The following is a 56,805-nucleotide window of genomic DNA, read 5'->3' on the forward strand; positions in this document are numbered from 1 at the left end:
CGAGCGCAGATCGTCGTCATTGCCGACGCAGGAGAAGACGAAATCCTGGCCCTCTGCGGCGTCCGCCGGCGTCGCGGCAGACTTGCCGCCATGCTGGGCCACCCATTGTTCCGCCTTCGCCGCGGTGCGGTTGTAGACGGTGACGTCGTGGCCGCCTTTGTTCCTGAGGTGCCCGGCCATGGGATAGCCCATCACGCCAAGACCGAGAAATGCCACAGATGCCATGAGTTTGCCCTTCAGACGGAACGGAATTGTCTTGGAAAGCTCTAGGCTCTACGCGCCATTCGTCAAGACGCGCATGAGCCGATCGACTGGTACAGCCGACCGCTCAGCGGATCAGATGAATGGTGATCCGTCGCTCGATCCATTCGACGCCGTGGCGCAGGATCTCGACCATCACCAGATAGACGATGGCGACCCAGACATAGGCCTGGAAGTCGAAGGACTTGGCGTAGGCCAGCTTCGCGTTGCCCATCAAATCATAGACGGTGATGATGGCAACGATGGCGGAAGCCTTGATCATCAAGACGAGTTCATTGCCGTAGGGCCGGAGCGCGACGATAGAGGCCTGCGGCAGGACGACCTTGCGCAGCGTCTGCAGCTTGTGCAGGCCGAGCGAAGCAGCGCCCTCCCATTGGCCCCTCGGAACACTCTCGATCGCGCCGCGCAGGATTTCGGCCTGGTAGGCGGCGGTGTTGAGCGCGAAGGCGAACACACCGCAATTGAAGGCGTCGCGGAAGAACCACCACAGCCCGACGGATTCGAGCTGCACCCGGAATGAGCCCAGGCCGTAATAGACGAGATAGACCTGGACCAGCAGCGGCGTGCCGCGGAAGAAGTAGACGTAGCAATAGGCCAGGACGGACAGATAGCGGTTCTTCGACATGCGGGCATAGGTGACGGGCAGCGAAAAAAGCGCGCCGAGCACCATCGAGATGGCCACCAGCGCAAGCGTGGTTCCCAAGCCCTGCAGATAGGCCGGCGCGTATCTGGCGAAGAATTCGCCATTCCAAGCGTAAACCAGATAGACGGCGATGCCGATGCCGAACAGGATCCAAAAGCCGACCAGCGCGTAGCCGACGATACGGGCCCGCGGCCAGCCTCGCGCCCGTGGTGGTGGCTTCTCGATGTCGACGGCGGCGCGCGTCACGACGCTCATCGTGCCTCCCTCCTCCCGAGCGAACGCAGGATGAAGCCGGTGGCGATCGACGACAGGATGGCAAGGATAAGGAACACCATCGCCGCGACGCTGTAGAACAGGAAGGAATGTTTGGTGACACGGGCCGCCACGCCGGCGTTGCGCAAGGTTTCAGCCAGGTTGACGACCGACACCAGGGCCGTGTCCTTGAGCAGGCTCAGCCAGCAATTCTCAAGGCCGGGGAAGGCGATGCGCAGCAGCTGCGGCAGGATCACCTTGCGCATCGTCTGCCATTTCGACAGCCCGATCGCATAGCCGCCCTCATACTGGCCCTTCGGAATGGCGCGAAAGGCCGACAGGAAGACTTCGCTGGAATACGACGAAAAGATCAGCGACAGCACGATCATGCCGGCGAAGAAGCTGTCGACATCGACCGTCGCTTCCGGCCTGAACAGACGGATGACATACTGCAAGAGGATCGGCATGCCGAAGAAGAACAGGAAAAGCGTCACCAGTTCCGGCAGTCCGCGAAACACCGTGGTGTAGATGTTGGCAGCCACGCGAAGCGACGGCTCTTCGGATTGTTTCGCCCAGGCGACGAAAAAACCGATCGTCAGGCCGATCGGCAGTGTCGCCAGCGCGAGCGCAATGGTGACCAGTGCGCCATAGGCAATATCGTCAATCCAGCCATCGGGTCCCCAAGTGAGAAGTATCCATATGTTCTGGCTTGGCATTGACGGGTCTTGTCTCCACTTCTGTCAGGCCAAGGCGGCAGCAGGAAACTTCCCCTGCCGCCTTGTTTCAGACGTTCAGGACTCGGCGCCGAAGACGTCGAACTTGAAGTACTTGTCGTTGATTTCCTTGTACTTTCCGTTAGCGCGGATTGCGTCGATGGCGCTGTTCAACTTGTTGACCAGATCCGTCTCGCCCTTGCGCACGGCGATGCCGGCGCCCGGTCCAAAGATATCGACCGGCTGCGGCGAGGGCTGGCCGAGAATCTTGCAGCAGGCGCCATCAGGCGAATCCAGGAACTGCTGCAACACGACGATATCGTCCTCGATCGCGTCGAGACGGCCATTGGCGAGATCGGCCTGCTCTTCGGGGCTGCTCGGATAGCCCTTGACCGTGCTGTCCGTATAGGTTTTCGAGGCGTAATTGAAATGCGTCGTCGTGGTTGCGACGCCGATGGTCTTGCCGGCCAGGTCTTCCTTGGTCACGCCCTTGAGGGTCGAATCCTTGGGTACCGCGATCGCCGACGGCGTGTTGTAGTATTTGTGGGTGAAGTCGACCTTCTCGGCGCGCTCCGGCGTGATCGACATCGAGGCGACGATGGCGTCGAACTTGCCGGCCTGCAGGGCGGGAATGATGCCGTCCCAATCCTGGGCGACGAAGGTGCACTTGACCTTCATCTCGTCGCAGAGCGCCTTGGCGATGTCGATGTCGAAGCCGACGAGCTGGCCGTCGGAGGTCAGGTTGTTGAATGGGGGGTAGGCGCCTTCGGTGCCGATTCTCAGGGTCGTTTCCTGAGCCTGGGCGACGCCGAGCGTCAGCAGCGCAGCCGATGCGGCGAGCGCGATACGCAGTGCAATACGCATGATAGTCCTCTCTTTATGGCTCCCGGCCGTCGTTCCGGAACGGCTCTGTGGGGCGGTGCTTTTGACCGCCCGCTGGCGCGATACTCCCACTGTTTTCGGGAGAAAAGCAACTGTAAAACCGTTGCTTGCGGGATTTGCGGGTCCAGCCAATGCCGACGCCGGGTTAATGCATGTCGCCCAAAAGTGCGCAGCGGTTTTGGGACGACGACATGCATAAATAAAACAACCTGAAGCGCGTCGCATGGCCGTTCAGGCGCGACGCGCTTAGACAATGCAACGGCTGAAGAGGGCGGCTGAACCGGGCGAGGGCAGGGACCTCAAGGTTTGAGGCCGGTCATGCGCTCGATGAAGTCGGCTATCCCTCCCGTGTCGTCGAGATCGAACACAGGCAGGCTTTCGCCGGTAACCGCGAAGTCGGCGGCAATCGCCACGATATGTCCGTCGTTCGCCGACAGCGGCGAGCGGTCCTTGGCCTCCCGCCGCCGGGTCTCGATCTTTTTGTGCGCCTCGCGCTTGTAGCCTTCGACCAGCACGATGTCGCACGGGGCCAACCGCGACAGGACCGTCTCCAGCGTCGGCTCGTCCTCACCGCGCAATTCATGCATCAGCGCCCAGCGTTTGCCCGACACCACCGCGACTTCGGTGGCGCCCGCCTGGCGGTGACGAAAGCTGTCGGCGCCAGGCTTGTCGATGTCGAACTCATGATGGGCGTGTTTGACCGTCGACACTGTCCAGCCGCGCCGGACGAGCTCTGTGACCAGCTTCTCGGTCAGTGTGGTCTTGCCGGAATTCTTCCAGCCGGTGATGCCGAAGATGTTCATGGGCCGATGCTCTGCAACAGACGCTCGGCCACCGCAAGGTCGTGCGGTGTGTTGATGTTGAAGAACGGGTCGATCTCGTCACTGCCGTGGGTCAGCAACGGAAATTCCACTTCGACACAGTCGTGCCGCTCGATGAAGGCGGAGACGCGCCTGTTGTCCTCGTCGATCAGGAAATGACGCAAGGCCTCACGCAGCCCGAGCGGCCACAGCGCGAAGGTCGGATGCTGCCGGCCGGCGGAACTGGCAACAGCGATGGAGCCTGGTCGCTCGTCAACAGCCGCAGCCAGCCTCTCGACCAGGTCCACCGGCAGGAACGGCGTGTCGCCGGCGGCCGTCGCCAATGCCTTGAAAGCGGTATTCGCTGCCGCCCATTCGAGGCCGGTGAGGATTCCGGCAAGCGGTCCGGCATAGCCTTCCACCGCATCGGCGAGAACCGGAAGACCGGCCGCCTCGAAGCGCGCCGGGTCACCATTGGCGCTGAGCGCCAGCGATCCGACCTGCGGCGCCAGGCGGGCAACGACATGGTCGAGAAGCGGACGCCCGCCAAGCGCCAGCAAAGTCTTGTCGCCGCCGCCCATGCGCCGTGACAGGCCTCCGGCCAGGATAATTCCTGCAATGTCTTGGCTCATGGCCAAGCTATATGCCGTCCGGCGCCATGTCGGGTCCAGCGCTTTCGGCTGCGGGTTTTTGCCGGCCGGCGACCCGCTCGCGATAGAGCGCGTAGAGGCCGGAGCCGATGATGATGGCGGAGCCGAAGATCATCGGCAGGTCGGGGACATCGCCGAAGATGATGACGCCAAGCAGCATCGACCAAAAGAGGGCCGTGTAGCGGAATGGCGCAATGAAGGAGATGTCGCCAGCCCGCATTGCCATGATGATGAACTGGTAGCCGATCAGCACCAGCACCGCCGCCAATGCCAAAAGTGCCGTGCCTTTGCCGGACATCGGCGTCCAGCCGCCCATCGGCGACAGCAGCACGGCGCCGACGATGGTCATGGCGATTGCCGTTGCCGTCGACACCAGCAAGGTCGGGATAGCCCTCGGGATGCGCTTGGTGGCGAGGTCACGTACTGCGCAACAGGCGACGCTGACGAGTGCGTACAGCGAATAGATGCTGAAGCCTTCGAAGCCTGGCCGCACGATGATCAGCACGCCGCCAAAGCCGACCGCGATCGCCAGCCAGCGCCGCCAGCCGACCGCTTCGCTGAATACGAGTGCCGCCCCCATCGTCACCGCCAGCGGCAGCGCCTGCAGCACCGCGGAGACATTGGCGATCGGCAGATGCGCCAATGCGACAAGGAAGGCGACGGTGGCGCCGGCCTCGGCGACCACGCGAAGCGCCACCAGCGGCTGCAGCATCGAGCCCGGCCGTGCGAGCGCACCTTGCTGCCAGGCGAGCAGGCCGACGAGTAGCGACGCAAAGGCGCCGCGCACCAGCATGACCTGCGCCATGTTCATCGATTCCGACGAGAACTTGGTGATGGCGTCGTTGAGGGTGAAGCCGATCATGGCCACCATCATGCACAGCGCGCCGCGAATGTTTGGGGAAAGAGGCAAGGGCGTTACCGGTTTTGCAAGAGCAATTCCAGGAAAAGTGTGAAACGGTTTTCCGTCCGGAATTGCGTGAAAACAAAGAATAAAGCGGTTCGACGTTTCGGCGAAACGGTGAACCGCTCAAGCCTGTAGCAGCCGGCGGCAAGACAGCAACGTCAAAGAAATAGGCCACGGATTTTCACCCGTGACCCATAGAAATCCCTGAGAGGGCTGGCCGATGACCGGCAGGCTCATTTCGGCGTCAGCACCTCGGTGCCGCTGCCGTTCTTACCGGCGATGGTCCACAGGCCGTGCAGCGAGCCGTCATCTTCTACCTTGTAGACGACGAGACCGATTTCCTTGCCCATGACATAGCCGGCGGAGAAGGCATCGTCGTTGCGCATGCAGATGCCGTCCGACGATGATCCGCCCGTCTCCCAATGGATGGTGCAGGTGGTCTCGCTGGTCAGTGTGATGGTGGCTTCGCCGCCATATTTCGAGCCGTCGAAATTGGTGCCCGCAACGGTGTAGCTGCCACCGATGGACTGTGCTGCTGCCGGCGCGACGGCAAACCCAAGCATTGCAAGAGAAAGTAAGAATGTGCGCATGTCGTATTCCCCCAAACCGAGCGACGAGCCGCTATAGGCCGAAATTTAGGGCGGAACGCGATGGCGGTAAATCGGGTTTGCAGCGTCGAGAGCGATTTATTCCCAGTGTTGCTCAGCCCCATGCAGGCTGTCGCCGATAGCGCCGACCAGTGGGTCGTACTTGGCCTTGAGCGAGGCGGGATATTCGATCCAGACTGTATGGATTGCATCCTCTTTTTCGAAGACGATTCGGGTATAGAAGATCTTGTCGCCTTTGGTGCCTGAGACCACTGCCCAGTTCTTACCGGTTTTGCTGTAAGTGACCTTTTCCCCAGAGTCAGGGTCGGCTTTTTCCTTTTCAACCAGACTGTCGGGCGTATCTTCCGTCAGCTTGTATCCGCCGTAACAGGACAAGCTCGCACCATCGGGGCTAAGCCATTTTCGACCGTCGCCATTGAGGGACTCAGCCATCGGCTTGCTGAAAATCTGGCTCGGGAACGTGCACACCGTGCCATAGCGCGCATTGATGTAGGTGAACGGCTTTGCGAGCGCCACTGTGGTCGCCAATGATAGGGCCACGACCAGCGCTGACAGCCCGGTTTGGCAAACACGCTGCATGGAAATCCCCCTCGCTTCCAACGGAAGCATTCTGCACCAATCGCGGAGAAAATCAGCCGCCGGTGACGCTCATATGTCTCGACACCGACGGGCGGCTGGTGCGGCGGTCGATGATGAAATCATGGCCTTTCGGCTTGCGGCCGATCGCTTCGTCGATGGCAGCAGCGACCAGCTCGTTGCCTTCTGAGGCACGCAACGGCGCGCGCAGGTCGGCGGCATCCTCCTGACCCAGGCACATATAGAGCGTGCCGGTGCAGGTCAGCCGCACGCGGTTGCAGCTTTCGCAGAAATTATGCGTCATCGGCGTGATGAAGCCCAGCCTGCCGCCGGTCTCTGCGACATGGACGTAGCGGGCCGGACCGCCGGTCTTGTAGGGGATGTCGCTCAGCGTGAACTGGCGCTCGAGCGAAGCGCGCAGCAGCGATAGCGGCAGATACTGGTCGGTCCGGTCGGCGTCGATCTCGCCCATCGGCATGGTTTCGATGACGGTCAAGTCCATGCCGCGGCCATGCGCCCAGCGCATCATCTCCGGCAGCTCGACGTCGTTGAAGTCCTTCAGCGCAACGGCGTTGAGCTTCACCTTCAGCCCCGCCGCCTGCGCGGCATCGATGCCTTGCATGACCTTGCCGAGATGGCCCCAGCGGGTGATGGCGTGGAACTTGTCGGCATCGAGCGTATCCAGCGAGACATTGATGCGCTCGACACCGCAATCGGCAAGCTCGGCGGCAAAGCGCGACAGCTGCGAGCCATTGGTGGTCAGCGTCAACTCTTCCAGCGCGCCGCTCTTCAGGTGCCGCGACAGCTGGCGCACCAGATGCATGATGTTCTTGCGCACCAGCGGCTCGCCGCCGGTGAGGCGCAGTTTGCGCACGCCCTTTTCGATGAAGACGGTGCAGAGCCGGTCGAGTTCCTCGAGTGACAGCAGGTCCTTCTTGGGCAGGAACGCCATGTCCTCGGCCATGCAATAGGTGCAGCGGAAATCGCAGCGGTCGGTGACCGACACGCGCAAGTAGCTGATCGTGCGACCGAAGGGATCGATCATGTCCATGCGTTCAAGCGTTTCCAATGCTGCGAGTGGTGCCGTTATATACGGCTATGTGATACGATCCAACCCGCCATTCAAGATAGCCGCTCTCGATCTTTGGTGACATTCCCTGGCCGACATCCGATGTCGGCCGGGTCCAAATGGCCTTTTCCGCTCGCGCGAAGCAGCGTAGGGAAGGGCGGATTGATGCGGGATGCAGAACAATGACGGCGCCGAAGGAACTCAGGGTCTCGAAGGACAGAAAACTGCTGTCCGTCACCTTTCCCGATCATCGGCCGTTCGAACTGCCGGCCGAACTGCTGCGCGTCGCTTCACCCTCGGCCGAGGTGCAGGGCCATTCGCCGGACCAGCGGGTGACGGTTCCCGGCAAGCGTAACGTTGCTATCCTGAAGATCGAGCCGGTCGGCAACTACGCCGTGCGCATCACCTTCGACGATTTCCACGACACCGGCATCTTCACCTGGAATTACCTGCACACGCTTGGCCACGAAAAGGACGCGCGCTGGAATGCCTATCTCGCCGAGCTCCAGGAGAAGGGACTGAGCCGCGACCGCTAGTTCGGCACTGTCGGCAAAACGTCATTGACTGGGGGTAACGCTGGCAACGGTTCGGAGACGGGAAAATGTCTGACATCACCACGGTCGAACAGCTCGAAGCCCTCTACGGCCTGCCCGGCGAAGCGTCGACGGTCAAGGAACTCGACCACGTCATTCCCGAATATGCCGCCTTCATCGAAGCCTCGCCTTTTGTCGCCCTGGCGACGAGCGGGCCGGAAGGGCTGGACTGTTCGCCGCGCGGCGATCTCGCCGGCTTTGTGCGCATGCATGACCCGAAAACGCTGATGATGCCGGACAGGCGCGGCAACAACCGCGCCGATTCGCTTAAGAACATCATCCGCGATCCTCGCGTCGGGCTGCTGTTTCTTGTGCCGGGTTCGGGCACGACGCTGCGCGTCAACGGCCGCGCCCGCATCACCACCGACGCCGCGCTTTGCGCCTCCTTCGCCGTCGAAGGCAAGCCGGCGCGCTCGGTCACCGTGGTCGATGTCGATTCGGTCTATTTCCAGTGCGCCCGCGCCATCGTTCGCTCGGAGCTGTGGAACCCGGCAAAGCACGTCGACCCGAAATCGCTGCCGACACCCGGAACAATCCTGGAAGTCGCCAGCCGCAAGAATATCGATGCCGGTACTTACGACAAGGAATGGCCGGAGCGGGCGAAGAAGACGATGTGGTGAGGTGGGAGGCGCGTGGATCGAACGGCTCAGGTATCCTTCAGCACGTCATAGATCTTGCGCATCTGTTCGCCGATCATGTCGCACTGTTCCGCTGTCGACTGGCTCATCGCCTTTTCGATCAGCGCCATATGCACCTTCAGCGCTTTCATCAGGAGCTCCGTGCCGGCCTCGGTAAGCGTCAGCCGCAGCACGCGCTTGTCCTTCTCATCGCCTTCGCGGCGCAGCAGGCCGCGCGCCTCGAGCTGCGGCAACAGCATGGTGATGTTGGAGCGGCCGACCAGCAGTTTGCGGGCGAGATCGTGCTGCGACATGCCGGGATGGCGATAGAGGTTCATCAGCACGTCGAGCTGCGCCGGCTTGAGATCCAGCGGCGCCAGCTTTACCGCCAGCGTACGCTCCAGCACATGGCAGGCGCGCGCCACCGCGACCCAGTTGCGAAAGCGCGGGTTGTCCCAGGGCAGCTCTTGTTTAATGTTCATGTTTGAACTATTATGTTCATGCTTGAACGGAATGGATGGATCGCCACTATGGCATCATTTGGACTGAAGGTCATCCGGGGCGTGTTCCGCGCCGCCGAGCATGTGGCGCCCCGCCTGAGCGGGCGCGCCGCCTTCGAACTGTTCTGCCGCACGCCGAGCGTGAAGGCGCTCAGCGACGGCGAGCGGCGTGCGGTCGACCGCGCCGCCGGCTTCATGGCCGAGGCGCGCCATCATCGGCTGACGACCAAGGCCGGCTGCGTCATGGTGCACGAATTCCGGCCCGAGCCGGGCAGGGCGTCCGCCGGCACGGTGCTGGTGGTCCATGGCTGGCGTTCGCGCACGGAATATATGCGGGCGCTGATCGAAGGCTTTCGCGATGCGAGCTACCGGGTCGCCTCGCTCGACCTGCCGGGCCATGGCCAGTCGCTGGGCCGTCATCTCAATATGGTCAATGCGGTCGGGGCGGTCAGGGTCGCCGGCGAATGGTTCGGTCCGTTCAAGGCGATCGTCGGCCATTCCTTCGGTGGCGCCGTCGCCGCCAATGCCATTGCCGGTTCGATCAAGGGTATCCAGCCCGTCGCGGCCGAGCGGCTGGTGCTGGTCGCCGCGCCAAGTTCCCTGCCGGCGATCTTCGCCGACTTCAGCCGCATGCTCAATGTCGGTCCGCGTTCGCAGGTTTCCATGGCCGATCAGGTGAAAAGGCTGTCGGGCCGGCCGCTGCATGAATTCACCGGCGACCGCCAGTTGGCTGAGGCGCCGGTGCCGACGCTGGTCATCCACGCGCCGGACGACCGCGAAGTCCCCGCCGATCATGCCACACGTTATGCCGGCGCCGGCAGCCATGTGCGGCTGCACTGGGCCGATGGGCTCGGCCACCGTCGCATTCTCGCCGACAAAGGTGTTGTCGAACGCGCTGTGACTTTTGTCAAAAACGAGCGCGAGCCGATACTGCATTGATTCCAATGGGTGTATTGTCGACTCCGACAACGCCGGAGCGGTGAGCTAACCGTTCTTCTTGCCGCCCGGCTCGACGGGCAATCCGGCCGCCTTCCAGGCGGTATAGCCGCCAAGGATGTGCTTGACCGGCGACAGCCCCATATCCTGCGCCGTCTTGGTGGCCAGCGCGAGCGCCAGCCGCCGGCGCAAAAGAAGACGAAGCTTTTGCCCGAGGCAAAGAACGGCTTGTGGTAAGGGCTTTCGGGATCGATCCAGAATTCCAGCATGCCGCGAGTGACATGTTTGGCGCCGGGGATCTGGCCGTCCCGCTCGATCTCGCGTGGATCGCGCAGGTCGACGAAGATGGTGTCCTCGTCGTCGAGCAGCCCGGCCGCTTCCTCGGGCGAGACCACCTCGATCTCGGCATTGGCCTCGTCGAGCAACTCGCGATACCCTTTTTTCACGGATGATCCCTCCCGGCGCATTTCGCCGCCGACTGGATTTCCAGCACAAGCTCCGCGCTTTGTCACGCTGTTCCGACCAGCCCCTGCCACGCCGCCATCGCTCCGGCCACTGTGGCCATCAGCGCTTCGCACGAGGCGCCGTCGCGGGCCTGGATCGACATGCCGTGCTGGACCGTCGCATAGAAGGTCGCCGCCGCGTTGCTGTCGAAGCCCGCCGGCAATTCGCCTTCCGCCACACCGCGTTCCAGCCGTCTCAGCAAGAGGGTGTGGTTTTCGGCGCGGCGGCGGCGCAAATCATCGCAGATCGCGCCGCTGCTTGAATCCTGGTGCAGTGCGCCCAGCGCGATGAGACAGCCCTGCGGGCGGTCGTCCTGAGAGTACGCTTTTGCCGTCTGGCGCAGGAAATTCTCGATCGCCTGGCATGCCGTCGGCGCTTCGTCCAGCGCGCTCCAGATCTCGGTGCCTTCGTTGCGGGTGTAATACTCGGTCGCTTCCAGAAACAGCGCCTCCTTGCTGCCGAAGGCGGCATAGAGGCTGGGCGAGCTGATCCCCATCGCCGCGGTCAGTTCGGCGATCGAGGTGCCCTCATAGCCTTTGGCCCAGAACAGCTCCATCGCCTGCCGCAAGGCGGCGGTTCGATCGAAGGTGCGGGGACGGCCTCTTTCCGGCATGACGATCTTTTCTGTGTTGATCGATACATAATTCACTTGACGTCGCCAGGCAAGGTTGCCAGATATTTATGTATCGATCGTTACATAACGGAGAATGACATGTCAGCGAACGGATTGAACGGCAAGGCAGCACTGGTCACCGGCGGCAGCCGCGGCATAGGTGCTGCGATAGCAAAACGGCTTGCGGCCGATGGCGCCGACGTCGCCATCACCTACGTCAACAGCTCGGCGCCGGCCCAAGCTGTCGTCGCCGAGATTATAGCGGCAGGTGGTCGCGCGATCTCCATCCAAGCCGACAATCGCGACGCTGCCGCCATCGAAAATTCGGTCACCGAGGCGGTGAATGCCTTCGGCCGGCTCGACATCCTGGTCAACAGCGCCGGCATCTGGCGCGCGGCGCCGATCGAACAGATGTCGCTGGCCGACTTTGACGAGACCATTGAGGTCAATCTGAGAGCGCCGTTCGTGGCCTCGAAGGCGGCAGCGGCTCACATGGGCGAGGGCGGCCGCATCATTTCGATCGGCAGCAATCTGGCCGAGCGCGTCACCGACACCAGCCTCAGCGCCTATTCGACCAGCAAGGCTGCGCTGGTCGGCCTGACCAAGGCGCTGGCGCGAGACCTCGGTCCGCGCGGCATCACCGCCAACGTCGTTCATCCCGGTTCGACCGACACCGACATGAACCCGGCCGAAGGCCCGCATGCCGAACACCAGCGGCGGAAGATGGCGACGCCCCGCTTCGGCAAGGCTGACGAGATCGCCGGCATGGTTGCCTGGCTCGCCGGTCCAGAAGGGCACTTCGTCACCGGCGCCGCGCTCACCATCGACGGTGGCGCCAACGCCTGAAGCAGCAGCCGCTTTGACCGGTCTGGAGCGGCAACGCCGCTCCAGACGTCACGATGTTGTGAAACCGTTCTGCAACAGGCCTGCGGAAATTTATGGAAGCTTAACGAAATCGGTATGAATCGGTATAGTAGCGCCTTACATCCGCCATGCGGTTGGCAAGATCGTCGAGCGGCGCGGAACGGGAGCCGGCTTGCAGCCGGAGCGGGTGATTAATGAAATTCCTCGGAAATAAAGCCACCGTGATGCCGCTTGCAGTGGCGGCAGCACTGGCCTTCGGTGTGCCGCAGGCAAGCGCGCAGGGCCTGTTCGACATGCTGTTCGGCGGTGGCGTCAAGCACAGGCCGCAAGGCGAATTCCCGCCGCCGCCAAAGCGCAAGCCGAAGCCCGCCGTATCGGGCGGCGGCGGCACCAGGATCAGCAGCCCGTCCTACTACACCTACAAGGCCGACCGGCTGGTGCGCGTCGACTTTGCCGCGTTGGTGGCAGCACCTCCCCAGGTGGCAACAGCTGAAGACGCCGCCTTTGTGCCGTCGGCGACCAGCACTGCCTTCCGCGAAGCCGTTGCAGGCCTTAGTGACTATGAACTCTATGCCGAGCCCGATATCGCCAAGGCACTGATTGCCTATTACTCTGCCAATCCTGATTTCATCTGGGTGAACGAGGGCAATCCCAATGCCCGCGCCCAGGATGCGGTGCGGGTGCTCGGCGAAGCCGCAAGCTATGGTCTCACGTCGGCCGACTACACGCTCGAGGTGCCGGCAGCCAACGCATCGGCAGTCGATGCCGACGCCCATCTGAAGGAACTCGTCCGCTTCGAGATGGCGCTGTCGGCGCGCGTACTGCGCTATGCCCGTGACGCCCAGAGCGGGCGCGTCGATCCCAATCGCATCACCGGCTACTATGAATTTCCGCCGAAGCCGGTCGACATGGAAGGCGCGCTCAAGACGCTGGCCCACACCCAGGAAGTGCGCACCTACCTCGAATCGCGGCACCCGCAGAACGCGGAATATCAGGCGCTGCGCGTCGAACTTGAATCGCTGCAGGCGAGCGCCGAAAACGAAATAGTCGTCGATCCCAAGCTGTTGCTGAAGCCCGGCGAGACCAGCGCCGAACTGCCGAAGCTGCTGACGCTGATCGCGCGCAATCTCGACGACGAGATGGGCGGCGCCTATGGCGAGATCCTGTCTCGTCTCGGCACCAGCGATGTCTATGTTCCCGAACTGGTTCCGATCATCAAGGCCGTGCAGGTGAAGGCCGGCATGAAGGGCGATGGGGTCATCGGCCCGCGCACCGTCGCCTCGCTCGCCGGCGCATCCAAGGCAGACAGGCTGCAGAAGGTGCAGGTTGCGCTGGAAGAGTTGCGCTGGCTGCCGTCCGATCTTGGTAGCCCGCGGGTCTTCATCAACCAGCCCGCCTTCACCGCCAGCTATATCGACAATGGCGAGGAGAAGCTGAAGACCCGCGTCGTCATAGGCCGGACCACCAACCAGACCGCCTTCTTCTTCAAGGAGATCAAGCAGGTCGATTTCCATCCCTATTGGGGCGTGCCGCAGTCGATCATCGTCAACGAGATGCTGCCAAGGCTGCGTAGCGATCCGGGCTATCTCGACCGTGCCGGCTACGAGGTGACCGATTCGCGCGGCAGGCGGGTTCCCTCTTCCTCGGTCAATTGGGGCGCCTACGGCGCCAACATTCCCTACAGCGTGCGCCAGCAGCCGAGCGAAGCCAATGCGCTGGGCGAACTGAAGATCCTGTTCCCCAACAAGCACGCCATCTACATGCACGACACGCCGCAAAAATCCTTCTTCCAGCGCGATATGCGGGCGCTCAGCCATGGCTGTATTCGCCTTCAGGATCCACGTGGGATGGCGGCGGCGGTGCTCGGCGTCTCGGTCGACGACATCGCCGAAAAGCTCAAGCACGGCCATGCCAGCGAAGACGTGACACGCACGATTCCAGTCTATGTCTCCTACTTCACTGCCTGGCCGGACCTGTCCGGCAAAGTCGAATATTTCAACGACGTCTACGACCGCGACACGCGGCTGATGCAGGCGCTGGACGCGACCGAAGCGGTGCGTTCGCCGACGAGCTGAACCAGCGGAGTTCCTCGTTCAACGAAACGAGGAACTCACTTTGTCTCTCTGGTTTTATTAGATTTTTGGCCGATAGACGGTCGCCCGTTTCCTGCGATCAGCGCTGGATGAGCGGACGCCGGAAGCCGGCGTCGCGGCCCGCGATCAGCCAATAGACCAGGCCGGCTACGAGGCCGGCGGCGGCGATGATGCCGATATCGGCCCAGCGTCCGGCATCCTCTTCCGCGGCCGGCCAGACCAGGAAGAAGCCGGCTGCAGCGGCAGCGGCGCCAAACAGCATGTGCACCAGGAAATTGCGCAGGGCAAAGAATTCGGCGAGCAGCGCGAAGATCAGCGTCTGCAGGCCGGTCAGCACGATCGTCAGGAAATAGACGACCATGCCGAGCGGCGGCCACAGCAGCACGACAATGGGCGAAAATTGCATGGCGCCGAAATAGTCCGGCGCGTTGGGCAATACGGCGAGTGCGCAATATATCGCCACCACCGCGAACAATCCGATCAGCACCGAAACGAAATAGCCGGCAAGCATCATCAGGATGCGCTTCAAAACATGCTTAACCATGGCCATGCACCCCCCGTGCCCTGCAACTGTTACGCGCACTCAGCCATCAAAGGCGGATCGGCGCAAGAGTGCATCCAGCAGTGCTTTGCGGCAAATCTTCAGGCGCCGCCGCATAGATGTTGTGAATCCGGCAAAACCCATGTGCCTTTTATCGTGAGGTCGACGCCGTAATAGACCCGCCCGCGCTCGTCGCCCTGCGGACAATCCCTCGGGATCGATATCAGGCACATGACGACAGGATCGCCGGCTTTCGAACTGGCAAGGCCAGGCTCCCGCTCGTAGGAAACCCCGGCGCCGCCATTGCTGAACCGCGCCAGGCTGCCGGCTTCAGGGCCGGCGGTTTCCAGCGGGTCGTCGCCGAGCCGCGTCGTCAGCGCGGTGATGTGGGTCAAGGCGCATTGGCCGATCGACGAGGGCAGGGGCTGGTCGGGGCTGCCCGGATGGCGGGCCGCGGTGTCGAGCGCCTTCTTGCCGATCAGGGCGATGTTGTAATCCTGCACCCAGGACGGCGCATTGCCGTAGGTCTGCAGCGCATTGTTCTGGGCGCTGACGATGCAGGCGGCATCCTGCCCGCAGGCGTTCCTGTCAGTGATGAGCGCACGGGCGATCTTGCGCTTGTCGCGGCCAAAGGCTGGCTCGAAACCCGTAAATGCCTTGGCGACCAAGGCATCAATTGCCGACAGTTGCGGGTCGGCACAGATCGCCTTTTCCACCGGCAGGCTGGCTTTGCGGCAGTCGAAGGACGGCCCGTCGGCACGCGCTGGACCAAGGCAGACCGCCCCGCCAGCAAGTGCGACGACAAGCGCAAACGAGTTGGCAATTCGATTGGAAGAAAGCATGGTCGCCCCGTTGTCCGACAACTGCCACCATTCTAGGCAAAAAACGCAGCGGACGGAATTGCCGAAGCGGTGTCGGTATCGGCGCTATTTCGGTTCGGCGGTCACGGGATCGAAGGTGATTTCGACTTTCGCCTTGTCGGCGGTGTAATAGGTGACGGTGTACCCTTCCTTGTCCCAGTCGACCTCCTTCACATAGCGAAAGCCGTCGCGCTGCTCGACCTTGGCGATGATTGCCGACAGTTTCTGGGCATTCGTCGGCGGCAGTGGGCTGTCATCCGCGGCAAAGGCCGTCGAGCCGGCTAGAAGAACGACGACACCGGTCGCCAGAACAAGATTTCGCATGATTACCCTCATTTCACGTTGGCATGAACCGCACCGGAAACTCGCAGGCAGCACAGTTTGTTCCGAGAGCTGACATCGCGCAGCTTCCGTGAAGCCCTGGATCGCCGCGCTCAGAGCGACGGCACGCCAATATTTGCGCCAACCGCCGGCCAACCATGAGTGCTGCCACGGCCCGCGCTGGACAACCCGATGGTGGTAGAGCTTTGCCCAAGACCCTGCTAGACTTCTGGTCCTGGCGGGGTGGCATGGCGCGCCAACCCCGCCGGAATCTTCATCTCTCAGCGCGCGGCGAAGTGTTTCAGGAACGGGTCGTCGCCTGTGCTGGACCAGAACCAGAAAGGGAGCGGGGGCTCGAACATGGCTGTACGGAACTACACCCGTCAGCTGGCGACAATCATTTCTATCGATGCCGTCGGGTTCTCCCGGCTGATGGGCATCGACGACGAGTCTGCTGTCGCGGCATTCGAGGAACGGCGCGACATCATCGCCGACAGCTGTGGCACATTTGGCGGCCGCACGTTCGGCGACGCCGGCGACAGCATCATGGCCGAGTTCGGCAATCCGATCGAGGCGTTGCGCGCGGCCTTTGATTTCCAGGGCCGCATCGTCGCCCTCAACGCCGAGGTTGCCGACGACATGCGCATGCCGTTTCGGGCCGGCATCAACACCGGCGACGTCATCGTGCGTGGTGGACGCCTCTACGGCGACGACGTCAACATCGCCGCGAGAATCCAGGAATTCGCGCCGGGCGACGGTCTCGCCGTTTCGGAGACGACCTGGCACCATGTGAAGGACAAGACGGCGGCCGAATTCACCGATCTCGGCGAATTCATGCTGAAGAACATCGCCTTGCCGGTGCGCGTTCTGATCGCCGGCCGCAGTGGCAACGGATCCTCGCCGGCGGCGTCGTTCGCCGCCATTCCCCAGGCCAATGCGCAGCAGAAGCTGTCGTCCAAGGGGCCGCCGGCGATCGCCGTCCTGCCCTTCCACGCCGATGGCGGCGAGCATGACATCGGCTACATGGCCGACGGCATCGCCGAGGACATCATCTATGGTCTTTCCAACACCAGATGGCTCTCGGTCATCGCCAAGGGCTCCAGCTTCCAGTTCCGCGACGACACGCTGGGCACGCGGGTGATCGGCAACGCGCTCGGCGCGCGCTACATCGTCAGCGGCACGCTGATGCGCAATGGTGGCCAGATCCGCCTCAACACCTCGCTGGCCGACGCGTCCAACGGGCGGCTGGTGTGGTCGCAGCGCTTCGATCGCGATCTGGTCGACATCTTCAACCTGCGCGACCAGATCGGCGCTGAGATCGTTTCGATCCTCGACAAGGAGGTCGACCGGGCGGAACAGGCACGCACCTTCCAGGTTCCCTGGGAAAGCCTGGAGACCTGGCAACTGGTGCGACGGGGCCGCTGGCACATGAACCGGCGCACCCGCGGCGACACCGAAACCGCACTCGAGTTCTTCCAGAAGGCCTACCGCGAGGACGCCAACTCGAGCGCCGTGCTCAACGAACTGGCGTGGTGGTACTTCTGGCGGGCATGGCTGCGTTTCGGCGACAGCGACGATTTGAACAAGGTCGAGCAGTTTGCCCGCAAGGCGTTGCTGGTGGACAGCCTGGATGCGCGCCCGCACGCCCATCTCGGCGCCGTCGACATCATGCGCGGCGAACCGCGGTCGGCCGTCGACCATCTCGAGGAAGCGATCCACATCAATCCGAGCTTTGCCTTCGCGCGCTCGGCCATGGGCAGCGCCCAGCTGCTGCTCGGCAATGCCGCGACCGCGATACCGTTCTTTCTCGATACCGAGCGATTGAGCCCGTTCGACCTCTACCGCTTCCACAATCTGGGGGAACTGACGGCGGCCTATTGTTTGGTCGAGAACTGGCCGGCGGCGATCGCTGCCGCTGACCGCTCGCTCAACCTGTCTCCCGGCTATTTCTATTCCAGGTTCCTGAAGATCGGCGCGCTAATGCGAAGCGGCCGGCCGGAACAGGCGCGGCGCGAGATGACCATTTTCACAACCCGGCATCCCGATTTTTCAGAACAGCGTGTGCGCTGGATACCGTTCACCGACAAGGCCGCGAACGAGTTCCTCGTCGCCAATTTCCAACTGGCCAAATGAACATGGCGTCAGTGCTGGCTGGAACATGGACCAACTGTGAAAAGATTCACATACGTGCAACCGATGCAAACCTAGGCCTTGAACGGCCGGCATCGCAATAACGTGGATAGCCGGGGGGCTTGAACGCGCATGACCAAACTGAAGTATTTCGACGCTATTCGCGCGGCCCAGAAAAACCAGCGCCCGCTGTCGGAAATGCCGCCCTTCGATCTCGGCCGGATCCGGAAGACAGGGCTGATTGCGCGCATCGTCGGGTCTCTGGCCGAAGACCCCCGCTGGGCGCTTTCCCTGTTGCGGCGTATCCGCCCGACCGGCAAGCTCTTCGGTGTTCTGGTGGTCACCAAGAACGCCGATGTCCGCGACATATTGGAGCGCGGCGACGAATTCCAGACCCCATACGGCCCGGAAATGACCGAGCTTGCCCGCGGATCGAACTTCATCCTCGGCATGCAGGACGGCGCCGACTACCGGCGCATGAAATCGTCGGTGCTGAGTGCATTCCCGCCGGCCGAGGTCGAAGCCGCCGTCAGGCCGATCGCGGCGCGTCATTCGCAAGAGATCATGACGCGCGCCAGCCCCGGCTTCGATGCGATCTCCAGGTTGATGAAGATCGTCCCGGTGCACATCTGCCGCGATTATTTCGGCGTCGAGATGGACGATGAATCCGAATTCGCCGACTGGGCGATCGCGCTGAGTGCGCTGTTCTTTTCGGACCCGACGGCGAGCCCCGTCATGCGCGAACTCGCAGTGGTGGCGGGCGACCGTCTTCTCAAAGTCATCGATCGCTCCATCCAGTCGGCTAGGGACCGGGGCTTGAAGGCCGAGCAACCGCTGGCGAGGCTGGTTGTCCAGATGGATCAGGGCCGCCTGTCGCGGGATGACCTCAATTCGATCATGCTGGGCATGATCGCCGGCTTCGTCCCGACCAATGTGCTGGCCGCCGGCAATTGCCTCGACGTGATCCTGTCGCGGCCCGACGCACGGCAGGCTATCGATGCCGCATTGGCCGAAAACGATACCGCCAAGCTCGACAGGGCCGTCCTTGAAGCCATGCGCTTCAAGCCGATCTGGGTCGGCCCCTGGCGCTACACGGCCCGCGACGCGATCATCGGCAAGGGCACGCGCCGCGAGCGCCTGGTGAAAGCCGGCACGGTGGTGATGCCGGCGACGCTGTCGGCGATGTTCGATGCGGACGCCGTGCAGAACCCGGACCAGTTCGACACATCGCGCCCGCATCGCGACTACATGGTGTTCGGCCACGGCATTCATCAGTGCATCGGCGCCGAGATCGCCAGGATCCAGATCGGCGAAAGCCTGCGCGCCCTGTTCCAGAAGCAGGGCGTGCGCCGCATGCCCGGCAAGGCCGGGCGGATGACCCGCATCGGCGCCTATCCCGAAACCCTCAAGGTCGATTTCGAACGGGCAGAACTCTGCCGCACCGTAACGCAGTCCATGGTGACGGTGGTCTGCCCGGTCACCCGATCCGCGTCGCTGGATGCTGTCCGCGACAAGGTTGCCAGCCTCGGCAACCCGGCCGTCGAAGATATCCGCACCGCGCTCGACATTGCCGGCACCGTCCACTTCACCAGCCTGACCGTGGTCGGCACCGGCGAGATCGGCGCTGATTCCGGTCGGGAAAAAGGAGCTCTGGTTCTCGAGATTTCCGGTGACGGCAGCATCGACGATGTCATCGATGCGGTCACGCACGCCATCGGGCACCGGCTGCGGCCGATCTTCAAGGATGTCTGCGATCTGCGCGATGGCGGCGCATTGAACGATTTCCTGCGCAAGCACAATGTCGACATATCGCCGTCCTTCGGCAGCAATGCCGGACTGGTGTTTTCGGGCACGCCGGGGCACTCGGTCCAGCGTATCAAGGCCGAGCAGCAGCTTTTCGAAGCCGTGCGCGACATCGTCGAGCGGCCACGCAAAGGCGCCGGCAACGCTCCTGCCGTGCTCGCTGAAGTTCGCCAGCATGTCCAGTCATTAGGGACGTTTGCCTGGGCGTTCGAGCCGGCCGAGAGCCTGCTGGAAAAGCCGCCGGGTCATTGGGGCCGTGCCCTGATGACGACGTTGCTGGTACCACCGGTCTTCGTCACGGTGGCGATCATCTGGGCTGCTTGCTGGTACATGACCTACAGTGTGGTGTTCGGCAGATCTATCGACATCAGTTCCCAGGAAATCTCCTTCACCGCCATAGCGGTAGCAATCACCTCACTTCTGTTGTCGGGACTTGGAGTGTTGGTGGCAGCGGCGCTGCTGGCGTTTTCGTGCTTGCTGGCGCTGCGACGCCGCGAGGACAGGGATCGGCCGGAAAGCACATCGATCGGCATATCTGAATTGAACGCGATACTCGTCAAGGAGGGCCACGCGGCACAAAACCATCTGACTGCGATTTCGACGATGAAGGCCGGCATTCTGCGGCGGCTGGCGCTCAGGTCTTCTTTCTACCTGATCTCGATAGCTGCCCAGAAGGTATTCAAGCCAGGCTTCCTCAACACCATCAACACTATCCATTTCGCCCGCTGGATACTGCTGCCCGGCTCCAACCGATTGATGTTCTTCTCCAACTACGGCGGCAGCTGGGAAAGCTATCTTGAGGACTTCATCGCCAAGGCGTCCGCTGGCCTGACCGGCGTGTGGAGCAACACCGTGGGCTATCCACGCACACGATGGCTGTTCCTGGACGGCGCGCGCGACGGCGATCGTTTCAAGCGCTGGGCGCGGCGCCAGCAGGTGCCGACCCTGTTCTGGTACTCCGCCTATCCCCAAATCAACACAGAGCGCATCCGGATCAATTCCCGGGTCAGGCGCGGCATTGCTTCCGCCGTCGGCAACGAGGCGCGCGACTGGCTGAGCTTGTTCGGTTCGCTACGGCGCCCGGCGAGCGAAACAACCACCGTTCAAAAGACCACTTCGCTGCTGGCCAATATCAGCTCTGCCTTTCCGGCGCCTCTCGAACAGCAGCTGGAAACCGGCGAGATCCAGTCCATCTTCTTCGGCCCGCTCGGCCCGCTCGCTTATTCGCATATGCTTGCGATCCGGGTGCCGGACAAGTTGCCGGCGCCCAAGCGCAGAGCCTGGCTCGATTTCGTCGTCGAGCAGACGAGTTTCGGCGAAGGCAGGCCCGCCGGGCGCGCTATGATAGTCGCCTTTGGTCCCGGTGGCCTGCGGCAGTTTGGGCTCGACGAGGGTGTGGAGGGCGATCCACTGGAAACATTTCCGATCGCCTTTCGCCATGGCATGGGCAACCCCGAGCGTGGGCGCATACTGGACGACCGAGGCCGCGACGGCCCGGACGAATGGGAGTGGGGGTCGCTGGAGAACCCTGTGGACCTGGTCATCGTCTGCTATGCTGAAGACCCGGGACGGTTGAAGACCGAGATTGCCACCGTGAGACGAAAGACGACCGGTGCAGGCATGAAGGTCGTCGCCGAACTGCCGCTCGCCGTAAACCGGGGTCCGACCGACACGAAGACGAAATCGTCCGACGGGGCAAAGCGTGACGATCGGTCGGAACGTGGGCCAGCCTACGAGCATTTCGGTTTCGCGGACGGGATTTCGCAGCCGATTGTCCGGGGCACGACCCGCGCCAGCAGGGGCGCCGCGCCCATGCATCTGGTCGCGCCCGGCGAGTTCCTGTTCGGCTATCGTGATGAGCATGGGTTCTATCCAGCCTCGCCCTCGGTAAGCGCATCACGCGATCGGACTGGAATCCTTTCGCAGGTGCGCCGTAGCCGGCTGATTCCGGGCCTGCCGCCACCGCCGCGCGATTTCGGGCGCAACGGTTCATTCCTGGTTATTCGCCAGTTCGAGCAGCACGTCGACGTCTTCAACAACTACTGCAAAAAGGCTGCAGCCTTGGTCGCGAGCCAACTCGGCAACCAAGCCATCACGCAAGACTGGATTGCCGCCAAGATGCTCGGCCGCTGGCAGAACGGTAGCTCGCTGGTGCGCAACCCCGATCATCCGGGACGCGTCATCGACAACAACTTCGCCGCTGGCGCCGAGGATCCGCAAGGCCATCGCTGCCCGCTTGGTGCCCACATTCGCCGTTCCAACCCACGCGACTCGCTGGGTGAGGACCGCGATACGCAGATCAATATCGGCAAGCGCCATCGTATCCTGCGGGTCGGCCGCACCTATCAGAAGCAGGACGGCAAGAATGGCAAGGTCGAAAAGGGGCTGCTGTTCATGTGCCTCAACGCCGACATAGAGCGCCAGTACGAATTCATTCAGCAGACCTGGGTTTCGTCGGCCACGTTCCAGGGCCTCGTCGCTGAAAAGGACCCGACGATTGGTTCGCGCGGCGGCGATGGCAGGTTCACCATTCCGTCATGGGAAAAGGTCACGACGCTCCGTGACATGCCGCAATTCGTCACCACCAAGGGGGGTGGGTATTTCTTCATGCCCAGCCGCTCGGCGTTGCGATATCTGATTTCGCGGCTCTGATTCGGCGTCAGTCGTCGTCCTGCGATTCGGCGATATGGCGCAGCGCCCCGGTGTCGGTGATGCGCAGGCCGCCGCGTTTGATGGCAATGAACGAGCGGTTGCGCCAGTCGTTGAGCGTCTTGTTGACGGACTCGCGCGTGGCGCCGAGGAACTCTCCGAGTTCCGATTGCGAGATCGGAATCCAGCCGGCGCTGTCGGCCATCACCTTGGCCAGGAAGACCAGGCGTTTGGCGAGCCTCGCCTCGATGCCGAAGAAGGCCTGGTCGCCGAGTTCGCCGCTGACCCAGCGCAGCCGGGCGCACAGAAGTTCGATCATCGCGCGTGCCAGCGGTGGATTTTTCTCAATGCGATCAAATAGTTGTGTCCTGCTGAGCGAAACCAGCTCGCAAGCGGTCAGGCAGATGGCGGTGGCGGTGCGTGGCCGCCCGTCAAGCGCGCCGATCTCGCCGACGAGGCTGCGCGACAGCTCGATATTGGCCACCAGCTTCTGCCCGCCGGGCGAATAGATCGAGATTTCCACCGTGCCGCTCATGACCCCGTAGATCCGGTCGGCGGCATCTTCCTGAACGAATAGATGCTGGCCGGCGGCGTAGCGCTCGACCTTGCAGCCGCTGAACAGGATATCGAACAGCTTTGGATCGATGCGTGCCAGGCGCGGCAGATCGTTTCTGTCGTTGGGGCCGCCAAAAGCCATGTTCCAAATTCCCAATTGCCGCAATCGGCGAAGTTTAAGGGCCGAAGTCTAAGGCAAGAGTGCACCGCGTCAAAGGCCGGCGTTCATTCCTTGCGATTACGCCTTATAAAGGCGTGGCGCAGTGGTCGCGCCCAGTGCCTGGCTCGTGCCGGGCGGAAAGCCGTCTGCACGCGCGGCGGGAGGAGCCGCGCGTGCAGGCGCCAACTGATTAAAATGGTTAGGTGATAAAATTTCTGTAAAACCGAGCGGCCGCAATGGCCTTTCCGCCTGTTGCGATAGCTGGGCGCAAACAGCGTGAGCGTCTGTGACGGAGATCACATACGGCATCGCTGAAATAATGCGAGCGTCATACACCGCGCGAGCGACTGCGGCAAAGAGACATGCCGACGTTGCACTCCGGTCATCTTCGACGCGAGTTGATTTGTTTCCTTGCCTGCCAATCAGAATTGCACCAGTCTAAAATGGGGCAATACAGTCATTTACTTCGACAGAACCTTTGGGGGCGACTATGCCGGTCAGCAGAGAGCAGCGAATCCGTCAATATCTCGATCTCGTCACCGGGGGCGAGGAGACTGAATCGGTCCTCGGCAACGTGGAGACGATGGCAGGCGGCGCTCTGGAATCCCTTGCGCCTGCGGAAGCCGGCAAGACGGAGGCGGCGTTTGAATCGGCGCGCGCTGGCATGGAGAGCCTCGCGCGGGGCGCCGAAGTCGCGCCCGAGCAGCTTTCCGATCTGGAAGCCATAATCATCCCGGAGTTGCGGCCGGTCTATGACATCAAGGATGGCACCTTTACGACGCTGACTTTCGACGGCGCTCCGACACCTGGCCATTCGCTGTGGACGAAGCTTACCAGCGAGGCCGCATTGAAGCAGCGCATCGAAGCCGCCCTGCCGGCGATCGGGCGTATCGAACTGTTGTGGAACACCAATATCCCTTACGGCGGCACGGGCTTCGTCGTCGGCCGCAACCTGTTGATGACCAATCGTCATGTGGCGCAGATATTTGCGGACGGCCTTGGCGACCGCAATCTGCAATTCATCAACGGCCGCGCCGCCGGCATCGACTTCAAGCGCGATTCGGCGGCGGGAAACGTCTTCAAGATCCGCAATGTCCGGATGATCCATCCCTATTGGGACATGGCGATCCTCGAAGTCGAAGGCCTGCCCGACAACATCACGCCGCTGTCGCTCGCGGTCGCCGACGCGCGCGATATGCTGCGCCAGGAAGTCGTCGCCATCGGCTATCCCGCGTTCGACAATCGCAACGCGGTCGATGTCCAGAACGAGCTCATGCGCAATCGTTTCCAGGTCAAGCGCCTGCAACCGGGCATGCTGCAGGGCGGCTTCGATACGGAGAGTTTCGGCAAGATCGTCAGCGCGGCGACACATGATTGCTCGACCACTGGCGGCAACTCCGGCACCGCCATGATCAACCTCGCCACCGGCGAGGTCGTGGCGCTGCATTTCGCCGGCCGCTATCTCGAGCGTAACTACGCCGTGCCGACCGGCGCGCTGGCCAAGGACCAGCGTGTCGTCGACCTCGGCCTCAATTTCGCCGGCGCCGCCAGCGGCGGCCCCAACGATTGGGGCGCATGGTGGAACAAGGCGGACAGTGGGTCGCCGGCCGAGGGCGTAAACCTGGTTGAAGCCGGCGGCGTCAAGCAGATCCCGGGCGTCGCCACCCAGACGCCTTCATCGGCAGGCGTCGTCGTTTCGCCAGGCGGCAGCGTCACCTTCGAAGTGCCGTTGCGCATCACCGTCTCGCTCGGCGCAACGCCTGCCCATGAAGCGGTCACGGAATCGGTCGAGCTCGAAGCGGCCAAGTCGACCCCTCCAGGCGGCGCATTCGTTCCCAAAACGGTCGCGGACTATGCCGGCTATAAGGGCTACGACGAGAAATTTCTCTCTGGCGGCACTAAACTCGCGCCGGTCGTTGTGCCGATGCCTGAGGCCACCGACCTCTCCGTGCTGGCGCCGCTCAAGGCCGGCGGCACGCAACTCGACTACCAGAATTTTTCGCTCAAGATGCACGCCAAGCGGCGGCTTGCGCTGTTCACCGCCTCCAACGTAACCGAGGAGAGCAATCTGCGCGAGCCGGAAAAGGGCCGCAACTATTCGCGCGGCGGCCTGTTCAGCGAGCGCTGGTTCCCGGATCTGCGGCTCGACGACAAGTACCAGATCCCCGACGTCTTCTACACCCAGGATCAGGGCGCCTTCGACAAGGGTCATATCGTCAGGCGCGATGACGTAGCCTGGGGCAGCACCTTCGAGCTGCTGCTCAGGGGCAATGTCTGCTCCTTCCATGTCACCAACTGCTCGCCCCAGGTCGAAGGCTACAACCGCTCCGACAGCGGCGAGAAGAACTGGGGCGATCTTGAGAACCACGTCCTGTCGGAGGCGGCCAGCGAGCGGCTGTGCGTCTTCGCCGGGCCGGTCCTCGCCGAAGACGACCGGACCTTTGCCGGCAAGGGTCCCAAAGGCACCAGTCTCCGCGCGCCGGTGCCGCGCCGCTTCTGGAAGGTGGTGGTCGCCCGCGTCAGTGACGGCATCGCCAGCTACGGCTTCGTGCTCGAACAGGATCTGTCGGACACGGAACTGGAGTTCACGGTCTCCGAAGAATTCATCGGCGCCATGTACCCACTGACCGAAATCTCCGAAATGACCGGCATCACCTTCGACCAATCGTTGATCGACGCCGACCAGTACGAAACGGTTCGCGGCACCGAAATTGCGATGCGCGCGGGATCACGCAAGCGGAAGAAGAAGGCTTAGGGTCGGAGGGAATCCCATGACCGAATGGACGCAATCCGAACTGAACAGTCTCAACCGCATCCTCGCCAACCTTTACCCGATGATCGGCGACGGCGTGCGTGTTGCCAAAGGTGTCGGTCTTTCGACGGCCCAGATCGCCTTTGACAACAAGGCGATCAACAACTGGTTTGCGATTGTCCAGCGCGCAAAGCAGGAGACCAGGGCCGACGACCTCGTCGCCTTTGCACTCGATGAGAATCCCGGCGACCAGGCACTGCTGCAGGCAAAGCAGCACGCCCCGCCGCCGCCGGTCGAAGGCCCCGCGACCGCCAATTGGAGCGGCGCGACGGCGCCGGCCCAGCTCGAAAAAATCCTTGGCGACAAGAGCACGCTGGTGCCGATCAGCTATCTCGAACTCGGCCTTGTCAGGGCAAGATCGGTGGTGCGCATCAAGCGTGCGGATGGCAGCTCCGGCACCGGCTTCATGACCACCGGCGGGATACTGATCACCAACAACCATGTCTTGCCTGACGGCGCTTCATTGGCGGGCACGGTGGTCCAGTTCAACTATCAGCGCACCGTTGCCGGGCTCGACGCGCCGCTCGACCAGTTCGACATCGACACCGCCGTGCCTCTTCGTACCTCCAAGGACAATGATTGGTCCGCCGTCCGCATCAAGGGCGATGCCTCCAAATGGGGCGAGTTGGAATTGAAACCCATGACCGTCAAGGCCGGCGATCATGTCAACATCATCCAGCATCCCGGCGGTGCGCAGAAACAGATTTCGTTCGTCGCCAATGTCGTGGCCTTCGTCGGCGGCGGCCGCGTCCAGTATCTGACCGACACACTGCCGGGTTCGTCGGGCTCGCCGGTCTTCGACACCGACTGGAACCTGATTGCGCTGCATCACAGCGGAGGCTGGCTCACCGAGCCCAACGCGCCTACCAAAAGCACATATTATCGCAACGAGGGCATTGCGATCGACACCATCATCCAGGACCTCGCGGCCAAGCCTGTGTAGATGGTGAGCTATGCAGACCGATGGCGCAGCTCGATGCGCGGCGATTTGGGACTACGGCATGTAAAATTTTTCGGATGTGACGGTTTATAACGCCAGACACCAAACACCAGGGAGTTCAGAGATCAGCGCCTATTTCGACCTCAGGCTTCAACTGGCTGATCTCTACCCATTGCCTCCCGATTGGTTGCAGGTAACCAAGGACGCTGGAATCGTCGCTGGCGCCATCAACCTCCAGGGGGCGGCGCTTACAGTCTGGTTCAACATCCTTGACTATGCGTTGACCAATAAACTGTCGCAGGCGCTTATGACTGCCGTCGTGGCGCAAAATCCGCAGTGCGCGGCCCGGTTCAAGGCCTATCTGGACGAACTCGCCGCGGGCCAGAAACCGACGGCCGAGTTGCCCGGCATGACGACCGACGATCGGGTCAACACCGCGCTCGCAGGCTTCAACGCCGTCAACCAGCAGTCCAAGGACATTCAGGCCACGCTTGCCGCCGACAACGGCCTCACCAATGTCACCAGCCAGATCGATGTCCTCAAGACCTACAAGGACCTGCATGACCATCTGCAGAGTTTTCAATACGGCATCGGCAGCTTCCAGAACCTGCTGGTCGCCGCCCGCGACATGGGGGCCGACCTGGAGCAGGTCCGCGTCATGCGCAATTTCCTCAAAATATTGAAGCTCTTCTGTGTCTCTATCGGAGAGTCGGTCATGGAACTGCCGGCGGGGCCGGCGCTTCACGATATCGAGCAGGCCTGGCTCGACGACCTCAAGGCGGCTGCGATCAAGTTGCAGGCTGCCATCGATAACAAGTCTCCGGACGCCTACGACGCGCTGTTTGACGTGCGCACCGTGCTGCGCGTCGTGCCGTCGCGGCTCAACCAGCAGATTTTCGTCACGGCAAAGAACCTGCCCTTCGGACTTTTGGCCACCGGTCTAGATACGATAGCCGGCAAACTTCCTGCAGAAGAGCCGTCCGTGCCCTTGATCAAGGCCGCGCATGACGCGATCATGGTGCTGTCCTCGACCATCTATGCGCGCGTCGTCGAGCACAAGCTATGGCAGGACATCGACAACAAGCTGGCCAGCCTTACCGACATGATCGAGCCGATAGAAGGGGGCGCTGCGGCGGACAAGTCGCTGCCGTTCCAGTTTTCGCCGCTGTGGCGAAACCTGGAAGTGAAGGTCAAGGTTCTTGCCGACCTCGACCCCACTGGAGCGTGGCGGGCGACGCTCGTCGACTACTCCACCGACGTCAACGACCAGCTATCGCGCGAGACCGTCGATACCGCCTTCATCCTTGCCTTCGAAGCCTATCGGGACGAGGCCCAGCAACGCTTCGTCCAGGTCGATCTGGCGCTGAAAACGGAATGCGCCTCGATCGTCCGCGTCAGCACGCCTTTGCACAAGATCATTGAGGACCTGGGGCCATGAGCGATGAACTTGCGACAGGCACGGAGACCGAAACTCCGGCCGATTTTATTTCGCTGAGCGACATCCGGATCGCACATCTCGAGCTGATGCGCATCGCCAGCAGCAATGAAGCCGTCGACCCATCGATGAGCCGCAGCGACAAGGCCGGCGCCGAGACGACGGAAGCCAGCATCGACAACACGGCCCCCGATGCGCAGGCCATCCGCGACTTCCTGGCCAAGGCACGGCGCGCCGGCAGCACCATCGCGCGGGAATCCGACCGGCGCGCGGCGCAGCGCATACTCGATTATTGGTCCGCCGAACTAGTCACGCGGCCGGGCATCACCTCAGCCGACGTCAGCCCGGTGCGGCTCGCGTCTTTCGCAGGTGGCGGTGGGCTCGAAACAACAGAGCCAATTGCCGTCGCGGTTGACTCCGAATCGGCATCGCGTGAAATCAACGATTCAGGAACGGTCGCCATCGCCGTTCCTGAATCAATGGCCGTCGCGACCAAAGACGGTGCCGAATCCGGCGACGGCTTCGCATCCGACGACGAACTGAGTTCGGACGAGCTGACCGAGCGCTTTCGCATTCGCGTGGCCGCCCAGGCGCGGCAATGGAAGAACACCGGCTATCCCGGCTATCTCCTGCGCGGCGAAGCGCTGAAGGAGGCGGCGGAGCTGCCGCAGGGGCCGGACATCGCCGAGTTCGTCGAGGCGAGCGCCAAGGCGGAGACCGACAGCCAGAAGCAGCGCGATCGCAGCAAGAATATATTGATCGCGCTGTTTGCCATCCTGGCCGCGATCCTTGGGGCAACCACCTATTTCGCCTACGTCCAGAGAAATGACGCTGTTGACGCGCGCAAGGATGCCGAGACGACGGCGAGTGAGGTCGCAAAGCTCAATGGAAAGCTTTCCACCGCCCTTGAAAAGACGGAAGACGCACGCCAGCGAGCCGAGGCTGCACTTGCCGTTGCCGAGAAGAAGGCGGAAGACGCCGCCAAGACGCTGGCCGAGCAGCAAGCCACGCAGGCCACTTTGCGATCCGCGATCTTGCTTGTGGTCGAACAGCTCAAACTCGGCAGCGTGTCCCTGGACAAGTTGGCGCCCGATTTGCGACAGGGGGTGCTGGTCGAGCTGGCCGGGCAGGTCAAAAGCGGCGAGGTCGCGCTCGACCAATTGCCGGCGCCGCTGCGCGCCGCGCTTGAACCGCTGCTTGGCAAAGACATAGACAAACAGCCTAACGTTCTTTCGGGATACAAGGTCGATTTCATAGGGGCCACGATCGGCTTGCCCAGGATAACCGACGACCTGGCCAACGACGCCGTGGCGCCGCCGCTTGATTACATCAACTACTCGCTGGTCATGGGCCGAACTCATCGCATGGCCATCTATTCGGCCGTCAACCTGGATCGGTCGCAGAGGTTGCCGCTGCAATTCACCGCCAGCAGACTGAAACCCGACAGCCGATTGTCGGTCGACTACCAGCCTCGTCCCAACTGGTACTTTCGCGCGGACCGGCCCTGGCTGGCGGCGCGATTTGCAAGTGCCAGCGACATCGCCTGGGGTCCGGAGTTCGCCGGCGATCCGGCAACGGCGGCGCTCAAGCTGGCGCAGTATGCCTCTTTCCTGCCAAACACGATGCCGCAGCCGCGTACTTTCTACGGCAGCCGATGGGTGCCGCTCGAAAACTGGGTTCGCTCGCAGCACAATCCGCTCGCCAATCGGGTGACCATCTTCAGTGGTCCTGTCTTCCGGCCCGCGGACCAGCCGGTCGACGGCGTGCCGGTCCCTTATGCCTATTGGAAGCTCGCGGTGTCCTCGGTGTCGGCGGCCGTGAAGGGAGAGGTGAGGGAGCCGGAATTTGAGGTCGATGCGTTCTTCATTCCAGCCGACGCTACGGGGGCGTTCAACGTCGAGCAGTATCGGCTCCCGGTTGCCGAGCTTGAAAGGCTCACGAGCCTCAATTTCGACCCTCTCATCGAATGGACGGATTCACTGAAGAACCGCGGCCCCAATGGAACCGCGGCTGACGAACTGGCGGCTCGCGTCAAGCTGCTCGACGGCGCAAATGATGCACTGCGCGGTGACCTGATTGCCGTCCTCGAAGACGCAGACCTTCCGGTGGTCGAACGGCAGAAGGTCGTCGCGGCTCTCGTCGAGATGGCCGGCCTGCAAAGCATAAGCGGGCTGACACCGGCGGGGCGCCGCAACGTGCTTGAGACCCTGCTTGGGGTACCGCCTGAATTGTGGGAACGCCCGGACTGGCTGGCTGTGTTTGCCGGCGCGCGCCGGGCGGTTGCCGATCTCGCCCTTTCGGCAGCCGACGGCCAGACTGTTGTCGGTGAGCAGGATCGCAACGCACTCAACACGCTGAAGGACCGGCTGCGTATCCAGCAGAGCCCACAGACGGTTTACGTCCAGTTCGCCGGCATGGCGCGCGAGGACGCCGGGGCGCTTTCCGCAAAAATGCGGGCCTTGGGCTGGGGCATTCCAAACCCTGGCGAAGAACGTGTCGCCGCTGCCGCCGGCAAGAACGAAGTTCGCTACAACCCCTACAACGACGCCGACCGTGGCGCCGCCGAACTGCTGGCCGCCGACCTCACGGTTGCCGCTGGCCGACTGGTGACAGCCCGTGCGGTGCCGATCATCAAGGCCAACACATTGGAGATATGGACCAGCATATAGAAACACTGAAGGCCCGAGCGGGGCGAAGACAAGGGCGCGTAAAAAAGCCGCGATGCGCCGCTCACTATCGTCGCGACAAATACGGGCTGTTCTCACTCCAGAGGTTTTTACATGCGCACGCGTCACGCCGTCATGCTTGCACTTTCCGCGCTTTGCATTCCAGCCGTCTCCATGCCGCTGCAGAAAGCCAACGCGCTGGAGCCTGAAAAATACACGGTCTATTGCGCCAACGATCACATCGAGGTTTCGTTCTGGGATCTCGAGCAGATGAAGGTGCGCAACGGCTCCGATGTCTGCCAGTTCCAGAGCTACACGAGCTACTCAAGCGCCTTGAACTTCGCGCAGAAGAATTTTGGTGGGGAAGGGGCGAGTTGCAGCTGCTAGGAGTGCTGGCTTGGAGTGCGCTGTTCAGGGAAAGAAAGATGGTGGGCGATGCAGGGATTGAACCTGCGACCCCACCCGTGTGAAGGGTGTGCTCTCCCGCTGAGCTAATCGCCCGCTCGTTGCCCGAAGGCCAAGCGAGCCGCGATATAAGGGAGGCAGGGTCGTGAAGTCAAGGAGATGCGCCGGCCTTCTGTGCCTGAAATAGCCGAGGACAGGCGCTGCCGCGGAATCCCCGTTTCGCTCAGCCGGCCGCCGCTGCAATCAGCCGTTCCGCCAGGTCGAGCGTCAGCGCGTCGAAATGCGAAATCACCGCCGATGGCTCGAATTCCCTGACATGGCGGTCGGTGTAGCCGAAATCGACGGCGACGACCGGAATGCCGGCGGCCTTGGCGGTGTCGATGTCGATGTGCGAATCGCCGACCATCAGCGCATGATGCGGATCGCCGCCGGCGAGCCGGATGGTCTCGGTCAGATGGCGCGGGTCGGGCTTGCGGAAGGCGAACGTGTCCTGGCCGGCGATCGCGGCGAAATGCTTTGTCAGGCCGAGCGCCTCGATCAGCGCTTTCGAATTCGCCTCATATTTGTTGGTGCAGATGGCGAGCAGATAGCCGGCCTTCTCGAAGCGGGCGATGGCTTCGACGACACCGGGGTAGGGGCGCGACTTGCCGGGGATGTTGAGTGTGTAGTGGTCGAGGAACACCTTCAGCAGCCTGTCGTGCTCCTCCACCGCCAGCGATTTCTGCTGCGCGGTATGCGCGCGCTCGATCATCACCCGTCCGCCCTGGCCGACAAAACGCCGGAAGCCGGCCTCGTCGACAGCGGCAAGCTCGCTGGCGGCAAGGCTGTGGTTGAGGCTGTCGAGCAGATCCGGCGCCGTGTCGATCAGCGTCCCGTCGAGGTCGAACACGATGATCGGTTGGGTCATGGCCTGTCCTGTGGCTGATGCATTGCAGGCAGGCGATAGCGGCTGCGCTTCTTTCAGGCAAGCCGGTGCGAGCCAAAGTCTTTGACCCTGCGGGCAAAAGTGCTAGGAGCGCGCATCCAGAAAAATCAGAACCAAGCCAAACCCCTGGGGCGAGCATGGATGCGAGGCAGTTGAAAGTCGAGGCCGCGCGGGCAGCCCTTGCCCATGTCAGCGACGGCATGCGCATCGGCATCGGCACCGGGACGACGGCCGACGAATTCGTGCGGCTGCTGGCCGAAAAGATCGCCGCGGGCTTGACCGTCATCGGCGTGCCGACGTCGGAGCGCACCGCAGCCCTTTGCCGCGAACTTGGCGTGCCGCTGTCGACGCTTGAGGAAACGCCCGAGCTCGACCTTACCGTCGACGGCGCCGACGAGATCGACGCGGCGCTGACACTGATCAAGGGCGGCGGCGGCGCGCTGCTGCGCGAGAAGATCGTCGCGGCGGCATCTCAGCGCATGATCGTCATTGCCGATCGCTCGAAGATGGTCGACACCCTTGGCCGGTTTCCCTTGCCGATCGAAGTCAACCAATTCGGCCTGTGCGCGACCGAAATCGCGGTCGCGGCAGCGGCCAAAAGTCTCGGCCTTTCCGGCCCGGTTACATTGAGGATGACGGGGGGCCAGCCTTTTGTTACAGACGGCGGCCATTTTATCCTCGATGCATCTTTTGGCCGCATTCCGGATACAAGAGCGCTTTCTAATGCTCTCCATGCCATTCCTGGTGTGGTCGAGCATGGTCTTTTCATCGGGCTGGCGTCAGCGGCCATCATCGCCGGCGGCGACGGCATCCAAACAGTCCATGCCGCCCGAAAACCAGGGAGTTCTACCGATCATGATGTTGCATAACCGGGTTCGCAATCTTTGCGCCGTTCTGGCGGCTTCGGCCGTTTTCGCCTTCTCTTCCCCGGCGTTCTCGCAGGAGATCACGGAATCGCATCTGAAGGCGGCACGGGCGGCGGTCACGGCAATCCACGCGACCGACTCGTTCGACAACATCCTGCCGCAAGCGGCGGCCTCGCTCGAGCAGCAGCTCATCCAGAAGAACCCTGATATGCAGGAGCTGATCGGCAAGACCGTCAGCGAAAAGGCACTGGCGCTGGCCTCGCGCCGTGCCGATCTGGAGAAGGAAGCAGCGCTCGCCTATGCCAAGGTGTTCTCCGAGAAGGATCTCACCGACATCGCCGCCTTCTACAATTCCGATGCCGGCAAGAAGCTGCTCGACAACGGCCCCAACGTGACGCGCGAACTGGTCAAAGCCGCCGACATCTGGCAGAACGGCCTGGCGCGCGATCTCGCCCAGCAGGTCGGCGAAACGCTGGCAGCCGCCGCGAAGGCCGCTGCTCCGGCCGCGCCTGCGCCGGATAACGCAACTGCCCCCGCCGATGGCGCTGCACCTGCCGACGGCGATGCGCCCGCAGACGGTGACCAGCCGGAAGCGCCGAAGAACTAAGACGTCTGATTTCGCCACCGGCATCCTTGCCGCTGGACCAGAAAGCCCGGTGGAAACCGGGCTTTTCTTTTGGCTTCATGCAGCCTACCTGTCTCAAACATTTCTTGGGGCAAGGAACAGCAGCATGGCCGGCTACGACTACGATCTCTTCGTCATCGGCGGCGGCTCCGGCGGGGTTCGGGCGGCGCGCGTAGCGGCAGCGATCGGCAAACGTGTCGGCATCGCGGAGGAATACCGCTATGGCGGCACCTGCGTCATCCGTGGCTGCGTGCCGAAAAAACTCTATGTCTATGCCTCGCAATTTCCCGAGCATTTTGCCGACGCCGCCGGCTATGGCTGGACGGTGCCGGAGGCGAGCTTCGACTGGCCGACGCTGGTCGCCAACAAGGACCGCGAGATTGCCCGTCTGGAAGCGATCTACGAAAAGAACGTGAAAGGCGCCGGCGGCGAGACGTTCCACTCGCGCGCCATGCTGGTCGACCCGCATGTCGTGCATCTCCTGGGCGATGACCGCACCGTCACCGCCGACCAGATCCTGATCGCCACCGGCGGCCGGCCGGCGCCGCACCCGGCGCTGCCCGGTCACGAGCATTGCATCTTTTCCAATGAGGTTTTCGACCTCAAGCAACTGCCGAAGGCGATCATGATCGAGGGCGGAGGCTACATCGCCGTCGAATTCGCCAATATCTTCCATGGCTTGGGCGTCGACACCACGCTGGTCTATCGCGGCAAGGAGATATTGTCGCGCTTCGACATGGACCTGCGGCACATGCTGCACGAAACCATGGAAAAGAAGGGGATCAAGATCCTCTGCCACGCCGTGTCGGAATGGGTCCGCAAACGGCCGGACGGCAGGCTGGATGCGTTGGTCACCGGCGGCAAGGTGCTGACGATCGACCAGGTCATGCTCGCCATCGGCCGCCTCCCAAACACCGAGAATATGGGCCTGGAAGGCGTCGGTATCGAGCTCGGCATAACCGGCGCCATCGTTGTCGACCAGTATTCCCGCACCAACATCGACAACATCTGGGCGATCGGCGACGTCACCAACCGCGTGCAGTTGACGCCTGTGGCGATCCACGAAGCCATGTGCTTCATCGAGACCGCATTCAAGGGCAATCCGACCGCGCCCGACCACGACACCATTCCGACCGCCGTCTTCTCACAGCCGGAGATCGGCACCGTCGGGCTGTCCGAGGACGATGCCGTCAAGCGCTACTCCGATATCGAAATCTACCGCGCCACATTCCGGCCGATGCGGCACACGCTGTCGGGCCGCGACGAAAAGATGCTGACGAAGCTGGTGGTCGATGGCGCCACGCGAAAAGTGCTCGGCGCGCACATCCTCGGGCCGGACGCCGGCGAGATGGCGCAGTTGCTCGGCATTCCGCTGAAGGCCGGCGTCACCAAGGATGATTTCGACCGCACCATGGCCGTCCACCCGACGGCAGCGGAGGAACTGGTCACCATGTACAAGCCCACCTACCGCGTGAAGAACGGCGTGCGGGTCGATTGACGCCCGCGCGCTCGATCTTGAAGAACCCCCCATGGCAGCCGCTGTTGCCACCGCGATGGGAGGCCTGAAGCTTATTACAACAAAGTGCCGCGCAGGATGACCAGCGCCACCGAGAAATAGATCACCAGGCCGGTGACATCGACCAGCGTGGCGACGAACGGCGCCGAGGCGCTCGCCGGATCGAAGCCGATCCGTTTCAGCGCGAACGGCAGCATCGACCCCGACAGCGAGCCGAAGGTGACGATGCCGACGAGTGCTGCCCCCACGGTCGCCGCGATCAGCGGCCAATGCGGCCCATAATCGTAGAAGCCCATATATTGCCAGAGCGCGATGCGGCAGATGCCGACCACGCCAAGCATGGCGCCGAGCACGAAGCCGGTGGGCAATTCGCGTAACGCCACCCGCCACCAGTCGCGAAGGCCGATCTCGCGCAGCGCCAGCGCGCGAATGACGAGCGAGGTCGCCTGCGAACCGGAATTGCCGCCCGAGCTCATGATCAGCGGGATGAACAGAGTGAGCACGATCGCTTTTTGCAGTTCGCCTTCATAGCTTTGCATGGCATTGGCGGTCAGCATCTCCGAGATGAACAGCGCGCACAGCCAGCCGCCGCGCTTCTTGATCATGGCGAGAAAGCTCATCTTCATGTAGGGCTCGTCGAGCGCCTCCATGCCGCCGAAGCGATGCGCGTCCTCGGTCGTCTCCTCGATCATGGTGTCGATGATGTCGTCGATGGTGACGATGCCGAGGATCTTGCCGTGGTCGACGACGGGAACCGCGAGCAGGTCGTATTTGGAGATCGTCTGCGCCAGTGTTTCGCGATCGGTCAGCGGCGTCACCGTCACCGGGGCGCGATCCGGCGCCACCGACAGGATCGGATCGTCCGGCTCGCCGGTGATCAGCCGGCGCAGGCCGGTCGAGCGCACCAGCACATGCGTGTCTGGATCGACGATGTAGATGGCGTAGACGGTCTCCCGCGTCCGCTCCACCTTGCGGATGTAGTCGAGCGTGCGCCCGACGGTCCAGTCCGACGGCACGCTGACGAATTCGGTCGTCATGATCGAGGCGGCGCTGCCTTCGGGATAGCCGAGAATGGAAAGCAGCGTTGCCCGCAGCGGCGGGACCAACCCGCCGAGCAGCTCGGAGCGCGCCGGTTCGTCCAGTTCGCGCAGGATATCGGCGGCGCGGTCGACCGACATGGCGGTCAGGAGCTTGCACGCCTTGGCGCGCGGCAGCGCCTCGGCCAGATCGGAGGCGCCGTCGAGTTCAGGCTGGTCGAAGATCTCGACGAGCCGCTCGAACGGCATTTCGCAAAGCAGTTCTATCGCGGTATCGCGAGATTCCCGGTTCAGGGCCTCGACGACATCGGCGACGTGATCATTGGCAAGGATACGCGCGATAGCGACGGCATCGTCGCCCGCTACGACGGGGGTAAATTCGTTCATGGCTCACTCCTTGCCGTCCGGCGGGACGTGAGCCGTTAGAGGTCACATCGAGGCGGACGGCGGTTGCGTTCGACTACTGTCGCCAGGCATGGCGCGGTGACCTTTCTGCTCGCGGGTTCGAGTTGGAATTCAGCGAGCGGGCGCAACATAGGAGCGCATCTTGGCGAGTCAATCGCGGGAGTGGCGGAATACAGCCGGGAGCCGGCCCAATCGCGAGACTGTGATGATTATTGAAGGGGGAGGGAGCGAGTGCCCCGCCGCCAGTGGCGGAACGCGCTTCGGCGTGGCTGCTATTTCTGCTTCAGCCGGCGTGAAAAACGCATCCATTTGTCCTCGACCGGCCGCGGCTGCGTAAGGATGGTGGTGAGCTCGCGCGGAAGGTTCGGAACAAGCGGCCTCTTGGTGGCGACGCCGTCGGCGATCGCGACCACGCTGTGGTAGAATTCCTCGCCCGAGGCCGAGCGTGGCGCCACCGCCTCGTGCATGATGCTGATCACCGTGACATCGGGACAATTGTCCTTGATGGCCTGGTGGAAGGCGATCTTGCCATCCGGATCGAGCGCGCCGGTCGCTTCGTCGAGGAACAACAGTCCCGGTTGCTGCAGCACGATGCGGGCCACAACCAGCTTCTGCTTCTGGCCGCCGGACAGCAGCTGGTCCCAGATCTTTCCCTCGCGGCTTTCATCGGCCATGTGTTCGATGAAATCGCCAAGGCCGGCCTTGTGCAGGGCTGCCGCGACCTGCGCATCGCCATAGTCGTCCTCGGAGCCGGGCAGGCACACCAGCTGCTTCAGCGACACCTGCTGCAGCTTGACCTCCTGGGCGGCATAGAAGCTCCTCACACCGTCAGGGAAGACGATGGTGCCGCGGCCATAAGGCCACAAGCCGTTGATCGCCTTGATCAGCGAAGTTTTGCCGCAGCCGGATTCGCCCTTGAGGAATGCCCACTCGCCGCGCCGGAAGCGCAGATTGGCAGCACTCAGGAATGGCGTGGCGTCCTCGCCCTGATGCGCCAGTTCGAGCTTCTGGATGGTCAGGCCGAAGACGGGGTTCTGGCTGGCATAGTGGAAGTCGGACTGGCCGGTCTGGCTGTAGAAGTCTTGCGGCTGCTGGACGTTTTCGATGGCGTTCGCCAACTCAATGACGCGCTGGCTGTTGGCCCGCAACGTGGCGAGACTCGGCATGACATGGATGAACCACGAGCACTTGCTGATCAGCGCGTTGACCTGCTCGGAGCCGGTTACATACCCTGTGAAATCAACCTTGTTGTTGATGAAAGGCACAAGGCCCGGAGCAAAAGCGACAATTTTGGCCGCAACAAAATTATAGACCGATTCGAATCCTGAATAGATATTGTTGACAATATTGAACTTCGACCAAGTTCGGTCGATGTCGAGATAGAGCCGACCATGTATTTTCTTCTGGACTTCTTCGCCTCGCGCCGCTGACACATGGAAGCTCCGGCGCAGTAGCGTGAGCAGTTCGCCGCGATAGCTGCCTTCCGCCTTCTGCATCCTGATGTTGAGCCACTCGAGCATTCCGCCAAGTTTGACTGCGATCCAAGTGTTGAACGGCACGTAGATAGCGACCGCTAGAAGAGCGAGCACGACGCTACCGTAGCTGCCGAGGAACTCCAGCCCTTTTACCTCCACGGAGTTTGCAAGCAAAGCTCCCCCCACAAAGTACAGCGAGGTAAAGACGCCGAACACACCCTGTGCAAGCCCCAGGGCGCCACCAGTCATATCTTTAATCGATTCCTGCACGCGCTGATCGATGTTGTCGGGTGCCGGCGTGCCGGCCGAGCCATTCTGGGCGTGGTAGTGCGTGTGGTTGTTATCGAGGAGAGCTTCATTGAAGCGGCCATCCAGCCAGCCGCGCCATTTGCGATGCAGTGTCGCAGAGACAAGGCTTTTGATGGAAGTGATGCCCGCATCCTTGACCACGACCAGCAGTACCAGCAGCCCGGCATTGGTAAGAAGCGATTCAAGCGGCGCAGTATTCGCAGCATCGTGGAAAAAAGCGATGGAGTTTGACAGCTTTCCCATCGCCACCGTGAACCAGACGTCGGCCTTGCTCGATAGAGCAGTTAGCGCCGCGACCACCAAGGTCAGCGCCCAGGCTTCCCTCCACCGGTCCGAGAACCAGTAGGCCCGCATCAGTCCCCAGAAGGTCCGCATCGACGATACTGGCGTCAGGGGCGACGGCCCGGCGGGGGCGTCGCGGTTCCAAAGTGCCGATATTGAACGTCGCGGTCTGTCGACCCGAATCACAATCCCGCCCAAACCTTTTTTAGTTTTGTTACGGATAGTAACACCAATTGATCATTTTCTATGAATTTTATCCCGGCGAATGTGAGGCAGCCCACCCGCCGTTGCGATCGGGCAACAGTTGGTGCTGCGAGACCGCCGTCTTTGGGCCCAATTTGTCCTTTGTTTCAATGTGTTGCGAGAACGTTCAGATGTGCGAATATATTCCCTGAGGGAAGGCTCATACACGGCTTTGTGACCAAAAGGCCTGCCCGTCGGCCGGTTTTCCCACCGCGCGCTAACCGGATCGCCCGAAAAATTGCCGTCCATGATCGCCCCAGGCCGCCCGAATCATCTCACCGGCCATCATGGTTGGGCACGCAAGATCGTCGCTGCTGTAAAGCGACTGTTCATGAGGTGGCACGCGCTTTTTAGCTGCAGTTCAACACCGTTTGACAATCAAGCGCACTGGAATGAACCTTGCCGGGCACTGTCGGCACCAATGCATGTCCGGTCCCTAACAAGGAAGCTCCCCAATGCTTGCACGCGCAGCCGTTCCCGCAATCGTGACGCTCTTTGCCTGGCTGCCTCTTGCGCATGCCGGCAGCCAGACCATTCCGGCAAGCGCCGAAGGGCAAATCGAGTTCAATGCTCCGTCCGGGAACATCGGCTGCATCTACACGCCGAAGGGCGGCACCAGCACCTACGAGCCACAGGATGGCGGTCCGGAACTGAGCTGTTCGCGCGTCGAGCCCAGCTACGTCACCGTGATCCTTGGGCCGAACGGCCCGGCGACATTGATCAAGAATCCGGGCGAGCAGGGCTGCTGCAGCGATGTGGCGAAGCTGGCCTATGGCAACAGCTGGAGCAAAGGGCCGTTTACCTGCCAGTCGTCAACCAAGGGACTGACCTGCACGGGCAGCAACGGCCACGGATTCTTCCTCAGCAAAGCCAAGGTAACGGTGAAATAACCCGAGCATGATCCCGAAAAGTGGTTGCCGGTTTTCTCGGACAAACGGGAACCGTTTTGTCCAGAGATCATGCTCAAACAAGGAGAATAGAGCCCCATCCCGATTTCCATCGGGATGGAACAGGCTCTAGCCGGCCTTTTCCAGCTCGCCCTTGGCCTTTGCAGCCGCGACCTGGCGGATGGCATCAGTCAGCGTGTCGGCGTCCTGCGCGCCCATGACGGCGTATTTGCCTTCGAGCAGGAAACACGGCACGCCGGTGATCCCCATCCGCGATGCCGTGGCGATTTCTGTGCGCACCTCCTCGACGTCGGCATCGGTCGGCAACAGCGTTTCGACCACGGCAGCGTCCATGCCGGCCTCGCGGGCGGCATCGATCAGCACGGCGTGGTTGCCAATATTGCCGCCTTTCTCGAAATACAGTTGGAACAGCCGGCGCACGAGCCGGTTCTGCACGGCTTCACCGGCGGCACCGGCCCAGCGGATGACACGATGCGCGTCCAGCGTGTTGGCGGCGACCTTGATGGCGTCGAAAGCGAAATCGATGCCTTCGGCTTCGCCGAGCGGCTCTATGCGGGCATGCATCAGGCGGATGCGCTCGTCGCTGCCGAATTTGGCCAGCATGTATTCGCGCCGGTCCTTGCCCTCGGGCGGGATGGTCGGGTCGAGCTGGAACGGCCGCCAGCGCACATGAACCTCAACGTCGCCGGCAGCGGCAATCGCTTTATCCAGCCGCTTCTGGCCGACGAAGCACCAGGGGCAGACGACGTCGGAAACCACGTCGACCGTAATGGAATTGTCATCGCTCATCTTGATCTCCTGGAGCCGAGCGTTTTACCGAGCATGATCTCGGCTACGCTCAGTTCGGCTTGCGCCACCATGTCGGCCATTGATAACCGAATATGGGAGTCTTTTTGGGATGGTCCAGGTAATTCCAGTAGGCGAGCCATTGCTGCGCGTTGTACTGCATCGGCACCATGTAGTTGCCGGAGATCAGCAATCGGTCGAGCACGCGCACGGCGGCGACATAGTCTTCCTTGGCCCGTGCTCTAAGCATCGCGTCGATCGCCGCGTCGACCGCTGGATCGGCGACGCCGGCTAGATTGAATGAACCTTCTCTTTTGGCCTCTGAAGAACCCCAGCGAAGGTTCTGCTCCATACCGGGCGACAGCGAGTTGCTGAACCCGCTCGACCCGACAAGAACCTCAAAGTCGAAACGCTGCTTGCGCGACTGGATCTGGTCGGCCTCGAGGCTGCGGATGGTCACCGCGATGCCGATCTTTTCCAACGAGCGCTGATAGATGGCGGCAAAGCGTTCCTCGTCCTGCGACGCCGTCAGGATCTCGAAACCGAACGGGTTTCCCTTGGGATCCAGCAGGACGCCGTCCCTAACGGCGTAGCCCTGGCTCTTCAGCAGGTCGAACGCCAGCTTCAGCACCTTGCGGTCCTGGCCGGTGCCGTCATTCACCGGCGGGCGCCAGCTGCCGTCCATGACATCGGCCGGCACGCGGCCGGGGTAGGGCGCCAGCAGCGCCTTTTCCCTGTCGCTGGCGGAATGGCCGAGCGCGGAAAGTTCGGAATTCTGCCAGTAGCTCATCGTGCGCGTGTACTTGCCGCCGAACAGGTTCTTGTTGGCCCATTCGAAGTCGTAGAGCATGCCGAGCGCGCGCCGCACCTCCGGATTGGAAAACTTCTCCAGCCGGGTGTTGAACAGGAACCCGGTCACCACGGGCGGTATGCCGGTGTCGAAGGTCTCGGCGATCACCTCGCCGCGATGGAAGGCGGGAAAATCGATATCGCGCTCGCGCTTGACCGGATCGCCCTCATCGTAAATGGCGCAGATGCCTTTCTTGAACGCTTCCGTCTTGGCATTGGCGTTGAGGAAGTACTCGATGGTGATCTGGTCGTAATTGTCGAAGCCGCGCTTGGAAGGGATGTCCTTGCCCCAGTAATTCGGATTGCGCTTGAAGACGATGCGCTGTCCCGGCTGCACCTTGTCGATGGTGTAGGGACCGCTGCCGATCACCGGCTTTAGCGTCGTCTTGTCGAAGGTATCCTTGTTGAAGGCGTGCTTTGGGATGATCGGCGTCAGCGCGATGATCAAGGGGGTCTCGCGATTGGCCTTGTCGTTGAAGGTGAAGCGTACGCTGTGATCGCCGGTCTTTTCGAGCTTGGCGATCAGGCTCATGCGATCCCTGTAGGGCGGGCGGCCCTTGTCGGTGAAGACATCGTAGGTGAACAGCACGTCATCCGGCGTCACCGGCTCACCGTCCGACCACTTCGCTTTTGGGTTGAGATGGAACTCGATCCACTTGCGCTCGGGATCCATATCGGCGCTGTCTGCGAGCAGGCCATAGAGGGTGAAGGCCTCGTCGTAGTTGCGCATCATCAACGGCTCGAAGACGAGATTGCCGAAAATGAGGTCCTGCATGCCGCGCGCCGTGGTGCGCAGGCTCTTCAGGATGAACGGGTTCAGATTGTCGAAGCTGCCGACGACGCAGTAAGTGATGTTGCCGCCCTTGGGCGCATCGGGATTGACGTAGTCGAAATGCTGGTAGTCGGCTGGCAGCGCCGGCTCGCCCTGCATGGCGATGGCATGTTTCGGTTCCGACATCGCCACGCCGGGTGCAAAGGCGAAGAACGAGATTGCGGCGATCAGCCAAACAAGAATGCGGCCCATGACCGTCTCCTTACTGGGCGGCTTGATGATTCGGAGTGCACCCTAACATGGCGCCGCGGCGCTCCGGCCAGATACATCAATCCAAATCGCACGACCCAAATTGCGAGGCCAAGAATTGCAGGCGGCGGGCTGGATTCGGCTGCTCATGCAGTGTAACACGCGCTCCGAAGTCATTCTGTTGCCTCAATTCGGCAACAGGTAGCAGGACCACACGGCGCGAAGAAGCCGGTCCCGGGATCATTTGAGAGGAAATGCACGACATGACGAGCCTGAACAGCAACGCATACCGCCTTTCGGTCCTGGCCGCGGGCGTGGTCGGCTTTCTGGGCGCCGGACTTCCCACCGCTTCGGCACAGCAACAGATTCCGCAGGGTTGGTTCAAGGCCTGCACCAAGCAGGAAGATGTCGACATCTGCAATGTCCAGAACATCATCACTGCCGGCAACGGCCAGTTCGTCACCGGGGTCAGCCTGATCGAGTTGAAGGGCAAGGTAAACCGCAAGGTCTTCCAGGTCACGGTTCCCCCAGGTCGCCTGGTGCCCCCCGGCATCGCCCTGCAGATAGACGCCGGCAAGGCGACGAAGCTGGATTATGTCATTTGCTTCGCCGACCGTTGCGTTGCCGAAGTGCCGCTGACCGACGCGCTCGTCGCGTCCTTCAAGAAGGGACAGGCGATCACGCTGACCTCGATCAACTTCCAAAGTCAGCCAAATCCCATCAAGGTTGCCTTGACCGGCTTCAGCGGCGCCTTTGACGGCGCGCCGCTGCAGCAGTCGGACATCGAGGATCGGCAGAAAAAACTTCAGGATTTCGTCGTCAAGAACAACCAGGACTTCGCCAAGAAGCTCAAGGACGAGCAGGCCAAGGCCAAAGCCGCCAACTAATCGCCGGGACAGATACCGGAGCGACAAAAAGCGGGGTCATGCCCCGCTTTTTTGTTGTCGTCACGTCGATGCAAGGTGATGTCAGTGTCTCGACTGGCGTTTTGGCTCATAGCGTCCGTCGGGCCGCTTGTCGAACATCTCGCCGATCTGTGGATGCCGGACCGGTTCGCCCGATTGATCCTCGAGCAGGTTCTGCTCGGAGACATAGGCGATGTATTCGGTTTCCGAATTCTCGGCGAGCAGATGGTAGAACGGCTGGTCCTTGCGCGGCCGCACGTCGGCCGGGATGGCTTCGTACCATTCGTCGGTGTTGGCAAATTGCGGATCGACATCGAAAATGATGCCGCGGAACGGAAACAGCCGATGACGAACCACCTGTCCGATCGAAAATTTGGCCGTTTTCATCATACTCACCACTAAGCCTCTAGAGCGCCCGGCGTCCCCTCGAATGTGCGAAGAGCGCTCTAAGACTTTGAATTTACACACGCCGTGGCCAAAAATCGAGCCCGACTTAGGTCTGGGATCAGGCTTTATTTGGCGCAGATGGCGTGTCAGTTCAATGCCGAAGCGCTTGACGCCCGATGAAGCTACGGGCTAGCCCGGTCCCGGGGTTTCGGGCCAGGGCAAAAATGTCTGACATTGTCGGTCTTGTTATTCCGTTCTTCGGGCTGATTTTCATCGGCTTTCTGGTTGCGCGCATGACCAGGCAGCCGCTGGAAGCGCTTGGCTGGATGAACACCTTCATCGTCTATGTCGCGCTTCCTGCCCTGTTCTTCCAATTGCTTGCCCGCACGCCGTTCGAACAGTTGACGGAATGGCGCTTCATCTTCGGCTCGGTATTTTCCACCTACACGATCTTCTCGATCATGTTCGTATGGTCGGCGACGGCGTCGCGCGGCGAGATCGCCCAGTCGACGATCAAGGCGCTGGCCGCGGCCTACGGCAATATCGGCTATATGGGGCCGGGGCTGGCGCTGCTCGCCTTCGGCGAACAAGCGGCGGTCCCCGTTGCGCTGATCTTCTGCTTCGAAAATATCATGCATTTCGCCATCGCGCCGATGATGATGGCGCTGTCGGGCGACGACAAGACATCGCCGTGGCGGCTCATCCTCGGCGTAGTCAGGAAAATCGTCCTGCACCCGTTCATCATCGCGACCGCGCTTGGCGTCGGCGCCGCCTATCTCGGCTTTCACCCACCGCAGCCGGTCGATCGCCTGCTCGAATATCTGTCTCGGGCGGCCGCCCCTTGCGCCCTGTTTGCCATGGGCGTGACGCTTGCGCTCCGGCCCCTCAACCGCGTGCCGCATGAGTTGGCGTCGATCGCGGCGCTGAAGCTGATCCTGCATCCATCGCTCTGCTACGTCGTGCTGAGCTGGATCGGGAACTTTTCCGAAATCTGGGTTTTTTCAGCCGTGCTTTTGGCGGCATTACCGACTGCAACCAACGTCTTCGTCATCGCCCAGCAATATGGCGTCTGGGTGCAACGCGCCTCGGCCAGCGTCATGATCACCACCTGTCTCTCGGTGCTGACGGTGACCGGGCTGCTCTACATGATCCGCCACGGCATCTTACCGCCGGACCTGTTTCCCTGAACCGCCGGTAAGCGCCGCAAAGCCGCTGCCCGGCCTCAAGCCTTCGCGCATGAAAAAGGCGCGCAGCGGCGCGAAACTGCCGAGCACATTGAGGCCGGCGCTGCGTGCCATCTGCGCCGGCAACATGTCCGACAGCAACGACATGTTAAGCAGATTGACCGCGCCCGAACGCGCCAGAACGTCGGGACGGCGCCTGGAATCATAGGCGGCCAAAGCCCTTGCGGCGCCAGGGTCGCCGCGATTTTCGCGTGCGATTCCAATCAGATCCTCAACGTCCCTGATGCCGAGGTTGAGACCTTGGGCTCCGATCGGCGGGAACACATGTGCAGCCTCGCCGACCAGCGCCACACGGTTTTGCGCGAAGCGCCCCGGTGATGCCGCTGAAAGCGGGTAAATTTGTCGGCCGGGCTCAACCGACACCCGGCCCAGCATCGACTGCATCTGCTGCTCGACACGCTCGGAAAGTGTCACGTCATCGAGTGCGGCGAGGTCCTTCGCCGTCTCCGGTTTCACCACCCAGACGAGGCTGGAGCGGTTGCCGGGCAGCGGTACCTGGGTGAACGGCCCGGTCTCTGTGTGGAACTCGGTCGAGGTGAAACCATGCTCGCTGCGATGGCCGAAATTCAGCACCAGCGCCGCTTGGCGGTAGGATCGCACCGAGGCCACTATGCCCGCCGCCTCACGCGCCGGCGACAGGCGCCCATCGGCAGCGACCGCGAGCGAGGCCGAGACTTCGCGGCCATCAGCCAAAACGGCATGCGCCTGATCGGCGTCCAGACGCCAACTCTCGACCATCGACGTCAGCCATTCGATGCCGGAATGTGCCGCGACGGACTTGGCCAGCGTCGGGTTCAGCTCACTGTTGGGCAGGTTGAGCCCGAACTGCTCCTCGCCGATCTCTATGGCGCGAAAAGTCACCACCGGGCTGCGGATCAGCCGGCTGGTCGCATCGACGATGCGCATGACCTTCAGCGGCGCGGCCTTCGGCGCAAGTTCGGCCAGCACGCCCAGCCGATCGAGAACCTTGAGAGCAGGGTTCATCAGCGCCGTGGTCCGGCCATCGGGCCCGCCTGCTTCGGGTCCGACCAGGGTTACCGGAAAGCCCGCCTCGGCGAAACCGAGCGCCGCGATCAGTCCGGCAGGGCCGCTGCCGGCTACCAGTATCCGTGCTGTCTCGCGATGATCCAAATTGGACTTCCAGTTTGCGATGCAGGTGTCTACCCATGGATATAGGTCAGACCATGCGGCTTGATCAACGCGGCGATTAGGCTCATTCGGTTGTCATGACCGGCCAGCAGGACGATTTCAGCCATCTCGACCGCGCCGGCCGCGCCACGGCAAGCCTGGCCCGCAGCCCCCGCCTGACGGTCAACATCGCCATCGTCGGCGGCATTCTGCTCGCCTGGTTCATTCTCGGCGCCATGGCGATCCGCGGCGCCGAAGGCCGGCTCCCCGGCGTACCAGGCGATGTGGTCCTGCGATATCTGCCGCAACTGCCGCTGCCGGATGTCCTCGACCGCTTCTTCGGCATGTGCCTGATGCCCGCACCACTTGATGCCGGCGGCGCACCGGTTCTGGCGCTGATCGTGATGTGGTTTTTGATGGCCGTGGCGACGATGCTGCCGTCGGCGGCGCCGATGATCCGTACCTATTGTGAAATCGCCGACACCGCCCGCATCAAGGGCGAGCCGGTGGCCCACCCGCTGGTCCTGGTCGCCGGCTACCTCTCGACATGGCTTGTCGCCTCTATCGGCTTCGCGGTGCTGACGTTGCTCGTCCACGCATTTGCGTCCTCCGCTCGATTGCTCGATGCGGTGAGCGGCCTTGCCGCGGCGGCCGCGCTGCTGGTTGCCGGCCTCTACCAGTTCAGCAGCCTCAAGCAGGCCTGCCTGACAGAATGCCGGAACCCGTTCTCGACACTGTTTTCCAACTGGAGCGCGGAGCCGGGTGGCATCTTCCGGCTAGGGCTGAAGCAGGGCCTGTGGTGCCTCGGCTGCTGCTGGGCGCTGATGCTGGTGATGTTTGCCGTCGGCGCGATGAACGTGTTCTGGATGGCGCTGATCGGCCTGTTCACCTTGATCGAAAAACAGACCACCGGCAGCCTTCCAACCCGAGTGGCCGGTGCGATACTGCTTGTCTGGGCAGTCGCCCTGCTAGTAGTCTCGGCATGACGGGGGATAATTCCATGGCAGAGCAAGGCTGGGCAATGAAAGGAGAGCTCGTACTCTCCTGCAATTGCACGGTTTTTTGTCCTTGCGTACTGTCGCTTGGCAGCCATCCGCCGACGGAGGGTTATTGCCAGACCTGGGCGGGCTTCCGCATCGACGCAGGCCATTTCGGCGAGGTCGACCTGTCCGGCCTCAATCTCGGTCTGGTCATGGAAATCCCAGGCTATATGAGCCGCGGCAACTGGACCGCAGGCCTGTTCATCGACAAGCAAGCCTCCGTCTATGCGGTGAAAGCGCTGACCAGGATCTTCACCGGGAAGGCCGGCGGAACCACCGCGCTGTTGTCGATCCTTGTCGGCAAGTTCCTCGGCGTCGAGCAGGTGCCGATCACCTACGAGACGCGTGACAAGACCCGTATTTTCCAGATACCGAAGATCATCGACGGGGCGGTCACACCGATTCCCGGCAAGGATCGCGAGAAGGATACCGTGATCGGCAACTCGGAATACTGGATCGCGCCGGAGATCATCGTGGCCAGGTCCGATAAGAGCAAGATGCGGGCTTTCGGCCGCAACTGGAACTTTGCCGGCCGCTCGGCCGAAATCTGCAAACTGGATTGGCGGGGCCCGTGAGCAAGAACACAACGGCCAGAAACGCCGCCAAAAAGATCACCGACCGGATTCCGAGGCCGAAGAAGAAGGTCACCTGGCCGCAGGCGCGGGCATTCTCGGTGCATCTGTTGACCGCCTCTGGCTCGTTCCTGGCCTTCCTGTCTCTGGTGGCGGCAAGCGAGCAACGCTGGACGGCGATGTTCTGGTGGCTGGGTCTGGCGCTGTTCGTCGACGGCATAGACGGGCCGATCGCGCGCAAGCTCGAGGTCAAGGAGATTTTGCCGACCTGGTCGGGCGAACTCCTCGACAACATCATCGACTATGTCACCTACGTGCTGATCCCGGCCTTCGCACTCTACCAGCGCGGCTTCATGGGCGAAGGGCTGTCGTTCCTGTCGGCGGCCATCATCGTGGTGTCCAGCGCCATCTATTATGCCGACACCGGAATGAAGACGAAGGAGAACTTCTTCAAAGGCTTTCCGGTGGTCTGGAACATGGTCGTGTTCACGCTGTTCGTCATCGAGCCCGGACAGTGGGTGTCCTTCGGCGTCGTCGTGGCGGCCGGCATCCTGACCTTCGTGCCGATCAACTTCATTCACCCCGTGCGGGTGGTGCGGCTGCGGCCAATCAATCTTGGCATGACGCTGCTCTGGTGCGCTTTCGGTGCGCTGGCGCTGGCGCAGGCGGCCCTTGCCGCCTTCTACGACCAGATCGGCGTTTTGGGCGAACAGGTCAGCGTCTTTACCAAGGTCGGCATCACCATCACCGGACTTTACCTCGCCTGCATCGGCGGTATCATGCAGTTCTTCCCCAAACTCGGCGCCAAGCCGGACCCTAAGAAAGCCTGACCGCAGGAAAGCCCACAATGTCCAAAGCAGTCCGTATCCACGCCCATGGCGGTCCGGAAGTCCTGACCTATGAAGACGCCGATCCGGGACAACCCGGCGCCGGGCAGATCCTGGTCAGGCACGCCGCGATCGGCCTCAATTTCATCGATGTCTATCACCGCAATGGCCTCTATCCGCCGCCCGGCGGCTTCCCGCTGATCCCCGGCGGCGAGGCGGCAGGTGTGGTTCTCGAGGTCGGCGCAGGCATCGACTGGCTGAAGCCGGGCGACCGCATCGCCTATGCCGTCAACGTCGGCGCCTATGCCGAACAGCGCGTCGTCGCCGCCGACCGCGTCGTCAAGGTGCCGGACCGCATCAGCGACGAACAGGCCGCCGGCATGATGCTTAAAGGCATGACGGCGGAGTATCTGTTGCGCCGGACCTTCAAGGTGAAGGCAGGCGACACCATCCTGTTCCATGCCGCCGCCGGCGGCGTCGGGCTGATCCTGGGACAATGGGCAAAACATCTCGGCGCCACCGTGATCGGCACGGCAAGCTCAACCGACAAGATCGAGCTCGCCAAGGCGCATGGCTTCGGCCATGTCATCAACTACAAGGAGCAGGATTTCGTCGCCGGGGTCGCCGCCATCACCGGCGGCAAGAAATGTGACGTCGTCTACGATTCGGTCGGCAACGACACATTCCCGGCCTCGCTCGACTGTCTGAAGCCGCTCGGCATGTTCGTCTCTTTCGGTCAGTCCTCTGGACCGATCCCGCCATTTTCGATGTCGCTGCTGGCGCAGAAGGGCTCGCTGTTCGCTACCAGGCCGACTTTGTTCGTCTACAACGCCAAGCGTGAAGACCTCGAAGTCTCCTCCGCGGCATTGTTCGACGTGGTGTTGAGCGGTGCGGTCGAGATCAAGATCAACCAGCGTTATGCGCTGAAGGACGCGGGCAAGGCGCAAGCCGATCTCGAAGGGCGCAAGACCACTGGCACGACCATACTGATCCCCTGATCTGCCTTGCTTTTCAGCGTTTTGCCGCGACGCCAGGCACTGTTTACCCGAAAAACCGGACGATCGGTTTGTTGTGCGAAGCAGGTCAATCTTTACCCCTTGAGTTTCCGCTGAAATTCTTGAAGCTCTTTCAAGGTGGGTGCTGCTTTCGCACGAGAGCGGCCAGCGCATACCATGCTGGCGGGAACACAGAACATGTCCGGGAACCGGATGGGAGGCACTGTGAGTGCAGATCATGATGGAGCGAACCTGCTTGAGGTTCGTGGCCTGACCAAGATATTCGGCACGTTGACGGCGTGCGATCATATCGACCTCAACATCGCCAAGGGCGAGATCCACGCGCTGCTTGGCGAAAACGGCGCCGGCAAGTCGACGCTGGTCAAGATGCTGTTCGGTTCGCTGGAGCCCAATTCCGGCGAGATATTCTGGAACGGCGAAGCGGTGCGGATCACCAGTCCGGGCATGGCGAAGAAGCTCGGCATCGGCATGGTGTTTCAGCACTTTTCGCTGTTCGAGGCGCTGACCGCGGCCGAGAATATCGCTCTGTCTCTGGATGACGGCTCACCGATCAGCTCGATCGCGGCCAAGGCGAGGGCGCTTTCCTTCAGCTATGGCCTGCCGCTCGATCCGGACTCGCTGGTCGGCGATCTCTCGGTCGGCGAACGCCAGCGCATCGAGATCATCCGCTGCCTGTTGCAGACGCCGCAGCTCATCATCCTCGACGAGCCGACCTCGGTGCTGACGCCGCAGGAAGCCGACAAGCTGTTCGAAACGCTTGAGCGCCTGCGCTCGGAGGGCAAATCCATCCTCTACATTTCGCACCGGCTGGAAGAGGTCAAACGCATCTGCGACCGCGCCACCGTGCTGCGTCACGGCAAGGTCGTCGGCCATTGCAATCCGCGCGAGGAAACGGCTTCGTCGCTGGCTCGCATGATGGTCGGCAACGAGGTGAAGGCCGTGGTGCGTGCGCCGGCCGAAGGCATCGAGACCGCGCAGCCGCTGCTCGAAATCCGCGCCCTCAGCCGCAAGCCGGCAACGCCGTTTTCGATTCCGCTGAAGAATATCAACCTCACTGTGCGCGCCGGCGAGGTGATCGGCATTGCCGGTGTCGCCGGCAACGGCCAGGGCGAGTTCTTCGAATCCGTCTCCGGCGAGGTGCTGCAGCAGGACGCCGCATCCGTGCGCATCCGCGGCAAGGATGCCGGCTCGCTCACGATCACAGGCCGGCGGCTGATGGGCGCTGCCTTCGTGCCGGAAGAACGCCTCGGCCATGGCGCCGCGCCACGCATGAAGCTTTCGGAAAATCTGCTTCTGTCGCGGCACGCCACCGACGGCAAGGTTTTTGTCGGCGCCGGCGGCGCGGTCAAAAGCGGTGCGGTCTATGCCGCCGCCCAGCGCATCATCGTGGCCATGGATGTGCGCAAGAGCGCGCCCGATCCGGAAGCCGCGGCCCTTTCGGGCGGCAATTTGCAGAAATTCATCGTCGGTCGCGAACTCGACCGCAGCCCTGCCGTCATGGTCGTCAACCAGCCGACCTGGGGCGTCGACGCCGGTGCCGCCGCCCACATCCGCCAGGCGCTGATCGAACTGGCGCGCAGCGGCTCGGCAGTTCTGGTCATCAGCCAGGACCTCGATGAGCTGTTCGAGATTTCGGATGCGATCGCGGTCATGCACAATGGCGAATTGTCCAAACCGCTGCCGATCGCCGAGGCAACTTTCGAAAAGGTCGGTCTGTTGATGGGCGGCGCCGAGCCTGGCCACGCCGAACATGGTCTGGAGACGGCATGATGCGCCTCGAACTCGTCAAACGCCCGCAGCGCTCTATGCTCTTTTCGGCGCTGTCGCCCTTCATCGCCTTCGCCCTAACGATCATCGCCGGCGCGGTTCTGTTCGCGCTGCTCGGCGTCAACCCGCTGAGCGCATTTGAGATCTATTTCATCGAGCCGATCAGCCAGGTCTGGCAGCTGCATGAGCTGGCGATCAAGGCCGCGCCGTTGATCCTGATCGCGGTCGGCCTGTCGGTCTGTTACAAGGCCAACATCTGGAACATCGGCGCTGAGGGACAGTTCATCCTCGGCGGCATTTTCGGCTCGGCCGTTCCGGTGCTGTTTCCCGGGTTCGAAGGCCCGCTGGTGCTGCCGCTGATGCTGTTGTTCGGCATGGTCGGCGGTGCCGCCTATGCAGCAATCCCGGCTCTCTTGAAGACGCGCTTCGGCACCAACGAAATCCTGACCAGCCTGATGCTGGTCTATGTCGCCCAGCTTTTCCTCGACTGGCTGGTGCGCGGCCCCTGGCGCGATCCACAGGGCCACGGTTTCCCGCAGACGATCCAGTTCAATGACTCGGCGGTCCTGCCCGAACTGATGCCGGATGCCGGCCGCGCCAATTGGGGTTTTGTCTTCGCGCTTGTTGCAGCCGTGCTGATCTGGGTGCTGATGAGCCGCCTGCTCAAGGGTTTTGAGGTCCGCGTGCTCGGCTCCAGCCCGAGGGCAGGGCGCTTCGCCGGTTTCGGCCTCAACCGCATGGTGTTCTTCGCCTTCCTGCTGTCAGGCGCGCTGGCTGGGCTTGCCGGCATTTCGGAAGTCTCCGGCGCCATCGGCCAGCTCCAGCCGGTGATCTCGCCCGGCTACGGCTTCACCGCCATTATTGTCGCGTTCCTCGGCCGGCTCAATCCGCTCGGCATTGTCGCCGCCGGCCTGGTGCTGGCGTTGACCTATCTCGGCGGCGAGGCGGTGCAGAGCGCGCTCGGCATTTCCGACAAAGTGGCACGCGTGTTCCAGGGCATGCTTTTGTTCTTCGTGCTCGGCTGCGACACGCTCATCCACTATCGCATCCGTCTGGTCGGCATGGCGCTGACGAAAAGCGCGGCGAAGCTTGAAGCCGCGCCGAAGTTGAAGGAAGCCCGCTGATGGACATCGCCGTCAACATCCTTTTGACCATCGCCACGGCGGCGACGCCGCTTTTAATAGCGGCCATCGGCGAACTGGTGGTCGAGCGCTCCGGCGTGCTCAACCTCGGCGTCGAAGGCATGATGATCATGGGCGCCGTCGGCGGCTTCGGAGCCGGCTATCTCACGGGATCGCCCTGGATGGGCCTGTTGGCGGCAATTGCCATGGGCGCGGTGTTCTCGCTGCTGTTTGCGGTGATGACGCTGTCGCTCGCCACCAATCAGGTGGCGACCGGCCTGTCGTTGACGCTGCTCGGCCTCGGCCTTTCCGGCATGATGGGGACCAGCTTCGTCGGCCAGCCCGGCGAGCGGCTGCCAAACCTCTACGTTCCGGTGCTCACCGACATTCCCGTGGTCGGCAGGCTGTTGTTCGGCCAGGACCCGATCTTCTACATCTCGATCGCGCTGACGGCGGCCGTCATGTGGTTCCTGTTCAAGACCCGCACCGGCCTCACTCTGCGCTCGATCGGCGACAGCCACACATCGGCGCATGCGCTCGGCATCAAGGTCATCCGCTACCGCTATCTCGCGGTCATCTTCGGCGGCGCCTGCGCCGGCCTTGCCGGCGGCCATCTGTCGCTGGTCTACACGCCGCAATGGGTGGAGAACATGAGCGCGGGCCGCGGCTGGATCGCGCTGGCGCTGGTCGTCTTCGCCTCCTGGCGGCCGTGGCGCGTGCTCGCCGGCGCCTACATCTTCGGCGCGGTGTGGATCGGCCAGCTTCATGCACAGGCATTTGGCATTCCGGTGCCTTCGCAGCTGCTTTCTTCTCTGCCCTATCTGGCAACCGTCGTGGTTCTCGTTCTAATCTCGCGCAACAAGCGTCTGACGATGATGAACACGCCGGCTTCCTTGGGGCAGCCATTCGTTCCGGATCGTTGACAACAAAAACAAACGGGAAGCTCCAAGGCTAAACTCAGAGAGGTAACACAATGAAAAAACTGCTTATTGCGTTGATGACCACGACCGCCGCCATGTCACTGGCGGCGTCCGCGCAGGCCGCCGACAAGTTGAAGGCATGCTGGGTCTACACCGGCCCGATCGGCGACTTCGGCTATTCCTACCAGCACGACCAGGGCCGCCTCGAGGTGGAAAAGGCGCTCGGCGACAAGGTCGAAACCGCCTATCTCGAGAACGTCTCGGAAGGTCCCGATGCCGACCGCGCTTTCGAGCGTCTGGCGCGCGAAGGCTGCAAGATCATCTTCGGCACCTCTTTCGGCTTCATGGACCCGGAAGTGAAGGTCGCCAAGAAGTTCCCCAAAGTGATGTTCGAGCACGCCACCGGCTACAAGACCGCTGACAATCTCGGCATCTACAATGCGCGCTTCTATGAAGGCCGCTATGTGCTCGGCCAGATCGCCGCCAAGGAATCGAAGGCAGGGGTCGCCGGCTATATCGTTTCCTTCCCGATCCCCGAAGTGGTGATGGGTATCAACTCCTTCATGCTCGGCGCGCAGTCGGTCAACCCGAACTTCAAGGCCAAGATCGTCTGGGTGAACTCCTGGTTCGATCCGGGCAAGGAAGCTGACGCGGCCAAGGCACTGTTCGATCAGGGCGCCGACATCATCGTTCAGCACACCGATTCCACCGCTGCCTTGCAGGTGGCGGAAGAGCGCAAGCTGCACGGCTTCGGCCAGTCCTCCGACATGATCAAGTTCGCGCCGAACGCGCAGCTGACCTCGCTGACGGACGAATGGGGGCCGTACTACATCAGCCGCGTTCAGGCAGCGCTCGACGGCACCTGGAAGCCGGACAATGTCTGGCTCGGCATCAAGGACGGCGCCGTCAAGCTGGCGCCCTTCACCAACATGCCGGACGATGTGAAGGCGATGGCCGAGGCAACCGCCAAGAAAATCGCAGATGGCTGGAACCCCTTCACCGGACCGGTCGCCAAGCAGGACGGCACGCCGTGGCTCAAGGACGGCGAAGTCGCCGACGACGGCACGCTGCTCGGCATGAACTTCTATGTGAAGGGCGTCGACGACAAGTTGCCGCAGTAAATATCGGAAACGCAAAGGAGAAGGGGCGCCGCGCGGCGCCCTTTTTCGTTTCGCGGGCTGCACGCTTCGACTGCGAAACCGCGCCGAGGGCTGTGCCAAAAATCCGAGGGCGCCGGGAGGCGCCCTTTTTGGTAATTTTCTAAACCGCCGAGCCGTAAAGGTCGTAGGCGTCGGCGCGGTCGATCTTGACCGTGACGATGTCGCCTTGGCGCAGCGGGCGGCGCGACTGGATATGCACCGAACCGTCGATCTCGGGCGCGTCGTATTTTGTCCGGCCCTTGGCAGACGTGCCATGCGCCTCGTCGATCAGCACCGGCAGGCGCTTGCCGACCTTCTTGGCCAGCTGCGTCGCCGAGATCTTCTGCTGGCGCTGCATGAAGCGATGCCAGCGCGCTTCCTTGATCTCCTGCGGCACCTGTTCGAGGCCGAGATCGTTGGAGCGGGCGCCGCGGACCGGCTCGTATTTAAAGCAGCCGGCGCGATCGATCCTGGCCTCGTCCAGCCAGTCGAGCAGCATCTCGAAATCCTCGTCGGTCTCGCCGGGGAAACCGACGATGAAGGTCGAGCGTATCGCCAGATCCGGGCACACCTCGCGCCAGCCGCGAATGCGCTCCAGCGTCTTTTCGCCATGGGCTGGACGGCGCATGTTCTTCAGCACCTGCGGCGAGGCGTGCTGGAAGGGGATGTCCAGATAGGGAAGGATTTTTCCATCCGCCATTAGCGGGATGACATCGGCGACATGCGGGTAGGGGTAGACATAGTGCATGCGTACCCAGATGCCGAGCTTGCCCAGCTCCTCCGAAAGGTCGAGGAATTTCGCCCGCACTTCGCGGTCGCCGAACATCGACGTCTGGTACTTGATGTCGATGCCGTAGGCGCTGGTGTCCTGCGAGATGACCAGCAGTTCCTTGACGCCGGCCTTGGCCAGCTTCTCGGCCTCGCGCAGCACATCGGCCGCCGGGCGCGAGACGAGGTCGCCGCGCAGTGCCGGAATGATGCAGAAGGTGCAGCGGTTGTTGCAGCCTTCGGAAATCTTGAGATAGGCGTAGTGGCGCGGCGTCAGCTTGACGCCTTGCGGCGGCAGAAGGTCGATATAGGGATCGTGGCTGGGCGGCGCCGCCTCATGCACCGCGGCCATCACGCTCTCATAGGCCTGCGGGCCGGTGATGGCGAGGACGTTGGGGTGCTTCTCTCGTATGACGTCCGGCTCGGCGCCGAGGCAGCCGGTGACGATCACCCGGCCGTTTTCCGAAAGCGCCGAACCAATGGCGTTGAGCGATTCGTCGCGGGCCGAATCGAGAAAGCCGCAGGTGTTGACGACGACAAGGTCCGCGCCGTCATGCTTGCGCGCGATCTCATAGCCTTCGGCGCGCAGGCGCGTGATGATGCGCTCGGAATCCACAAGCGCCTTCGGGCATCCAAGGCTGACGAAACTGACGCGAGGCGCAGACATGAGAAACATTCCGGGTTTTTCGGGATCGGCGGCCAGTACCACACTTATTGCGGCATTGGTATGGGCAGCGGCTGCGGCGAACGCGACCACTGCCTCCGGCAGATACCCGTAATATACAGAAGCTGTAGGACCGGCAGAGTCAGCTCACCACAGGACTGACATGCGGCCAGACCTCGACAACGCCGCGATAGACCATATCGATCGCGACGTAGAGAATGATCAGCAGGCCGACATAAGCGATCCAGCGGTGGCGGTGCAGCAGCTTGGCAATGAAGCTCGCGGCCAAGCCCATCAAGGCGATCGACAGCACCAGGCCTATGACAAGCACCGGAAAATGATCGCGCGCCGCACCGGCGACCGCCAGCACATTGTCCAGCGACATCGAAACATCGGCGACGACGATCTGCAGGGCCGCCTGGCCGAGCGTCTTGCGCGGCGCCTTGCCACCTACCGTTCTGTCGCTGTTGAGGTCGGAATCGGAGAGCGCCTCGGTCGCCTCGAACTCGTCGGCATGCGACGTCCGCAGCTCGCGCCACATCTTCCAGCACACCCACAACAAAAGGATGCCGCCGGCCAGCAGCAGGCCGACAATGGCAAGAAGCTTGACGGTGACGGCGGCAAACAGGATGCGCAGCACAGTCGCCGCCAACACGCCGATCAGGATGGCTTTCTTGCGCTGCTCGACCGGCAGGCCGGCGGCGG

General features: G+C 62.4%; 51 protein-coding genes, 1 tRNA gene and 1 pseudogene (2 of these 53 running past the window's edge). 26 read left to right on the top strand and 27 right to left on the bottom strand.

Annotated features, from left to right (window positions below; translation table 11 throughout):
• The 10 genes from NKI64_RS24885 to moaA all read right to left on the bottom strand — a co-directional run.
• A protein-coding gene (locus NKI64_RS24885) for an NAD(P)-dependent oxidoreductase (RefSeq protein ID WP_023669009.1) crosses the window boundary here: on the bottom strand, window positions 1–225 show its start. 645 nt of this gene lie to the left of the window's left edge; 225 of the gene's 870 nt are visible here — the first part of the coding sequence; its start codon is at window positions 223–225; the stop codon falls past the left edge of the window.
• A 103-nt stretch (window positions 226–328) separates the two neighbouring features.
• Window positions 329–1,159 carry an ABC transporter permease gene (locus NKI64_RS24890; protein WP_352670643.1) on the bottom strand — a complete coding sequence of 277 codons (831 nt, stop codon included), beginning with the start codon at window positions 1,157–1,159 and terminating at the stop codon, window positions 329–331.
• The gene (locus NKI64_RS24895) at window positions 1,156–1,872 is read right to left on the bottom strand and encodes an ABC transporter permease (protein ID WP_023708353.1); all 717 of its coding nucleotides are present in this window, start codon (window positions 1,870–1,872) and stop codon (window positions 1,156–1,158) included. Before NKI64_RS24895 ends, NKI64_RS24890 begins: the two co-directional genes overlap by 4 nt.
• 75 nt (window positions 1,873–1,947) lie before the next feature.
• Window positions 1,948–2,733, bottom strand: coding sequence for an ABC transporter substrate-binding protein (locus NKI64_RS24900; RefSeq protein ID WP_023688509.1), 786 nt, complete (start codon window positions 2,731–2,733; stop codon window positions 1,948–1,950).
• 317 nt (window positions 2,734–3,050) lie between these two features.
• Window positions 3,051–3,554 carry a molybdopterin-guanine dinucleotide biosynthesis protein B gene (mobB, locus tag NKI64_RS24905; RefSeq protein ID WP_023690740.1) on the bottom strand — a complete coding sequence of 168 codons (504 nt, stop codon included), beginning with the start codon at window positions 3,552–3,554 and terminating at the stop codon, window positions 3,051–3,053.
• The gene (mobA, locus tag NKI64_RS24910) at window positions 3,551–4,183 is read right to left on the bottom strand and encodes a molybdenum cofactor guanylyltransferase MobA (protein WP_023682493.1); all 633 of its coding nucleotides are present in this window, start codon (window positions 4,181–4,183) and stop codon (window positions 3,551–3,553) included. Before mobA ends, mobB begins: the two co-directional genes overlap by 4 nt.
• 7 nt (window positions 4,184–4,190) lie before the next feature.
• Entirely contained in the window at window positions 4,191–5,111 is a 921-nt protein-coding gene (locus NKI64_RS24915) for a DMT family transporter (RefSeq protein WP_352670647.1), read from the bottom strand.
• Between the two features lie 227 nt (window positions 5,112–5,338).
• Window positions 5,339–5,695 (bottom strand): hypothetical protein, encoded by a 357-nt coding sequence (locus tag NKI64_RS24920; protein WP_023696148.1) that lies wholly within the window; start codon window positions 5,693–5,695, stop codon window positions 5,339–5,341.
• 96 nt (window positions 5,696–5,791) lie between these two features.
• Window positions 5,792–6,292, bottom strand: a complete 501-nt coding sequence (locus tag NKI64_RS24925) for a hypothetical protein (protein ID WP_023696147.1) — start codon at window positions 6,290–6,292, stop codon at window positions 5,792–5,794.
• A gap of 52 nt (window positions 6,293–6,344) precedes the next feature.
• Window positions 6,345–7,340 (bottom strand): GTP 3',8-cyclase MoaA, encoded by a 996-nt coding sequence (gene moaA, locus NKI64_RS24930; protein WP_031193366.1) that lies wholly within the window; start codon window positions 7,338–7,340, stop codon window positions 6,345–6,347.
• Between the two features lie 200 nt (window positions 7,341–7,540).
• Here moaA and NKI64_RS24935 point away from each other — a divergent pair, with 200 nt between their 5' ends.
• Window positions 7,541–7,894, top strand: a complete 354-nt coding sequence (locus NKI64_RS24935; protein WP_023668999.1) for a gamma-butyrobetaine hydroxylase family protein — start codon at window positions 7,541–7,543, stop codon at window positions 7,892–7,894.
• Window positions 7,895–7,959: 65 nt separating this feature from the next.
• Window positions 7,960–8,571 carry a pyridoxamine 5'-phosphate oxidase family protein gene (locus NKI64_RS24940; protein WP_352670651.1) on the top strand — a complete coding sequence of 204 codons (612 nt, stop codon included), beginning with the start codon at window positions 7,960–7,962 and terminating at the stop codon, window positions 8,569–8,571.
• Between the two features lie 26 nt (window positions 8,572–8,597).
• Here the strand turns inward: NKI64_RS24940 and NKI64_RS24945 are convergent, their stop codons facing one another.
• Window positions 8,598–9,050, bottom strand: coding sequence for a MarR family winged helix-turn-helix transcriptional regulator (locus NKI64_RS24945; protein WP_023682500.1), 453 nt, complete (start codon window positions 9,048–9,050; stop codon window positions 8,598–8,600).
• Between the two features lie 48 nt (window positions 9,051–9,098).
• Here NKI64_RS24945 and NKI64_RS24950 point away from each other — a divergent pair, with 48 nt between their 5' ends.
• Window positions 9,099–10,007 carry an alpha/beta hydrolase gene (locus tag NKI64_RS24950; RefSeq protein ID WP_352670654.1) on the top strand — a complete coding sequence of 303 codons (909 nt, stop codon included), beginning with the start codon at window positions 9,099–9,101 and terminating at the stop codon, window positions 10,005–10,007.
• 45 nt (window positions 10,008–10,052) lie between these two features.
• On the opposite strand, the pseudogene NKI64_RS24955 reads toward NKI64_RS24950, so the two are convergent.
• Together NKI64_RS24955 and NKI64_RS24960 are read right to left on the bottom strand one after the other, a co-directional pair.
• Window positions 10,053–10,450: pseudogene (locus NKI64_RS24955) on the bottom strand (rhodanese-like domain-containing protein).
• 62 nt (window positions 10,451–10,512) lie between these two features.
• Complete coding sequence (locus NKI64_RS24960) at window positions 10,513–11,121, bottom strand: TetR/AcrR family transcriptional regulator (RefSeq protein ID WP_023748790.1); 609 nt, start codon at window positions 11,119–11,121, stop codon at window positions 10,513–10,515.
• 99 nt (window positions 11,122–11,220) lie between these two features.
• Here NKI64_RS24960 and NKI64_RS24965 point away from each other — a divergent pair, with 99 nt between their 5' ends.
• Together NKI64_RS24965 and NKI64_RS24970 are read left to right on the top strand one after the other, a co-directional pair.
• A complete protein-coding gene (locus tag NKI64_RS24965; RefSeq protein ID WP_023748791.1) occupies window positions 11,221–11,967 on the top strand; it encodes a 3-oxoacyl-ACP reductase family protein in 747 nt (248 codons plus the stop codon).
• A gap of 212 nt (window positions 11,968–12,179) precedes the next feature.
• Window positions 12,180–14,060, top strand: coding sequence for a L,D-transpeptidase family protein (locus NKI64_RS24970; protein WP_023745073.1), 1,881 nt, complete (start codon window positions 12,180–12,182; stop codon window positions 14,058–14,060).
• 97 nt (window positions 14,061–14,157) lie between these two features.
• On the opposite strand, the gene NKI64_RS24975 is transcribed toward NKI64_RS24970, so the two are convergent.
• The 3 genes from NKI64_RS24975 to NKI64_RS24985 form a co-directional block, all read right to left on the bottom strand.
• Window positions 14,158–14,628, bottom strand: coding sequence for a hypothetical protein (locus NKI64_RS24975; RefSeq protein ID WP_023668992.1), 471 nt, complete (start codon window positions 14,626–14,628; stop codon window positions 14,158–14,160).
• A 92-nt stretch (window positions 14,629–14,720) separates the two neighbouring features.
• Entirely contained in the window at window positions 14,721–15,461 is a 741-nt protein-coding gene (locus tag NKI64_RS24980) for a lysozyme inhibitor LprI family protein (RefSeq protein ID WP_050589935.1), read from the bottom strand.
• Between the two features lie 84 nt (window positions 15,462–15,545).
• Entirely contained in the window at window positions 15,546–15,803 is a 258-nt protein-coding gene (locus NKI64_RS24985; protein ID WP_023690752.1) for a PepSY domain-containing protein, read from the bottom strand.
• A 357-nt stretch (window positions 15,804–16,160) separates the two neighbouring features.
• Between NKI64_RS24985 and NKI64_RS24990 the strand changes: the two genes are divergently transcribed.
• Together NKI64_RS24990 and NKI64_RS24995 are read left to right on the top strand one after the other, a co-directional pair.
• A complete protein-coding gene (locus NKI64_RS24990; protein WP_023690753.1) occupies window positions 16,161–17,933 on the top strand; it encodes an adenylate/guanylate cyclase domain-containing protein in 1,773 nt (590 codons plus the stop codon).
• A gap of 129 nt (window positions 17,934–18,062) precedes the next feature.
• Window positions 18,063–22,385: a cytochrome P450 gene (locus NKI64_RS24995; RefSeq protein ID WP_352670660.1), complete on the top strand. Its 4,323-nt coding sequence runs from the start codon at window positions 18,063–18,065 to the stop codon at window positions 22,383–22,385.
• Between the two features lie 7 nt (window positions 22,386–22,392).
• Here NKI64_RS24995 and NKI64_RS25000 read toward each other — a convergent pair whose 3' ends face one another.
• Window positions 22,393–23,079: a Crp/Fnr family transcriptional regulator gene (locus NKI64_RS25000; RefSeq protein WP_023682508.1), complete on the bottom strand. Its 687-nt coding sequence runs from the start codon at window positions 23,077–23,079 to the stop codon at window positions 22,393–22,395.
• Window positions 23,080–23,587: 508 nt separating this feature from the next.
• Here NKI64_RS25000 and NKI64_RS25005 point away from each other — a divergent pair.
• From NKI64_RS25005 to NKI64_RS25025, 5 genes are all read left to right on the top strand, one after another.
• Complete coding sequence (locus NKI64_RS25005) at window positions 23,588–25,852, top strand: DNA/RNA non-specific endonuclease (RefSeq protein WP_352670663.1); 2,265 nt, start codon at window positions 23,588–23,590, stop codon at window positions 25,850–25,852.
• Between the two features lie 16 nt (window positions 25,853–25,868).
• Complete coding sequence (locus NKI64_RS25010; protein WP_023688493.1) at window positions 25,869–26,852, top strand: trypsin-like peptidase domain-containing protein; 984 nt, start codon at window positions 25,869–25,871, stop codon at window positions 26,850–26,852.
• Window positions 26,853–27,156: 304 nt separating this feature from the next.
• Window positions 27,157–28,287 carry a hypothetical protein gene (locus tag NKI64_RS25015; RefSeq protein WP_155921533.1) on the top strand — a complete coding sequence of 377 codons (1,131 nt, stop codon included), beginning with the start codon at window positions 27,157–27,159 and terminating at the stop codon, window positions 28,285–28,287.
• Window positions 28,284–30,953 carry a DNA/RNA non-specific endonuclease gene (locus tag NKI64_RS25020; protein WP_023736610.1) on the top strand — a complete coding sequence of 890 codons (2,670 nt, stop codon included), beginning with the start codon at window positions 28,284–28,286 and terminating at the stop codon, window positions 30,951–30,953. The genes NKI64_RS25015 and NKI64_RS25020 overlap by 4 nt, the downstream gene beginning before the upstream one ends.
• 111 nt (window positions 30,954–31,064) lie before the next feature.
• Complete coding sequence (locus NKI64_RS25025) at window positions 31,065–31,337, top strand: hypothetical protein (protein WP_023696133.1); 273 nt, start codon at window positions 31,065–31,067, stop codon at window positions 31,335–31,337.
• 39 nt (window positions 31,338–31,376) lie between these two features.
• On the opposite strand, the gene NKI64_RS25030 is transcribed toward NKI64_RS25025, so the two are convergent.
• Together NKI64_RS25030 and NKI64_RS25035 are read right to left on the bottom strand one after the other, a co-directional pair.
• Window positions 31,377–31,451: transfer RNA gene (locus NKI64_RS25030), tRNA-Val, on the bottom strand.
• A 127-nt stretch (window positions 31,452–31,578) separates the two neighbouring features.
• Complete coding sequence (locus NKI64_RS25035; RefSeq protein WP_023668981.1) at window positions 31,579–32,262, bottom strand: phosphoglycolate phosphatase; 684 nt, start codon at window positions 32,260–32,262, stop codon at window positions 31,579–31,581.
• Window positions 32,263–32,417: 155 nt separating this feature from the next.
• Between NKI64_RS25035 and rpiA the strand changes: the two genes are divergently transcribed.
• The 3 genes from rpiA (at window position 32,418) to gor (ending at window position 35,269) form a co-directional block, all read left to right on the top strand.
• Window positions 32,418–33,149 carry a ribose-5-phosphate isomerase RpiA gene (rpiA, locus tag NKI64_RS25040; RefSeq protein WP_023668980.1) on the top strand — a complete coding sequence of 244 codons (732 nt, stop codon included), beginning with the start codon at window positions 32,418–32,420 and terminating at the stop codon, window positions 33,147–33,149.
• Window positions 33,136–33,753, top strand: coding sequence for a DUF2059 domain-containing protein (locus NKI64_RS25045; RefSeq protein ID WP_023668979.1), 618 nt, complete (start codon window positions 33,136–33,138; stop codon window positions 33,751–33,753). The genes rpiA and NKI64_RS25045 overlap by 14 nt, the downstream gene beginning before the upstream one ends.
• Before the next feature lie 124 nt (window positions 33,754–33,877).
• Entirely contained in the window at window positions 33,878–35,269 is a 1,392-nt protein-coding gene (gene gor / locus NKI64_RS25050) for a glutathione-disulfide reductase (protein WP_023668978.1), read from the top strand.
• Window positions 35,270–35,343: 74 nt separating this feature from the next.
• Here the strand turns inward: gor and mgtE are convergent, their stop codons facing one another.
• Window positions 35,344–36,711 carry a magnesium transporter gene (gene mgtE / locus NKI64_RS25055; protein ID WP_023714200.1) on the bottom strand — a complete coding sequence of 456 codons (1,368 nt, stop codon included), beginning with the start codon at window positions 36,709–36,711 and terminating at the stop codon, window positions 35,344–35,346.
• A gap of 290 nt (window positions 36,712–37,001) precedes the next feature.
• Window positions 37,002–38,888, bottom strand: coding sequence for an ABC transporter ATP-binding protein/permease (locus NKI64_RS25060; protein ID WP_027050901.1), 1,887 nt, complete (start codon window positions 38,886–38,888; stop codon window positions 37,002–37,004).
• A gap of 605 nt (window positions 38,889–39,493) precedes the next feature.
• Here NKI64_RS25060 and NKI64_RS25065 point away from each other — a divergent pair.
• Entirely contained in the window at window positions 39,494–39,928 is a 435-nt protein-coding gene (locus tag NKI64_RS25065) for a hypothetical protein (protein WP_023668975.1), read from the top strand.
• 126 nt (window positions 39,929–40,054) lie between these two features.
• Here the strand turns inward: NKI64_RS25065 and NKI64_RS25070 are convergent, their stop codons facing one another.
• Both NKI64_RS25070 and NKI64_RS25075 read right to left on the bottom strand, forming a co-directional pair.
• Entirely contained in the window at window positions 40,055–40,735 is a 681-nt protein-coding gene (locus NKI64_RS25070) for a DsbA family oxidoreductase (RefSeq protein ID WP_352670670.1), read from the bottom strand.
• Window positions 40,736–40,784: 49 nt separating this feature from the next.
• Complete coding sequence (locus NKI64_RS25075; RefSeq protein WP_023714198.1) at window positions 40,785–42,605, bottom strand: extracellular solute-binding protein; 1,821 nt, start codon at window positions 42,603–42,605, stop codon at window positions 40,785–40,787.
• A 260-nt stretch (window positions 42,606–42,865) separates the two neighbouring features.
• Between NKI64_RS25075 and NKI64_RS25080 the strand changes: the two genes are divergently transcribed.
• The gene (locus NKI64_RS25080) at window positions 42,866–43,489 is read left to right on the top strand and encodes an invasion associated locus B family protein (RefSeq protein WP_023668972.1); all 624 of its coding nucleotides are present in this window, start codon (window positions 42,866–42,868) and stop codon (window positions 43,487–43,489) included.
• An 81-nt stretch (window positions 43,490–43,570) separates the two neighbouring features.
• Here the strand turns inward: NKI64_RS25080 and hspQ are convergent, their stop codons facing one another.
• Entirely contained in the window at window positions 43,571–43,894 is a 324-nt protein-coding gene (hspQ, locus tag NKI64_RS25085; RefSeq protein WP_023668971.1) for a heat shock protein HspQ, read from the bottom strand.
• A gap of 224 nt (window positions 43,895–44,118) precedes the next feature.
• Here hspQ and NKI64_RS25090 point away from each other — a divergent pair, with 224 nt between their 5' ends.
• A complete protein-coding gene (locus NKI64_RS25090) occupies window positions 44,119–45,081 on the top strand; it encodes an AEC family transporter (RefSeq protein WP_023714197.1) in 963 nt (320 codons plus the stop codon).
• Here NKI64_RS25090 and NKI64_RS25095 read toward each other — a convergent pair.
• Window positions 45,058–46,269: a UbiH/UbiF family hydroxylase gene (locus NKI64_RS25095; RefSeq protein ID WP_023714196.1), complete on the bottom strand. Its 1,212-nt coding sequence runs from the start codon at window positions 46,267–46,269 to the stop codon at window positions 45,058–45,060. The genes NKI64_RS25090 and NKI64_RS25095 overlap by 24 nt on opposite strands.
• A 95-nt stretch (window positions 46,270–46,364) precedes the next feature.
• On the opposite strand from NKI64_RS25095, the gene NKI64_RS25100 reads away from it, so the two are divergent.
• The 8 genes from NKI64_RS25100 to NKI64_RS25135 all read left to right on the top strand — a co-directional run bounded on the left by NKI64_RS25100 (window position 46,365) and on the right by NKI64_RS25135 (window position 54,650).
• On the top strand, window positions 46,365–47,252 hold the full coding sequence (locus tag NKI64_RS25100; protein ID WP_023682520.1) for a DUF2182 domain-containing protein: 888 nt from the start codon (window positions 46,365–46,367) through the stop codon (window positions 47,250–47,252).
• Window positions 47,253–47,266: 14 nt separating this feature from the next.
• Entirely contained in the window at window positions 47,267–47,881 is a 615-nt protein-coding gene (locus tag NKI64_RS25105; protein WP_023706821.1) for a DUF1326 domain-containing protein, read from the top strand.
• Entirely contained in the window at window positions 47,878–48,708 is an 831-nt protein-coding gene (pcsA, locus tag NKI64_RS25110) for a phosphatidylcholine synthase (RefSeq protein WP_023688483.1), read from the top strand. Before NKI64_RS25105 ends, pcsA begins: the two co-directional genes overlap by 4 nt.
• Before the next feature lie 17 nt (window positions 48,709–48,725).
• On the top strand, window positions 48,726–49,703 hold the full coding sequence (locus NKI64_RS25115) for a quinone oxidoreductase family protein (protein ID WP_352670674.1): 978 nt from the start codon (window positions 48,726–48,728) through the stop codon (window positions 49,701–49,703).
• A 210-nt stretch (window positions 49,704–49,913) separates the two neighbouring features.
• Window positions 49,914–51,491: an ABC transporter ATP-binding protein gene (locus NKI64_RS25120; RefSeq protein ID WP_023726570.1), complete on the top strand. Its 1,578-nt coding sequence runs from the start codon at window positions 49,914–49,916 to the stop codon at window positions 51,489–51,491.
• Window positions 51,488–52,612 (top strand): ABC transporter permease, encoded by a 1,125-nt coding sequence (locus NKI64_RS25125; RefSeq protein WP_031251352.1) that lies wholly within the window; start codon window positions 51,488–51,490, stop codon window positions 52,610–52,612. Before NKI64_RS25120 ends, NKI64_RS25125 begins: the two co-directional genes overlap by 4 nt.
• Window positions 52,612–53,532: an ABC transporter permease gene (locus NKI64_RS25130; RefSeq protein WP_023682526.1), complete on the top strand. Its 921-nt coding sequence runs from the start codon at window positions 52,612–52,614 to the stop codon at window positions 53,530–53,532. Before NKI64_RS25125 ends, NKI64_RS25130 begins: the two co-directional genes overlap by 1 nt.
• A 50-nt stretch (window positions 53,533–53,582) precedes the next feature.
• Window positions 53,583–54,650 (top strand): BMP family ABC transporter substrate-binding protein, encoded by a 1,068-nt coding sequence (locus NKI64_RS25135; protein WP_023682527.1) that lies wholly within the window; start codon window positions 53,583–53,585, stop codon window positions 54,648–54,650.
• 139 nt (window positions 54,651–54,789) lie between these two features.
• On the opposite strand, the gene rimO is transcribed toward NKI64_RS25135, so the two are convergent.
• Together rimO and NKI64_RS25145 are read right to left on the bottom strand one after the other, a co-directional pair.
• Window positions 54,790–56,103 carry a 30S ribosomal protein S12 methylthiotransferase RimO gene (rimO, locus tag NKI64_RS25140; protein ID WP_023691314.1) on the bottom strand — a complete coding sequence of 438 codons (1,314 nt, stop codon included), beginning with the start codon at window positions 56,101–56,103 and terminating at the stop codon, window positions 54,790–54,792.
• Between the two features lie 139 nt (window positions 56,104–56,242).
• Window positions 56,243–56,805 carry the 3' portion of a TerC family protein gene (locus NKI64_RS25145; RefSeq protein ID WP_023668959.1) on the bottom strand. Its footprint extends 97 nt past the window's final position, so 563 of the gene's 660 nt are visible here — the last part of the coding sequence; the start codon falls outside the window, past its right edge — the gene reads right to left on this strand; the stop codon is at window positions 56,243–56,245.

This window comes from Mesorhizobium sp. M0478, assembly GCF_040321305.1.
In the GTDB taxonomy this organism is placed as follows: Bacteria; Pseudomonadota; Alphaproteobacteria; order Rhizobiales; family Rhizobiaceae; genus Mesorhizobium.

Excerpts from the sequence above, each read along its gene's own strand:
- NKI64_RS24890 (WP_352670643.1), bottom strand. The coding sequence starts at position 1,159 with ATGAGCGTCGTGACGCGCGCCGCCGTCGACATCGAGAAGCCACCACCA.
- NKI64_RS24895 (WP_023708353.1), bottom strand. The coding sequence starts at position 1,872 with ATGCCAAGCCAGAACATATGGATACTTCTCACTTGGGGACCCGATGGC.
- NKI64_RS24900 (WP_023688509.1), bottom strand. The coding sequence starts at position 2,733 with ATGCGTATTGCACTGCGTATCGCGCTCGCCGCATCGGCTGCGCTGCTG.
- mobB (WP_023690740.1), bottom strand. The coding sequence starts at position 3,554 with ATGAACATCTTCGGCATCACCGGCTGGAAGAATTCCGGCAAGACCACA.
- mobA (WP_023682493.1), bottom strand. The coding sequence starts at position 4,183 with ATGAGCCAAGACATTGCAGGAATTATCCTGGCCGGAGGCCTGTCACGG.
- NKI64_RS24920 (WP_023696148.1), bottom strand. The coding sequence starts at position 5,695 with ATGCGCACATTCTTACTTTCTCTTGCAATGCTTGGGTTTGCCGTCGCG.
- NKI64_RS24925 (WP_023696147.1), bottom strand. The coding sequence starts at position 6,292 with ATGCAGCGTGTTTGCCAAACCGGGCTGTCAGCGCTGGTCGTGGCCCTA.
- moaA (WP_031193366.1), bottom strand. The coding sequence starts at position 7,340 with ATGGACATGATCGATCCCTTCGGTCGCACGATCAGCTACTTGCGCGTG.
- NKI64_RS24935 (WP_023668999.1), top strand. The coding sequence starts at position 7,541 with ATGACGGCGCCGAAGGAACTCAGGGTCTCGAAGGACAGAAAACTGCTG.
- NKI64_RS24940 (WP_352670651.1), top strand. The coding sequence starts at position 7,960 with ATGTCTGACATCACCACGGTCGAACAGCTCGAAGCCCTCTACGGCCTG.
- NKI64_RS24945 (WP_023682500.1), bottom strand. The coding sequence starts at position 9,050 with ATGAACATTAAACAAGAGCTGCCCTGGGACAACCCGCGCTTTCGCAAC.
- NKI64_RS24950 (WP_352670654.1), top strand. The coding sequence starts at position 9,099 with ATGGCATCATTTGGACTGAAGGTCATCCGGGGCGTGTTCCGCGCCGCC.
- NKI64_RS24960 (WP_023748790.1), bottom strand. The coding sequence starts at position 11,121 with ATGCCGGAAAGAGGCCGTCCCCGCACCTTCGATCGAACCGCCGCCTTG.
- NKI64_RS24965 (WP_023748791.1), top strand. The coding sequence starts at position 11,221 with ATGTCAGCGAACGGATTGAACGGCAAGGCAGCACTGGTCACCGGCGGC.
- NKI64_RS24970 (WP_023745073.1), top strand. The coding sequence starts at position 12,180 with ATGAAATTCCTCGGAAATAAAGCCACCGTGATGCCGCTTGCAGTGGCG.
- NKI64_RS24975 (WP_023668992.1), bottom strand. The coding sequence starts at position 14,628 with ATGGCCATGGTTAAGCATGTTTTGAAGCGCATCCTGATGATGCTTGCC.
- NKI64_RS24980 (WP_050589935.1), bottom strand. The coding sequence starts at position 15,461 with ATGCTTTCTTCCAATCGAATTGCCAACTCGTTTGCGCTTGTCGTCGCA.
- NKI64_RS24985 (WP_023690752.1), bottom strand. The coding sequence starts at position 15,803 with ATGCGAAATCTTGTTCTGGCGACCGGTGTCGTCGTTCTTCTAGCCGGC.
- NKI64_RS24990 (WP_023690753.1), top strand. The coding sequence starts at position 16,161 with ATGGCTGTACGGAACTACACCCGTCAGCTGGCGACAATCATTTCTATC.
- NKI64_RS24995 (WP_352670660.1), top strand. The coding sequence starts at position 18,063 with ATGACCAAACTGAAGTATTTCGACGCTATTCGCGCGGCCCAGAAAAAC.
- NKI64_RS25000 (WP_023682508.1), bottom strand. The coding sequence starts at position 23,079 with ATGGCTTTTGGCGGCCCCAACGACAGAAACGATCTGCCGCGCCTGGCA.
- NKI64_RS25005 (WP_352670663.1), top strand. The coding sequence starts at position 23,588 with ATGCCGGTCAGCAGAGAGCAGCGAATCCGTCAATATCTCGATCTCGTC.
- NKI64_RS25010 (WP_023688493.1), top strand. The coding sequence starts at position 25,869 with ATGACCGAATGGACGCAATCCGAACTGAACAGTCTCAACCGCATCCTC.
- NKI64_RS25015 (WP_155921533.1), top strand. The coding sequence starts at position 27,157 with ATGACTGCCGTCGTGGCGCAAAATCCGCAGTGCGCGGCCCGGTTCAAG.
- NKI64_RS25020 (WP_023736610.1), top strand. The coding sequence starts at position 28,284 with ATGAGCGATGAACTTGCGACAGGCACGGAGACCGAAACTCCGGCCGAT.
- NKI64_RS25025 (WP_023696133.1), top strand. The coding sequence starts at position 31,065 with ATGCGCACGCGTCACGCCGTCATGCTTGCACTTTCCGCGCTTTGCATT.
- NKI64_RS25035 (WP_023668981.1), bottom strand. The coding sequence starts at position 32,262 with ATGACCCAACCGATCATCGTGTTCGACCTCGACGGGACGCTGATCGAC.
- rpiA (WP_023668980.1), top strand. The coding sequence starts at position 32,418 with ATGGATGCGAGGCAGTTGAAAGTCGAGGCCGCGCGGGCAGCCCTTGCC.
- NKI64_RS25045 (WP_023668979.1), top strand. The coding sequence starts at position 33,136 with ATGATGTTGCATAACCGGGTTCGCAATCTTTGCGCCGTTCTGGCGGCT.
- gor (WP_023668978.1), top strand. The coding sequence starts at position 33,878 with ATGGCCGGCTACGACTACGATCTCTTCGTCATCGGCGGCGGCTCCGGC.
- mgtE (WP_023714200.1), bottom strand. The coding sequence starts at position 36,711 with ATGAACGAATTTACCCCCGTCGTAGCGGGCGACGATGCCGTCGCTATC.
- NKI64_RS25060 (WP_027050901.1), bottom strand. The coding sequence starts at position 38,888 with ATGCGGACCTTCTGGGGACTGATGCGGGCCTACTGGTTCTCGGACCGG.
- NKI64_RS25065 (WP_023668975.1), top strand. The coding sequence starts at position 39,494 with ATGCTTGCACGCGCAGCCGTTCCCGCAATCGTGACGCTCTTTGCCTGG.
- NKI64_RS25070 (WP_352670670.1), bottom strand. The coding sequence starts at position 40,735 with ATGAGCGATGACAATTCCATTACGGTCGACGTGGTTTCCGACGTCGTC.
- NKI64_RS25075 (WP_023714198.1), bottom strand. The coding sequence starts at position 42,605 with ATGGGCCGCATTCTTGTTTGGCTGATCGCCGCAATCTCGTTCTTCGCC.
- NKI64_RS25080 (WP_023668972.1), top strand. The coding sequence starts at position 42,866 with ATGACGAGCCTGAACAGCAACGCATACCGCCTTTCGGTCCTGGCCGCG.
- hspQ (WP_023668971.1), bottom strand. The coding sequence starts at position 43,894 with ATGAAAACGGCCAAATTTTCGATCGGACAGGTGGTTCGTCATCGGCTG.
- NKI64_RS25090 (WP_023714197.1), top strand. The coding sequence starts at position 44,119 with ATGTCTGACATTGTCGGTCTTGTTATTCCGTTCTTCGGGCTGATTTTC.
- NKI64_RS25100 (WP_023682520.1), top strand. The coding sequence starts at position 46,365 with ATGACCGGCCAGCAGGACGATTTCAGCCATCTCGACCGCGCCGGCCGC.
- NKI64_RS25105 (WP_023706821.1), top strand. The coding sequence starts at position 47,267 with ATGGCAGAGCAAGGCTGGGCAATGAAAGGAGAGCTCGTACTCTCCTGC.
- NKI64_RS25115 (WP_352670674.1), top strand. The coding sequence starts at position 48,726 with ATGTCCAAAGCAGTCCGTATCCACGCCCATGGCGGTCCGGAAGTCCTG.
- NKI64_RS25120 (WP_023726570.1), top strand. The coding sequence starts at position 49,914 with ATGGGAGGCACTGTGAGTGCAGATCATGATGGAGCGAACCTGCTTGAG.
- NKI64_RS25125 (WP_031251352.1), top strand. The coding sequence starts at position 51,488 with ATGATGCGCCTCGAACTCGTCAAACGCCCGCAGCGCTCTATGCTCTTT.
- NKI64_RS25130 (WP_023682526.1), top strand. The coding sequence starts at position 52,612 with ATGGACATCGCCGTCAACATCCTTTTGACCATCGCCACGGCGGCGACG.
- NKI64_RS25135 (WP_023682527.1), top strand. The coding sequence starts at position 53,583 with ATGAAAAAACTGCTTATTGCGTTGATGACCACGACCGCCGCCATGTCA.
- rimO (WP_023691314.1), bottom strand. The coding sequence starts at position 56,103 with ATGTCTGCGCCTCGCGTCAGTTTCGTCAGCCTTGGATGCCCGAAGGCG.